Raw genomic sequence first — 57,671 nt, 5'->3', positions numbered from 1 at the left:
GGTCAATTCGGCATAGGCAATGGCAATAGGAAGTGCCACTGCCGCCACGGATAACCCCGCCCTGAGATCGGGTTTGAGCCAGTCACGTTCATAAGCCATTAATTGGGTCAAACCTGGCATCCATTGCCGAAGTGATTTTCTCTGCATATTGACTCCATCAACCCTTAACCCAATATTTATTACTTATCATGCTGGGTAAATGCATCACTAGCAATATGCGGACAATAACTGTTACTTGTTTATCGTAAGTTTCTGCAAATTCCGCTGGCAGAGCGCGCATTCCGGCAGATAATTAAGGATAATAGCGTTTTACCCCTAGTACCCTCACCTCACTGAATCCGGTATAGTCGGGCGGTGTACAAATGATGGATTGATTCATGAAGCAACTTTTAGATTTTCTCCCATTGGTCGTATTTTTCGTTTTCTACAAGATGTATGACATTTTTGTCGCCTCAGGGGCATTGATTGTCGCAACACTATTGGCACTGGCCTTTACCTGGCTAAAATTCCGCAAGGTAGAGAAGATGACGCTAATCACTGCCGCAATGGTGTTGGTATTTGGCACCTTGACGCTGGCATTCCACAGCGACCTATTCATTAAATGGAAAGTGACGGTGCTGTATGCGCTGTTTGCCGTCGCCTTGTTGGTAAGCCAATGGTTTATGAACAAACCATTGATTCAGCGGATGCTCGGTAAAGAGCTGACACTGCCTGATGCGGTCTGGTCAACACTCAATATGGCATGGGCACTCTTCTTCCTGGCCTGTGGCCTGCTGAACATCTATGTGGCGTTCTGGTTACCACAAGATATCTGGGTGAACTTTAAAGTGTTTGGCTTAACCGCGCTGACTCTGGTATTCACCCTTATCAGTGGCGTTTATATCTATCGGCATATGCCGGAAGAGCAGAAAAAGTCATAATTTCAAATAACAAATAGCTAAAGTCATTGGCGTTGCCGGGGGTAAATAGTCTCGCAGCGCCAATGACTCAGGTTAACAAGCAGGCAGAGATGACTCAGGAACAACTATCACCTCGCGGTGAGCAATCATTACCTAACGGTGAATTAGTACTTCGCACCCTTGCTATGCCCGCAGATACCAATGCCAATGGCGATATCTTCGGTGGCTGGTTAATGTCGCAAATGGACATTGGTGGTGCCATTCAGGCCAAAGAGATAGCACATGGCCGCGTTGTCACAGTAAGAGTTGATGGCATGACTTTCCTCAAACCGGTCGCGGTGGGTGATGTGGTCTGTTGCTATGCGCGCTGTATTAAAACCGGCCTTAGCTCCATTACTATCAATATTGAAGTCTGGGTGAAAAAGGTCTCTTCCGAGCCAATTGGTCAGCGCTATCGCGCCACAGAAGCGGTGTTTACCTATGTGGCCGTGGATGATGCAGGTAAAGCCCGTGGGCTGCCTGATGGCCGAGGGAATTTTGAGGTTGGCGCCACCCAATAGCGGCAAAGCAAAGAGTAGTGATGTCAGAAGGGTCGCCCTAACAGCGACCCTTCTGCTTTTATAACCGAGTATACCTGGTGACCGAGTATCTTGTGGTCGGTTAATCCATCTCCATATTGCCACCAATCTTAAAGACGATGGTGGTGACATAATCTTTGGCAGCAACCGCTTCAAAGCGCCATTTGCGCATCACTTGCTTCACTTCGCGCTCAAAGGTATTACGCGGAGTGGCTTCCAGAATACGCACATTGGTGACACGACCATCGGCGTCGATATCATATTGGACTTTCACCTGCCCTTCGACCCCTAACGCCAGCGCTCTTGCTGGATAGGTGGGCTTCGCCTTGCTCAATGCTTTTGGCCCGGCGGTGGTAGAGGCCCCCGGTGCTACGGCTTTCGGGGCCGATTTTACCGGTGCATTATTAGCCACCAAAGCTGGCTCATCCGACTTAAATGGCTGGTCGTCCGGCGGTGCTTCTGTTCTCTTCACTTCCGGCTTTTTAACCTCTTTTTTCACCGGTTTTGGCTTAGGTTTCGGTTTTGGTTTTACCGGTTCAGGAATGGGCACCGGAACAGGTTCTGGCAGCACTTCAGGTTCAGGCTCGGCCTGTGGCTCTGCCGCCGCAGGTTGGGGTGCAGCAAAGGCAGCAATATTGACCATAGTCACCGCAATGGGTGCATCCTCTATTTCCGGCTGTACACTCATTTGCTCTACCGAAACATAGAGTAATGCCGCGACCACACTGCCATGTAACCCGACTGAAAATGCGATGGGCCACGTAAGCCGTCGACCCAGGAAAAATTTATTTAGCTGCATAATAATTGAGTATCCTCTAATGCAGCTAAGTTTAAATGCAAATAGCAATCATATTCAATACGCAACAGCAAACAATCTTACCCTTAAACCTTAAATGGTGCTTTAAACGACGATAGCAACGAAATAACACTTTCTGTTTACCGTCAGTTATCATTTTATTTCATCATTAACCCTCGCGGTACTCACCCACCCATCGGCAATATCACCCATTTAGCACTTGATTGAATTTATCGATTGAACATGCTGTTATGGAGCGCTAAATAGCTGGCTGGGATGCCCCTATCGCCAACCCCATTGAAAGCTGGCGTATAACGAGTATATAAATTTGAAAGGTGAAACATGCTGTATGTAATCTTTGCCACTGATCTCCCTGATTCACTTGAGAAGCGTTTATCCGTGCGCCCTGCTCATTTAGCGCGTTTACAGGCATTACAGGATCAAGGGCGTCTACTGACTGCCGGCCCTAATCCGGCCATCGACAGCGCCGACCCCGGTGCTGCTGGATTCACCGGTTCTACCGTGATAGCCGAGTTTGCCTCACAACACGAGGCCGAAGTCTGGGCCGAGCAAGATCCTTATGTCGCCGCAGGGGTTTACCAATCGGTGATAGTCAAACCCTATAAGCGCGTATTCTGAGTCATCCTCGTCTCTAAGGGCCGCTAACTCCCCTGCGGCCCTATCCCGCCAGGCGATTACATCTCTTTAATCATCTTTACTTATCATTACTGAGAATCAGTGTCTAATCTGATATCACTTTTTGTAGCGTGACCTTGAGTCATTTTGTTAAATACGGAGATGAAGACTATGCAGTGTCCAGTATGCAAAGATACCCAACTGGTGATGTCTGAACGTAAAAGTATTGAGATTGATTATTGCCCAAACTGTCGGGGTGTCTGGCTAGATCGTGGGGAACTCGATAAAATCATCGAAAAATCAGTTGAGAGCACACCAGCTCCGGCGGCTGCCGCCCCTTACGCCGATAACAGAGAGCGCGATCGTGACCGCGATCATCACGGCTATTCAAAATCCAAGCCCTACAAGAAGAGAAGTTTTCTGTCAGATCTGTTTGACTAACCTCTCACCGACATCATAGATGCTGCATTAATCAGTACGCCTGAACCCAGGCGTACTTTTATCATTGCGCCTTATTGATACCTGCGCCTGCCCCTATCAAAGCGCTAAACTTTGTAGTGCTTCAACCAGTGCTCTTCGCAGGCATCAACGGCTTTATCCAGCATGTGCGCCGGTGATTTTAATATCATATGATCTTTTCTTACCCAGACAGGATAAGTGTGCTTGCCAGCAGCAATGACTTGTTCAGCATAAATAGCGGCGTGGTAGATCAGCTCAGACTCTTCACAATAAATTTCGTACTTATAAAGCGCGGTGCTGACTTTCAAATCCCCGAAGAATACGGTTTTAGCTAATTTATATTGAGACATGAACGATAAGCCTTTGCTGTAATAGGGATGATATCATCCGCCGAACCGCGTTATATAACTGTGATATTCGCAGCAAAAGCCCCCTAAGCTCATGTCCTATGAGCAAAAATTAAGATTTACTCTAGTGGTAACCGATGAACATCACTCAGCGGCAATGAATTAAATAAGTAACCTTGCATTGCATCAACGCCGATATCGGCTAATTGGATAAACTGCTGGCGAGTCTCTACCCCCTCGACTATCACGCACTGGCAATGATCACGCAGTCGCGTGACAAGATTTTCGAACGTGACACTCCCCGCCCATTGCCAATAAAATTGCTTATCCACTTTAACGCACTCAAAGAAGCCACTGGAGACCGCCGCCAGGTGAGAATTACCACTGCCAAAATCGTCTAACCATAATGCGTATCGTTCAGCCAACTTACTTAATAGTGTATTCTTCGGCCCCTCACTGAGATTGGGAAAACTCTCCATTATCTCTAGCCGGATAAAGGGCATCGATCCTAACAACGAGATGATCTGCTTGTCGTCCAGCACAGCCTGTGCCATATCAAAATCTATATTTATCGAGAGTATTATTTGGTGATCAATAAACCATCGCTGGTGAATGGTGACCGCGAATAATTGGTCACATAACAATTTAGTCTTCATCTGAGCATTAAGTTGATGCAGAAAACGCTCAGTATAAATGGGCGATTTAAAAGAGGTTGTCGTAAACCGACTCAATAACTCAACAGCAAATAACTTACCATTTTGCCTGTAAACAGGCTCACAGATAAAAGAGCAATCGACTGCAATGTCTAGCCTGCTATCCACAGTAAAATCCTTTTATTTAATCAGGATAGCAGTATTGATCAATTGATAAAATTGATCAATTTTTTATTATTGATCACTAAAATCGATGAAAAGTGCTAACCAAAAAAACAGAAATTAAAATCAACCCATTGATAGATAGGAAATATTACTTAAACATGACGATTAACAAACTTATAATTGCATAATTATATATTTTACTGAGGGGAATGGCCGCTTCGAACAACCAAACAGTAACACCCCTGAAACTGAACGATCAGAACGAAGCGGCCTAATATAGAGAGTAGCGCGATGTCATTCTTATGTGAAATAAACTGATAATCTACTATGTTGCACCATTTATTATTAATAGCGACATAGGAATTGTCGTATTTTTCTAATTTAGGATAGGTGTGTTTTTTCTGCGAAAAAGTTCGCCATTTAAAGTGGAAAATATCATCACTGAATCCAAAGCTGGCAACGTTCTATTTACAAGAACAGCTAAAGTGACCTGACAATGAAAAAGACTATAGGGTCAACCGGGGGGCGAAAAGCGATTAAGCCTCTGGTGTTTATCCTGAATAAAACAAAAACAGCCTCATAAAGAGACTGTTTTTATTACCACCTCAGCGCATCACCACTCATAAGCAACCGTGAACAATAGCGACCTGCGATGCTGGTGTTCATTGCGCTGTCTAATGCTGTAGATATGACGATAACGCCGTGATTGCCCTTCAAGCCAGCGACTTCTTCGACGCTGATTTTGCCGCAGCATACGCCAGCGACCCACCTCATTTTTACTCCGTCTCATGAAACAACTCTTCCATAGCTGAGAACTGGGCTATTATAAACCTTTCATCTCCTCAGCCAAGTCGCTGTTGGGTGAAATCCTCTATTTAGCGTAAATGGCCTATTTCTCTTCGCCTGGATAGACCCAGAAGTGGTCTAAAAATAGCCAAATGTACCGCTCAATTATTTAATTACCCATTGCAAGTCCTTTAGGTTAAAAGATTTTATCCAGCAATATCTCTGCTTAAAGGTTTCGCCTTTGCCATACTGTGCGTACACTCTTTATTGACCGTTTGTGAACAGGACTTCCGCCCTCATGACAACATTTTATACCGTGATCAGCTGGCTCTCAGTTTTTGGCTATTGGTTGCTCATTGCCGGGGTAACCTTGCGTATTCTCATGAAGCGCAGAACCGTTCCTTCGGCCATGGCATGGCTGCTTGTTATCTATATTCTGCCGTTGGTCGGAATAATCGCATACCTCTCATTTGGGGAGCTTCATCTTGGTAAACGCCGTGCCGAACGAGCGAAAGCAATGTGGCCCTCTACCGCGCGTTGGCTGAGTGAACTGAAGGATTGCCAACACATTTTTGCCACTTCCAATAGCGAAGTCGCCACGCCACTATTTCAACTCTGCGAGCGCCGCCAGGGCATCAGTGGCGTTAAAGGCAATCAACTACAGCTATTGACCACCACTGACGACACCTTAAAAGCGCTGGTACGTGACATTGAATTAGCCCGCCACAACATAGAGATGGTGTTTTATATCTGGCAACCCGGCGGCCTAGTTGATCAGGTTGCCGAATCCTTAATGTCCGCAGCCCGCCGTGGGGTCCATTGCCGATTGATGCTCGACTCTGCCGGTAGCCAGCAATTCTTCCGCACCCCATATCCCGCCATGATGCGCAATGCCGGGATTGAGGTGGTCGAAGCGCTCAAAGTGAATGTATTTCGTGTCTTTCTGCGCCGCATGGATTTACGCCAGCATCGCAAAATCGTCCTGATTGATAACTATGTGGCCTATACCGGCAGCATGAATATGGTTGATCCACGCTTCTTCAAGCAAGATGCCGGGGTGGGCCAGTGGATTGACATGATGGCGCGGATGGAAGGCCCGGTGGCAACCACCATGGGCATCGTGTATGCCTGTGACTGGGAGATTGAGACCGGTAAACGTATTTTGCCGCCCCCACCGGATAACCCGATTATGCCGTTTGAAGAGGAGAGCGGCCATACCATTCAGGTTATCGCCTCCGGCCCCGGCTTCCCTGAAGAGATGATTCATCAGGCACTGTTAACGGCCGTATATGCGGCTCGCGAACAGTTAATCATGACCACCCCCTATTTTGTGCCGAGCGATGACTTGCTGCATGCTATCTGTACCGCCGCACAGCGTGGTGTCGATGTCAGTATTATCGTGCCGCGAGAAAATGACTCGATGATGGTCCGCTGGGCAAGCAGAGCTTTCTTTTCGGAATTACTGGATGCTGGGGTCAAAATTTACCAGTTTGAAGGCGGGCTGTTGCACAGCAAGAGTGTGCTGGTCGATGGTCAACTGAGCCTGGTGGGAACCGTCAATTTGGATATGCGCAGCTTATGGCTGAACTTTGAAGTCACACTGGTCATTGACGATGACGGCTTTGGTGCTGATTTAGCGCAAGTGCAAGACGATTATATTGCCCGCTCGGTGTTATTAGATGGCGAGCTGTGGAATAAGCGCCCTCTCTGGCACCGTGTCACTGAGCGACTATTCTACTTCTTCAGCCCACTATTATAAAACGTCAAGCCGTTCATGGCGGCTTAATGAAGATGCTCTGAGTTATCGGCGTCAAACCGCATAATAATTGTAAAAGCGGCCTTGGGAGTGTTTTAATGAGCGCAATCTGCCAATGATAAATGGGAAGCTGCACATGGACCAGAATGCACCAGAGCCAAGCTCAATGGATCTTAATAACCGCCTGACTGAAGATGAAACACTGGAACAGGCCTACGATATTTTTCTCGAGCTGGCGGGTGATAATCTCGACCCAGCTGATATTTTATTGTTTAACCTTCAGTTTGAAGAGCGCGGCGGCGCCGAGCTGTTTGACCCCGCAGAAGATTGGCAGGAACATGTCGATTTTGATTTGAACCCTGACTTTTTCGCCGAAGTGGTTATTGGGCTGGCGGACAGTGATGGCGAAGAGATTAACGATATCTTTGCCCGTGTTCTCTTATGCCGCGAAAAAGACCATAAGCTGTGCCATATTTTGTGGAAAGAGTAATCACACCAGCACAATGGTTGCTCTATTGAGTCATAGGTTTTTATAGCGTCAGCATGTTATAAAACCATAAGTTTATAAAGTCATAAAGAGTAAAAAACTCCCCGTCATCTATTTGGCGGGGAGTTTTTTTTTATTGGGTAATGACAGCCGGCATCACCCCTTTATAGCGGATCAACTTTCAGACAAGAGACTGCATGACGGAAACTACCTTCCAGCAATGGGCGGGTTTTCGCACATTCTGGCCCGGCAATGGGGCAGCGAGTCCGAAACACACAACCCGATGGCGGGTTAATCGGCGAAGGTAACTCCCCCTCCAGCAACTGAATAACTTTCGCCCTCTCCTTATCTGGGTCAGGAATGGGCACTGCCGACATCAGCGCCTTGGTATAAGGGTGCTGCGGATTATGATACACCTCATCATAAGTGCCCAACTCAACAGCATGACCGAGATACATCACCAAAACGCGATCAGAGATATGTTTTACCACCGCCAAATCATGGGCAATAAAAATCAGTGATAATCCCATTTCGCGCTGCAATTGCTGCAACAAGTTCACCACTTGCGCCTGAATTGACACATCCAGCGCAGAGACCGGCTCATCACAAATCACCAACTTCGGCTCAAGAATCAACGCGCGGGCAATACCAATACGTTGACACTGACCCCCAGAAAACTCATGGGGATAGCGGTTGATTAAGTTTGGCAACAAGCCAACCTTCAGCATCATCGTTTTGACTTTATCTTTGACCTCTTGGCGCGGCATTTTGGGATGGTAAGTCCGCAGTGGCTCGGCAATGATTTCGCCAATCGTCATGCGCGGATTCAGTGATGCCAATGGGTCTTGGAATATCATCTGAATATCACTGCGGATGTCGCGCCACTCGGTCGCATTCATGTTAAGTAAATCTTTACCTAACCATGCCACACTGCCGCCAGTTGCTTTCACCAAGCCAATAATGGCGCGCGCAAAAGTCGATTTACCACAACCTGACTCACCCACCACACCGAGAGTTTCACCTTCATACAGACGCAGTGTCACGCCATCAACGGCTTTCAATGTTTTTGCGGGTTGCCAGAACCACTGTTTACCGTCCTGAATATCAAAATGAACTTTCAGGTCGGCCACCTCCAACAAAACTCTCTTCTCTGTCATGGCACTCATACCAACTCCCCTACTGGCTTGTAGCAGGCGCGTAAACGGCCTTCACCAAAATGCTCCAATGCGGGTGCCGTAGCGCAGCGATCCATGGCATATTGGCAACGGGGCTGGAACGGACACCCTTTCGGCAAGCGCAGTAAATTCGGCGGATTACCCGGTATCGTCATCAAAGCATCGCCTTCGGCATCCAGACGAGGAACCGCATTCAGCAGACCAATAGAATAAGGGTGGCTTGGGTGATAAAACAGATCGCGGGCCTGACCATACTCCATCGTTCGCCCTGCATACATCACCAAAACTTTATTACAGATACCGGCAACCACCCCCAAATCATGGGTGATCATGATGATCGCGGTATTGAACTCACGCTTTAGTTCATTCAGCAAAGTCATGATTTGAGCCTGAACTGTAACGTCCAGTGCGGTGGTAGGTTCATCAGCAATCAATAACTTAGGCCGACACAGCAGCGCCATCGCAATCATCACCCGCTGGCGCATACCACCAGAGAATTCATGTGGATACATGCGCATACGTTTACGTGCTTCCGGCATTTTTACCGCATCCAACATGCGGATTGACTCCTCGAACGCTTCACTTTTACTCATCTTTTTATGCAGTTGCAGCACTTCCATTAGCTGCTCCCCCACCCGCATATAAGGATTCAGTGAGGTCATTGGGTCCTGGAAAATCATCGAGATCTCTTCGGCCCGCAAACGGTTCAACTGTTTCTCTGGCAGATTTAAGATCTCCCGGCCATTAAACTTCGCCGAGCCGCCTATCCGGCCATTACTGGCGAGCAGCCCCATCAAGGCAAAAGCTGTTTGCGATTTGCCAGAACCGGATTCGCCCACGATGCCTAATGTTTCCCCGGCACGTAGATCAAAATTGAGTGCATTGACGGCAGTCACATCACCATCCGGGGTACCAAAGGTCACGGTGAGATCTTTTACATCCAACAGAACTTTTTGTTCCAACAACATAGATTGCTGAACAGCAGAGTGATTATCAATAGTCGTCATGGTGCTACTCCTCAGCGATCTTTCGGGTCGAGGGCATCACGCAGGCCATCGCCGATAAAGTTAAAACAGAACAGAGTCACGACCAGAAATCCGGCAGGAAACATCAGTAACCATGGGGAGACCTCCATTGAGTTGGCACCATCACTCAACAATGCCCCCCAACTACTGAGTGGCTCTTGTGTGCCTAAACCGAGGAAACTCAGGAAAGATTCAAACAAAATCATGCTGGGAACCAGCAAAGAAGCATACACCACCACCACGCCCAAAACGTTCGGGACGATATGACGCAAGACGATATTACGCGTGGAAACACCCCCCACCAGTGCCGCTTCGATAAACTCCTTCCGCTTCAGGCTTAATGTCTGCCCACGAACAATACGCGCCATATCTAGCCAGGAGACCATACCGATCGCCACGAATATCAGCAGAATATTCTGACCGAAGAAGGTCACCAGCAGAATAACGAAAAACATAAACGGAAATGAGTTCAGGATCTCCAGCAAGCGCATCATCAGGGAGTCAACTTTCCCCCCCAAATAGCCCGATAACGATCCATATAGTGTGCCGACAACCACAGCAACCAGTGCCGCAGCCACCCCCACCATCAATGAGATTCGACCACCAATAGCGACACGAACCAGCAGATCACGGCCAGAGGAGTCGGTGCCGAAATAGTGCCCGGACTCAAGATCAGGAGCCGCCGACATCATGCCCCAGTCAGTATCCGAATAGCTAAACTGCGCTAACAGCGGGGCAAAAATCACAAACAGAGTAATCAACATCAGGATCACCAAACTGGTGATCGCCGCGCGGTTATGAATAAAGCGGCGGCGGGCATCCTGCCAAAGGCTGCGCCCTTCCACTTCCAGCTTTTCACTGAAAACTTCCAGAGCTTCGCTATTTTTCTTGCTCAACATAATTGGCGTGCTCCAGTGCTAGTAACGGATTTTCGGATCGATAACGGCATAGAGCACATCCACGATCGCATTGAATAAAATGGTTAAAGCGCCGACCAAAATGGTCAAACTCAAGACCAGAGAGTAATCGCGGTTTAACGCTCCGTTAACAAACAGCTGGCCTATCCCCGGCAAACCGAAAATAGTTTCAATCACCATTGAACCGGTAATAATGCCAACAAACGCAGGCCCCATATAGGATAAAACGGGCAGCAGTGCCGGTTTTAGCGCATGGCGTAAAACGATAGTGCGCAGCGGTAAACCTTTCGCGCGCGCGGTGCGAATAAAGTTGGAGTGAAGCACCTCAATCATTGAACCACGGGTAATACGCGCGATACTGGCAATATAGGCCAATGACAACGCCACCATCGGTAAAATAATATACTGCGGCGCTCCGCCGTTCCAACCACCGCCCGGTAGCCATTTCAATATAATGGCAAAAACCAGAACTAATAGCGGTGCCACCACAAAACTCGGGATCACCACTCCCGTCATGGCAAACCCCATGACGGTATAGTCCCACTTGGTATTTTGGTTTAACGCCGCAATCACGCCAGCACTAACACCCAATACCACGGCGAGCAAGAATGCAGCAAATCCGAGTTTAGCTGAAACAGGAAACGAGGCGGAAACCAACTCGTTCACCGTGTAGTCTTTATATTTAAATGAAGGCCCGAGATCACCTTGTGCCAGTTGACCCAAATAATTGAAATATTGCTTATAAACAGGGTCGTTGAGGTGATATTTCGCCTCAATATTAGCCATCACTTCGGGTGGAAGATTACGCTCACCGGTAAATGGACTACCAGGGGCGAGACGCATCATAAAGAATGAGATGGTTATCAAAATGAATAGTGTCGGAATCGCTTCCAGACAGCGGCGTAGAATAAATTTTAACATTGCCTGTACCTTTAGCCTCTTACTGCAAATACCATCAAGCAATCAGGGCAGCACGCCAGTTAAGCGGCTGCCCCAAAGATATTAATGCTTGATAATATAAAGATCTTTAACGTGCATATTATCCAGCGGATCTTTACCGGTATAACCACCGACATAAGGTTTCACTAAACGGGCATTCACGTAATAGAACAGTGGCACAATAGCAGAATCTTTATCCAGCAATACCTCTGCTTGTTGGTACAAGCCAGCACGCTCTTTTTCAGATTTAACTTTCAGCGTATCTTGTATCAGCTTATCAAACGCCGGGCTTTTATAATGCACAGTATTATTACTGCTGTCAGAGAGCATCATGTTCAGGAATGAAGAGGGTTCATTATAGTCAGCACACCAGCCGGCACGGGCAACATCGAAAGTCCCTTGATGGCGAGTATCGAGGAAGGTTTTCCACTCCTGATTTTCCAATTTAACCTCAACACCCAGATTTTTCTTCCAGATCGATGCCGCAGCAATCGCCAGCTTCTTATGCAGGTCAGAGGTGTTATATAACAGGTTGAATGTCAATGGCTTATCTTTGGTGTAACCCGCTTCTGCCAGCAACTTCTTCGCCACTTCATTACGTTTTTCTTGTGTCCAGCTAAACCACTCTGGTGGCGTCAGTTCAGCACCACTGGTGTACGGCGGGGTGAAGCCATAAGCCGGTAAATCACCCTGATTTTTCACTTTGTTCACGATGATATCGCGATCCATACCCAGCTTCAGCGCTTCACGAACGCGAGCATCGGTGAATGGTGCTTTTTGGTTATTGATTTCGTAGTAATAGGTGCACAGGTAGGGGTCAACATGAACTTCTTGTGGGATCTCTTTTTTCAGTTTCTGGAATAACTCGATCGGCATATTATTATAAGTCATGTCGATTTCACCGCTGCGATAGCGGTTAACGTCAGTCACTTCAGAAGAGATCGGCAGGTAAGTCACTTGATTAATTACTGTTTTCGCGTTGTCCCAATAAGTGGGGCTGCGCTCTAACGCGATACGTTCGTTAACGACCCAGTCTTTCAGCTTATAGGCACCATTACCAACAAAGTTCTGTGGCTGAGTCCACTTCTCACCAAACTTCTCAACCACCGTTTTATTAACCGGAGACATAGATGGGTGAGCTAACAGTTTATCCAAATAAGGCACTGGCTCGGTCAGCGTGACTTCCAGAGTGTGGTCATCCAACGCTTTTACACCCAAAGTATCAGGTGATTTTTTGCCGGTAATAATATCGTCGATATTCGCGATATGCGCATATTGAACATAGCTTGCATAAGGAGAAACTGTTTTAGGGTCCGCCAGGCGTTGCCAGCTATAAACAAAATCCTGTGCCGTTACAGGGTCACCATTTGACCATTTTGCATCTTTACGAAGATGGAAAGTCCAGACTTTAAAGTCTTTATTATCCCAGCTCTCTGCCGCACCCGGCAGGATCTTGCCGTTAGGATCATTAATCACCAATCCTTCCAACAAATCGCGTGAGATATTTGATTCTGGTACACCTTCAATTTTATGTGGGTCCAGTGACTGAGGTTCAGAACCATTATTACGGACTAAAACTTGTTTCTCTGCCAGTTGTACGCCAGCTGGCACATTAGCTGCAAAGGTATTGCCTACAGCCATCATACCCAAGGCAGCAACAATGCCTGCGGCCAGGAGACTTTTCTTCGTGATGTTGGTCATGCTTATATCCACTCCAGTTTTTATTATTGCATCGCCCAGTGACCGGGCAAGCTTCACCTTTAAAAGGTATTTTTAATTTACATCGTCCGGGGAACGAATCCGGCAATGTAACACCCCATATGTATTAGCATCAGGTTGAAAAGCATACTGTGCTATACATCCCTATTACTTGGCCTATCGGCCTATAGCCTTCTACTTTTATAGCCGTCATTATCCCAGTGAGTGGCAACAGCCGGAATAATATGGCCATTGGCATCATTACTCACCAGCCCCTCTAATAGATTCAGAGTAATATTAGTTTCAGGGTTACCTTCAACCTTATGCGGATCTAAAGAAGCCACTTCATTACCATTATTAATGGTAATGCTCTGATCTATCGCTAATGTCTCACTGCCAGGAACGACTGCCGCGATTGATAGCGCTGAAAATGACAAACCCAGAATAGTGCTCATTATAGCCAGTGGTCGCTGCTTAAGCTTTATTTGCATTTCTAACCGCCCTTTTATGAGATTTGTGATGTTTTTCTCAAGGTTTGCATTAATCTGCCGCCCACAACGACTAGCAATAACTATTCCAGAAATCAAAATTACGGTTCAGTTTCGTTGAAAAAATAAGAAATGTCTCATCAGTGAGTTGACCGAAAACTAACAGATGCCGAAATCTGACGCCAATAATTTTTACAGAAATGTTAAGCAATTCTCTTTTCTACTGAATGACTAACGATAGTAGCTATCTGTATTTGTATGCTTATAAAACACCAATGCACTGTTTTTATTAACTTTAATTGATTTCCACTTTAGCTTTATGGCGAAAAAGAAGTCATAAATCTGGCCAAAGACACATAAAGTTAACATTTTCACTGTAGCCAGAATAAACCCCTACTCATGAGGGTGTAATCACTAATAACATCTAGCTAAATTCAGCACAAGCCCTACAGAATGATGTGAGCATTTTAACAACAAATAGCGTGGTAATTTTAATCGGCAGGATGGTTTGGCATTGATTAAAGATGAATAAATAGGTCTTAAGCTAAATTATTTATGCAGAACAGCTATTACTGCAACATTAGGGTGCAATAGAGTAAGCTTCATACACTATTTGCACCAAAATAATGCTTAACCATTTGAATATCATGATGACATAACAACAAAAGACCACCGGTAATATAACCAGGTGGCCTCTCGACTATCAGAAATTGGGATGGGATGAATAGCGATGGAGAATTAAAGTAGCCCGGGGAAAAGCGCCTTGATTCCGGTGACAATAAATTCGATACCTAATGCCATCAGCAGTAACCCCATAATACGGGTTATAACGTTGATGCCGGTCTGCCCTAACAATCGCACCAATAGTGGTGCGGCACGGAATAAGAGCCAGCAACAAAACGCAAATAGAGCAACAGCAACGGTTAATCCCAGTAAGTTCTGCCAACTGTGGTAGCGAGAACTCCAGACAATCGTTGAGCTGATCGCCCCCGGCCCGGCCATCAATGGCAATGCCAGTGGCACGACACCAATACTTTCGCGAACCGCCGTCTCTGTTTTTTCCTGCTTGTTCTGCTTATCCTCACCGAGTTTGCCGCTGATCATCGACATCGCAATGCTGACAACCAGAATGCCACCGGCAATACGGAATGAGTCAATAGAAATACCAAATATCTTCAGGATGGCATCACCCAAAAACAGGGAGATCCACAAGATAATGGCGACCGAAAGGTTAGCGGTCAGGTTGGTTTTATCCCGCCCGGCAGCCGCCTGATAACTGGTCATACTGATAAATACCGGCAAAATACCTACCGGGTTAACCAGGGCAAATAAGCCAACAAAAAACTTGATGTAACCTGAAAGGTCCAACAGTGATTGACTCACACATCACTCCGCGAAATTGCTGATAAATACATCACAGATTACAGGTCATTATAACTAATGCCCCAAGACAACACCGCTTACGGCTTAAGGATAGAAAATTTGCAACGTAAAAAATATCACCATTTACAGACGCCAGCCGGCATAACTCCACGACTTGATCGTAGTTCTTTCCACTAGAAATAACCCTTAGGACAACACCACAGCAGATATCCGCGCTAATGTAATAGAATTAGCCACAGGAATCCATGGAATAAACCAGCATTTATATATGAAGAGTTCCCGCTATTTAAAATGATGATTATTGTTAATTTTCTGTAGTGTTAGTGATGTTTTAACGTCATTAAGTGTCAATTTATAAGCACAAGTGATAATTACTCTCAACAAATAATAGCTGAATGGTGTCAGCTTGACGATTTTGTGATTTAAATCACGAAAAACATACCTAAGAATAGTTAAGCTCTGGTCAGTGGTAGAGAAGAACATCACTAAGAAATAGGGTAAAAGGTTGAAAGTAGCATTTTATCCCTAGCTTTATTCCTAGTGAAGAAAAAGCTCTTTCAGTAAATTAGCGGTAAGAATGAGAAAGTAGGGTATAAAAACTATCTCTATTTGTTCATACAGCATGCTAGAGCCTGTCTATACTAGTTGCTTCAACAGCTCATTTACTAAAAGAGTTTAACATTATCAGGAGAGCATTATGGCTGTAACGAATGTCGCTGAACTTAACGAGCTAGTAGCACGCGTCAAGAAAGCCCAGCGCGAGTATGCCAACTTCACTCAAGAGCAGGTTGATAAAATCTTCCGCGCCGCAGCCCTGGCTGCAGCAGATGCCCGTATTCCCTTAGCCAAACTGGCGGTAGAAGAGTCAGGTATGGGTATTGTGGAAGATAAAGTGATCAAAAACCACTTTGCTTCTGAATACATTTACAATGCCTACAAAGATGAAAAGACCTGTGGCATTCTGGAAGAAGATAAAACCTTTGGTACTATCACTATCGCTGAGCCAATCGGCTTAATCTGCGGTATCGTACCAACGACTAACCCAACCTCTACCGCCATCTTCAAAGCATTGATTAGCCTGAAGACTCGTAACGGTATCGTGTTCTCTCCACATCCACGTGCTAAAGACGCAACCAATAAAGCCGCAGATATCGTGCTTCAAGCCGCAATCGCCGCAGGTGCGCCAGCAGATATTATTGGTTGGATTGATGCGCCGACGGTTGAGCTATCTAACCAACTGATGCACCACCCAGACATTAACTTGATTCTGGCAACCGGTGGCCCAGGCATGGTTAAAGCCGCTTACAGCTCTGGTAAGCCAGCTATCGGTGTAGGTGCCGGTAACACCCCGGTTGTTGTTGACGAAACAGCTGATATCAAACGTGTTGTTGCATCAATTCTGATGTCTAAAACCTTTGATAACGGTGTGATTTGTGCGTCAGAACAGTCGATCATTGTTGTTGATTCAGTTTATGACGCGGTTCGCGAACGTTTCGCCTCCCACGGCGGCTACCTGTTACAAGGTAAAGAGCTGAAAGCGGTTCAGGATATCATCCTGAAAAATGGCGGCCTGAACGCAGCCATCGTTGGTCAGCCAGCGACTAAAATTGCTGAAATGGCTGGCATTAAAGTGCCAAGCAACACCAAAATTCTTATCGGTGAAGTTAAAGTTGTTGATGAATCAGAGCCATTCGCTCACGAAAAACTGTCGCCTACTTTGGCAATGTATCGTGCGAAGAGCTTCGAAGACGCTGTTGAAAAAGCAGAAAAACTGGTGGAAATGGGCGGTATCGGCCATACATCATGCCTGTACACCGACCAGGATAACCAGCCTGCACGCGTTAAGTATTTTGGCGATAAAATGAAGACCGCCCGAATTCTGATCAACACCCCTGCCTCACATGGTGGTATCGGTGACCTGTATAACTTCAAAGTAGCGCCATCACTGACGCTGGGTTGCGGTTCTTGGGGTGGTAACTCCATCTCTGAAAACGTCGGTCCGAAACACTTGATCAACAAGAAAACTGTGGCTAAGCGAGCAGAAAACATGTTGTGGCATAAACTCCCGAAATCTATTTACTTCCGCCGTGGCTCCCTGCCTATCGCGTTGGAAGAAGTGGCAACTGACGGTGCAAAACGTGCCTTCATCGTGACTGACCGCTACCTGTTCAACAACGGTTACGCCGATCAAATCACCAGCGTACTGAAATCTCACGGAATCGAAACTGAAGTCTTCTTCGAAGTGGAAGCGGACCCTACCCTGAGTATCGTGCGTAAAGGTGCAGAGCAGATGAACTCCTTCAAACCAGACGTGATTATCGCGCTGGGTGGTGGTTCACCGATGGATGCCGCAAAAATCATGTGGGTGATGTACGAACACCCTGAAACCCACTTCGAAGAGCTGGCATTACGCTTTATGGACATCCGTAAACGTATTTACAAGTTCCCGAAAATGGGCGTGAAAGCGAAAATGATCGCGGTCACAACCACATCAGGTACCGGTTCAGAAGTGACACCATTTGCGGTAGTTACCGACGATGCAACTGGCCAGAAATATCCATTGGCTGACTATGCATTGACTCCAGATATGGCAATCGTTGATGCCAACCTGGTTATGAATATGCCTAAGTCTCTGTGTGCCTTCGGTGGTCTGGATGCTGTTACCCATGCGCTGGAAGCTTATGTCTCTGTATTGGCTAACGAATATTCTGACGGTCAGGCCCTGCAAGCGCTGAAACTGCTGAAAGAGTTCCTGCCAGCCAGCTACCATGAAGGGGCAAAAAATCCGGTTGCTCGTGAACGTGTTCACAACGCCGCGACCATTGCCGGTATCGCTTTTGCCAACGCCTTCTTGGGTGTCTGCCACTCAATGGCCCATAAACTGGGTTCTGAGTTCCACATCCCACACGGTTTGGCAAACGCCATGTTGATCTCTAACGTTATCCGCTACAACGCGAATGACAACCCAACTAAGCAGACTGCTTTCAGCCAGTATGACCGCCCACAAGCGCGTCGTCGCTATGCTGAAATTGCAGATCATCTGGGTCTGAGTGCACCGGGCGACCGTACTGCACAGAAAATTCATAAACTGCTGGCCTGGTTAGATGAGATCAAAGCTGATTTAGGTATCCCTGCTTCAATCCGTGAAGCTGGTGTCCAAGAGGCTGATTTCTTAGCGAAAGTAGACAAACTGTCTGAAGATGCATTTGATGACCAGTGTACCGGTGCTAACCCACGTTACCCACTGATCTCTGAGCTGAAACAGATTCTGATGGATACTTACTACGGTCGCGAATTTAGCGAAGAGCTTGATGGTGAAGAGGTTGCTGTTGCAGCAGCTCCAGCACCTAAAGCAGAGAAAAAAGCTAAGAAGTAATACTCTTAATGTGCAAACCCCATTTTCGGATGGGGTCAATCACTAAAGAAATAACCCCCACTAGCAATCGTCTATTGGGGGTTTCTTTTTATCATCACACTTCGCCCTATTCTCTATCCCCAATGGGCCACCACGGCGACTTGCCCCTCCCCTTTAGTCTCAGCCATAAATGAATAATAAATCCCGCTACACTCTCTAGCCCCACGCCCATTAGGCATGACAATGTTACCCACATTCGCCAATAGAGGGTGCTCAAGAAGAACTGACGTGACCCAATAATTGGCGTACCTCTAGGTTGCAATATCAGGATGGCAACATTGGGTAAAATAGAGAGATAAACATCACTGTAAATGTTCTAACTAAGGATAGGGTGTAAAGCCGATGCTTTTAACCCAACACAACGTATTTAACAGCGCTGTATTGGGCGGTGTGGCATGAACGCATTAGAAGGCAAGTTACCCCACGACATACAACAAAAATCCCGTGAGACACCCTTTAGCGCATAATTAGCGCTTAAGGATAATGTTAAAGGCAAGCAGCTTTAATCGCTTCTTTATAGTGACGTCGGCAGACCGAGACATAGCTCTCATTGCCGCCAATAACAACCTGTTCGCCATCATGTACCGCTCTTCCCTGCTCATCCAGGCGCAATACCATGTTTGCTTTGCGGCCACAGTGACAAATCGTTTTTAACTCAACTAATTTGTCAGCCCACGACAACAAATATTTGCTACCGGGAAATAGCTCGCCGAGAAAATCGGTGCGCAAGCCGTAACAGAGAACAGGGATATGCAATTCATCTACCACCTGACACAACTCTTGAACTTGCTCTTTAGTCAAAAATTGGCACTCATCCAGTAAAATGCAGTGAACCGAATTTTCCTGATGCGCTGTAGTGATAATGGATAATAGCGATGTGTCGTTATTATAGAGCAGAGCCTGCGAAGATAGACCAATACGAGAACTGACGGTCCCAACACCAAAGCGGCTATCTATCTCCGCCGTAAACACTAAGGTACGCATACCCCGCTCTTGGTAGTTATAAGAAGACTGCAACAGCGCGGTGGATTTCCCTGCATTCATCGCAGAGTAATAGAAATAAAGTTGAGCCATGGGCCCGTAACTCCAGTAGTATAATAAATAGTCATAGTGACGGCGTACAGATAGTCTATCATAAATTCACTCTTTACGTGGCGCAGACCATCGCTCTATATTACTGTTTTCTCTATTAAGTAATGATTGGATTAATGAAATTGATAGCACCTTCATTTGAAACTTCTCGCTATTATTAGGTACATTACATGACCAACTTCACAATATTGATACAGCGAGAACATACTGTTTGAACATTAACCAGATTAGAGAGAGAAAAGCCGCCAGGTTGGATATCCACTCCGCACGATTGGTTCATTAATGATACAAGTAATGTGCTGTCATGATTAATTCGTAAAATAGCGATAACAAATATTCTCAGAATCTGACAAATCCAAGACGGCACCCTTTTTTTCCTTACTGAATCTTTCGTAGCGCCTATATCAATATCCTGATTCTCTGTGTGCTCCGTTATTGTGCATACCAACATGGATAGAAGGCTATTTTTGCTTTATTGATATAAAGCAAACTTATAACTTAGTGAGAAAATCATGTTCTCGTGTAGGGTCATTAGCGAGCAAAATGAACTTTTACGTTAAAAAAACACGGCGAATAACAAGACTCCATCGCTTATTAGTAGCAAGCAGCAACTTTTCGCTAATAAAATACGTAAATTCGAGGATGCTAATCAAATTGGCTATTGCAGAAATTAAAATAGCACTCTATTATTATCCAGACGCCCCCCCACCAATTATAATTTGAGACCAGGACAATGAGCGAAGCGTTAAAGATTCTTAACAACATCCGTACTCTACGTGCACAAGCACGCGAATGCACTCTTGAAACTTTAGAAGAAATGCTGGAGAAACTTGAAGTGGTCGTTAACGAACGCCGCGAAGAAGATTCTCAAGTACAAGCTGAAATTGAAGAACGCGAACGTAAATTGAGCCAATACCGTGAAATGCTTATTGCTGACGGTATTGACCCAAATGAACTGCTGCAAACTATGAGTGCAACTAAAGCTACTACTAAAGCAAAGCGTGCTGCACGCCCAGCTAAATATAAGTATGTAGACGAAAATGGCGAAACGAAAACCTGGACAGGCCAAGGCCGTACTCCAGCAGTGATTAAGAAAGCCATTGAAGAAGAAGGCAAATCATTGGATGATTTCCTGCTGTAATAGTATTCGTTAATTTACTATTGCGATAAAAATACCCTCCTATAATACGGGGGGTATTTTTTTATCCGTCTCAAGTGTCTCACCAATCATAGTTGAAGCCCCTACCGCAGTTTCGATGAATTAACGTACAACCGGCAAGTCACAGTTGAGCTAAACATATCCACTTCGATAAATAACCTTCTGTTATCACTCTGTTTGTAACACCATAAGAATACTCTGTTAATTTATTGCATCGCAATAATTCATATAGCTAGAGTAACTGAGCCTTTTCATAATTTTACAATATGGAAGAGTATTTAACTCAAACTGCGAACTGAGTTCACCCGGATGAGGGTTGAGTACAAAAAGGAAACACATTTGATTTTGTACCCAACACATAATCATTTTTTACGCTTATTTCACGCGATTAATCGACAAACCACGACCGATGCCATAATAAGTAAACCCTCGGCTATTTAAGCGATCTGGATCGTACAAATTACGCCCATCGAAAATAACTGGTTGTTTTAATCGAGACTTGACCACGTCAAAATCAGGCGCTCTAAAATTCTGCCACTCCGTGCAAATAATCAAAGCATCAGCTCCCTGTAGTGCCGACTCTTTTGTACCCATTAATTTTAGGTCATCTCTTGCACCATAAATGCGCTGAGCTTCATCCATTGCTTCTGGGTCATAAGCTTGAATAATCGCCCCGGCCTGCCATAGTGCCTCCATTAAAACCCGACTTGGAGCCTCACGCATATCATCTGTATTGGGTTTGAATGCCAATCCCCAAAGAGCAAAGGTTTTACCGGCAAGTTGTGAATCAAAATGATGCTGAATAAAATCTGTCAGTTTATACTTTTGTTCGTTATTGATTTGCTCCACAGCCCGCAATAACTGGGGCTGATAATCGCAACTTTCTGCTGTCCGAATTAATGCCTGGATATCTTTTGGGAAGCAGGAACCACCATAGCCACAACCCGAATAAATGAAATGGTAGCCAATGCGTGAATCAGACCCAATACCTTGCCGTACTTTTTCGACATCAGCACCAACTCGCTCCGCTATATTAGCGATCTCATTCATAAAACTGATTTTTGTTGCCAGCATACCATTTGCTGCATATTTGGTCAGTTCCGCGCTGCGCACATCCATAATTAGCAATCGGTCATGATTGCGGTTGAATGGCTCGTATAACTCGCTAATTAAATCAATCACACCATTATCATTCGTATCAATACCAATAACGATACGCTCAGGTCGTTTGCAGTCTGCAACAGCAGCCCCTTCTTTTAAAAACTCAGGGTTTGAAACCACATTGAAGGCTATTTCCAGGCCCCGCTGCTGTAGAACAGCTTTTATCCTTTGTTGCACCTTATCCGCAGTACCCACAGGGACTGTAGATTTATCAATGATGACTTTAGGGCTATCCATATATTTAGCAATGGTGCTAGCAACTTCCAGTACATATTTAAGGTCAGCGGCCCCATCCTCATCAGGGGGAGTACCCACGGCAATAAATTGAATACAGCTATGTGCAACACCGGCTTCTGCATCTGTTGAGAATCGAAGTCTGCCCTCCTCATAATTTTCTTTTACCAAAGGTGCCAGACCGGGTTCAAAAATAGAGATACGGCCTTTTTGTAGGTCAGCAACCTTTTTTGCATCGACATCGATGCAGAGAACATCATGGCCAACTTCAGCAAGTACTGCGGCCTGGACGAGTCCTACATAGCCAATACCAAAAACCGTTACTTTCATTCGTTCAATCCTTCAGTTTCAACAAAATAAGGAACCTACAGCCAACCATTATCAGGAACTAACCTTAAGTTAGCCTGAGGCGGCACGACCTTATTGCAGCGAATAATAAAATCTGATTAAAAATTCTCAGACATAAGTAAGGAGAAAAGTATATCAATCGATATTTCGCGCATCTCGCACATACTCATTGATTGATACAAATTAGGCCTATTTCAAAAGTCCGTTATAGAACCATTTATATTCGCTGGGAAAATGAGGTAAATAAAAGAGAGGGATACATTAATTATATGAACTAATTATTGTGCTACTTATACAAGAGATGAATTACTCATCGGCTGAAAGCATCAACCTTAAACGACTCCCGCCGCCCCAAACTTGACATTGCCACGCGTCACAACGCTGACTAATTTGATTTAAGTGAGCCGTTTTTAACGTACCTAATGGCACCCCATTACTGAGTTGAACCTGGTTTTTCCCTGCGCTAACATTGGCATGTAAACCCGCCGAGACCAAAATTAAATTCTGATACTCCACATGATAATAGCCAACGAGCAAGGGAAATTGCCCATCCAGATGGGTACGCCTTAATAGTTGATTAACCTGTTTGAGTAGAGATGACATTTGCGGCAAACGCTGTTGTTGATGTGCCAAATGCTCTTGTAAGATCCCGTTAAATAGTACGCGCAGTAGTAGTGCCGCTAAAACACCGTTATCTCCCGCACGGGTAACATCCAGACAATAAAAAGCCAAATCTTTATCTGATAATGCGGCGATATCAAGTACAAGTCCCGGTTGTTCAACCATGGTTAATTGCCGATAATTTATTCGACAATGCGCAATAGTCTGCTGTGCTGGTGGTTGTAATTGTTTTAATAACTGAGCAGCATCATGAGGATTTTTGCGTAGTGCTTCCCAGTCTTGAATAAGTTCTGTCTCTTCAATGGCATGTGAGGTAAATAGCGCAGGATAAAGACAGGCTAACACCACCTCACGCAAGCGATTCAGATCAACTATCGGCTTCAATAAGACGTCTTTTACCCCGAGGCGTAAGACTTTTGCGATATCCGTCATTTTATCGGTAGCTGATATAACGAGAACCGGGATTTTAACCCCTTGAATGAGTAAGCGTTCAACAAACTCAATCCCCCCCATTTGGGGCATAGCGAGATCACAAAGTATCAAGTCTGGAGACTCGATTTTAAGCTGTTCTAACGCCTCCAGTCCGTTTGCCGCCTGATGAACCACAGCGCCAAGTGAGCTAAGGAATTCTGCGATGACAGTACGAAAGACTGTTTCATCCTCGACAACTAAAATATTTTTACCTACTAGTGGTTTTTCCATGCACTGCTTCTCTTGCTAACCTTATACGTAATAGTGGCTCAAAATGATTGATTGTGCTTGTCAGAAACTGTCATGCGCTACCAGACTTTACTGACGCTAGTTTGCCGTTTCGTTGCTACCTAATTAAATGACGCAGTTGCTCAAATCTCTTCTCAGTGGCCAGTTTGCCAGCAGTAATAGCTTCATCTGCACGATGGAAATCCAGCATAGATATCTGTGGGCAATAAGGCTGGATCAACACATCAGGAGGATCGCCTGCCATGCGATTACGCTTCAACCTATTCTCCAGTACCTGTATTGATGTAGACATTATTTCCAGGGCGCTGGGAACTCTATTAGTCACACTGAGTGAAATATTGGCTATTCGTGCCTTCAGGCGTCGATGCCAATTTTCAGACATATCAGACGGTCTGTTTTCAAGGGAGGTTTGCGAAGAGAACAGATCTTGCTGAACAAGATGTGCATCATGTTGCAAATCAACGGCAATAACGACATCAGCCCCCATTGCTCTGGCCAGGGAAACAGGAACAGGATTAACGACAGCACCATCGACCAACCAATAACCATCGAACCAAACAGGGGAAAATAACCCAGGCATACTGCATGACGCCCTGATAGCCTGCTTAATATCCCCTTCTGTAAACCATAATTCGCGGCCTGTGGTTAAATTGGTGACCACCGAACCAAAAGGCAACTGACACTCGGCTATCTCCTGCACTTCTATTATGCTATTTACCGCGTTAAAAACCCGCTCTCCGCGCAACAATCCGCCACGGCGCCAGGACAAATCCATTAAGCGGATCACATCCCAGTAGTTAAATGAACGAACCCAGCGCTCCATCTCATTCAAGTGATCGCTGGCATAAGCTGCGCCAACCAGCGAGCCAACCGAACAACCCGCGACAACATCAACTTTTACGCCCATCTCTTTCAGCACGTTTATAACACCAATATGTGCCCACCCTTTTGCAGCGCCAGCTCCCAGTGCCAGTCCAACCTTGATTTCTCTCATTTTATTTCGTCCATTTAATCGGTTTGGCACTGTATTCATCATCTGAACAAACCAGGTAAAGGGGATATCACCGACACAATCACTTAGCTCTTAAATTAGTGGGCAACAGTTTACCTGTCACTCAGAAGGAAAACGTATATTCCTCAATCTGAGTGATAGCCTGACTTAAAAAACTATAGTGAATATTTATCGTTCTGGTAAATTGCTACAAATAGTTTACATTTCATGACTAAAATATAGCGTAAAGAGCGAAGGATATACGGTGAATGTTGAAATATGCCAAACCGATCTGTTTAATCCTGAGCTTATTGCACTCATTTCTCAATTAGATGCGTACCAAAAGGCACTCTACCCAGCTGACAGTAATCATACTGAACCGATTGAGAGTATGCGTCTGATAAAACAGTTGCTTATTATGGTGAAGTTTTTGGCGGTGAGTCACTAGCTGATAGGATTATGAACGACTATTCAGTCAAGATTAACTGATTTTGTGGGGGGCATGATTGTGCTAATTAGCGATACAGAATAGCAATTATAATGGCGACAATTCAGGATAGATGCCTGAGATTAATCTCAATAAAAAGCTATGCGTAGCTGTAATAATATGAAATTCGATAAATAGAGAGTCTCATATTTATCGAATTTCACTGTTAGTCCTTGATGACTATAGCCTCTTTAACGCTATATCGAACCACCCAGGACATTAGAACGCGTTACAGAATATTAATAAAACTATTATCCGTTGATAGTACCAAATGAAACACTCATTTTTTCAAACATTGCGATAACTTTATTGATCAATTTCATGGGTTGCTCCTGTAAATATCATTATTTTTATGTGATATACATCACAGTTATTAAGTTACGCCATAATGAAACGCCGGTCAACTATTTTTGTGACTTGAATCACAAAACTTCATCTCACCAAACACCCCCACTAAATGATCAACTTTGAACCTCAACTCGTGATTAGGTAAGATGAGCTGATATCTACTCAGCTTTTGCCACCCCCTATCTGTCGCTGACTGATGTTCAGCAGATATCGTGGCATGATGAATTGTTTCGGAGAAATTTTGTCAGAACAGTGTCCGTGCGGTAGTACCATTGAATATCAAAAATGCTGTGAACCTTATATCTTGGGTACTCAGATTGTGGCTAAGCCTGCAATATTGATGCGCTCCCGTTATAGTGCCTATGTCAAAAAGGATGTGGATTACCTGATTAAAACCTGGCATCCAGATTGCGGCGCACAGGATTGGCGGGCGGGGATAATTCAAAGCTTTACCCAAACTTCATGGTGCGGGTTAACCGTCATCGCCGAAATGGCGGGTAGCCATGATGATGAAGCTTTTGTCGAGTTTATTGCCCATTTTACTGATGAAAATAGGGTACAGGTAAGCGCGATGCATGAACGTTCTCGCTTCCTTCGAATAAAAGAACACTGGTACTATATCGACGGAGTACGACCTTCCGTGGGTAGAAATGATCAATGCCCTTGCGGTTCAGGGAAAAAATATAAGAAGTGCTGCGGACTTTCACAATAATATTGCTTATAAGCTTCGCAACATCAAAAACTAAACTTACATCACATCAAGTATTGCTAAGACAGGATTTACCACCTTATGCCACACCAGAATGTACAGAAGAAAGTGTTACGCACAATTTGCCCTGACGCCAAAGGCTTAATCGCAAAAATCACCAATATTTGTTATAAACATCAGTTGAATATTGTACAGAATAACGAATTCGTTGATCATTTGACGGGGCGTTTCTTCATGCGTACAGAGCTAGAGGGTATTTTTAACGATACCACTCTGCTGGCAGATTTGGACGATGCCTTACCTGAAGGCACTAACCGTGAATTGCACGCCGCCGGGCGACGTCGGATTGTTATTATGGTAACCAAAGAGGCACATTGCCTCGGCGACTTATTAATGAAGAGCACCTATGGTGGTCTGGATGTCGAAATTGCGGCGGTGATCGGCAACCATGATGCACTACAGGTTCTGGTAGAACGCTTTGATATTCCTTTCCATCTGATAAGCCATGAAGGTTTGACTCGAGATCAACATGATCAACGCTTAATTGAGCAAATTGAGCAGTACCAACCAGACTATGTTGTCTTAGCTAAATATATGCGTGTTCTGACGCCTGCCTTTGTTCAACGCTTCCCTTACCAGATTATTAATATTCACCACTCATTCTTGCCCGCATTTATCGGCGCTCGCCCATACCATCAAGCATATGAGCGCGGTGTGAAAATCATTGGTGCTACTGCCCACTATGTCAACGATAGCTTGGATGAAGGCCCAATCATCATGCAGGATGTCATTCATGTTGACCACTCATATACCGCTGAAGATATGATGCGTGCTGGGCGCGATGTTGAAAAGAATGTTCTTAGCCGCGCCCTATATCGTGTTCTAGCACAACGTGTTTTTGTTTACGGTAACCGCACCGTTATTCTGTAAGCACGCAAGAAATCGATCTTTTTTGCCCATATAATCATCGGCGAGGACAAAAAAGCATCGAACAAATTATTTTTTTCATTTCAAGTCTTTACAGGGGCGCTTCATTTGATATGATGCGCCCCGCTTACCAAGAGAGCTTTGTTAAGTTGTTAGGCCAGTGGTGGGGTTCCCGAGCGGCCAAAGGGAGCAGACTGTAAATCTGCCGTCATCGACTTCGAAGGTTCGAATCCTTCCCCCACCACCATTTTGACCTTAAGTATTCAGATGATTTAGAAACTGAAATCACACTGTACATTAAGGGGAAGGTAAGAACCTTCGACAAGGTTCGCGCCGAACGCAGTGAGACAACGACGCAAAGCGGCGACCTAACAGGTGAGGAACGAAGTGACGAATAATCCTTCCCCCACCACCATTATTTTTCGATTAATGCGTAAGTAATAGATTCAATCACGGCCAAGTATCTTAGCTATATAACCACGAAATCAGTGGTGGGGTTCCCGAGCGGCCAAAGGGAGCAGACTGTAAATCTGCCGTCATCGACTTCGAAGGTTCGAATCCTTCCCCCACCACCATCTCTCCAGATATCCCTGACCTCCAGCAAAAAAACAGATCAAAAAATAGCACCCATCGGGGAAGGTAAGAACCTTCGACAAGGTTAGCGCCGAGCGCAGCGAGACAACAACGCATCGCGTTGGCCCGAAGGGCGAGGAACGAAGTGACGAGTAATCCTTCCCCCACCACCATCTCTCCAGATATCCCTGACCTCCAGCAAAAAAACAGATCAAAAATAGCACCCATCGGGTAAGGTAAGAACCTTCGACAAGGTTAGCGCCGAGCGCAGCGAGACAACAACGCATCGCGTTGGCCCGAAGGGCGAGGAACGAAGTGACGAGTAATCCTTCCCCCACCACCATCTCTCCTGATATCTCTGACCTCCAGCAAAAAAACAGATCAAAAATAGCACCCATCAGGGAAGGTAAGAACCTTCGACAAGGTTCGCGCCGAGCGCAGCTATACAGCGCCCACCACTATTTCTCATATAAATCCTTAGTTTTCAGACAGGCAATCAAGTAAAAAAGTGTACTGCCAGGAAAGATAAGAACCTTTAAAAAGGTTGTGCCGCAGACAACGAGATAACTATTATGAAAAGACATATCTAGACTAGGGTATGGATGTAATCTATTAGTCTATTTAATACACTTGAATGTGAGCGTGACTTATAGAAATATAATTTACTCTCATGATTAAAACTCGATAAACTTATAAAATCCAGTTTCGAGTTGCCATCAAAGTCATCCATAACTGAATCTGTAATGCATATATACTTACCTGAATAGATAAAGTTCAGGCAGCAGAGCAAATTATCCACTTGCCTAACACCCACCTTACCATGTTGTTTTTTAACACTTTCCTCAAGGTTTTTGACGAAATTGCTTCTGTATAATACTGGGTTACATAACCAAATATTATGATGAAGGACACTTAAAACATCCTGGCTTTCATTAATGACATCTTTGCGGCCATAAATACCAAAACCACTATTTGGTACTTCATTTAGCAGCATAAATTTATCGCTAGGAATGATTTCTGATGACAGGATAAGTGAGTTTCCATCATAATCTCCAATATCATCAATATTTTCATAATAGAATTTAATTACATTGGCTTGAATGTTATTTTTTTCAGCTACTTTGCATAACTTTGTTAGACTCTCATTTTTACCCCAGTCGTAGTAAATATTGATGACATTGGAGACATGTCCGGTCAGGTGCTTTTTAGTAATCTCTTTTTCTTGCTGATACAAATCTTTTAGATCGTTATATAAAACCTCACCATCTCTAGTTAGACTCATACCAAATTTTTCTCGTTTAAATAATTTTTTCCCTATTATATATTCAAAATCCTTTATTGATTTGGCCACCGGCGGTGTCGTTCTGTTCATCACCCTAGCAGCCTTACTTAGTGAGCCATTTTCAACTACTGCCATAAAGGCCTCTAGCTTTCTAGATAGAAACATAATTTACTAATCCTTTGAGTCAAAATTTACATAAAAAGCAGCAGGCATATTTTGATGCTTGCTATTATCTGTAGATATTATTAAGAATTTGATAACTTAAGAATATGAATTATATTTTAAATAATTGACATATAAATCATCATAGCATAGGAACCAATAACTTTAAGTCACCTTTAATCATTACCACTAAGGATATCCTGGCGCATTAACACCTTGACATTACCAATAGTTCTAACAGACGAGACATCGTAGATCCATGATTTCTAATAACTATCTTTTATTCCTCACGTTACAAAATCAATTAACGCCCATACACTGGATAATAAAAAAATCATAGGAACTGCTTAATCCTTATTGACAACGTCAAATATCAGTTGCGAGGGTAACCAACCAAATTAATTAGTTTTTGACTACCTCCGCCAAGAGAATACATTTAATCTATAAGTCGATACTCTCATGATAAATAAATCAATAAACAAGTTGCATGAGTTATTTACTAGGAACAATATTTATAATAACTCACTCAGTGTTGAATGTTTTTTGATATGACGTGATTATTCGAAAGTAGGAGAAAATAGAACAACAGTTTAGTTTTAAATCACCAAACAATAGCCACCCCATAAATTAGCTGATGGTTTCAACCTATTTTTTAAAACTTGGATTTCGTAATAGTGTTTCCATATCTAAAAATGACAATATAACATTATCCACTTTCTTCTATTCTCTATTCATGGATTACATTTTTATCCTGTATCTGCTAATATTCGAGGCCATTTCTTAGCAAATCAACGGTGCTGACCATGAAGTTTGTCTCTTTTAACATCAATGGGCTACGTGCTAGACCACATCAACTCGCCGCAATAATTGAGCAGCATCAGCCGGATGTTATCGGCCTGCAGGAAACAAAAGTTCACGATGATATGTTTCCTCTTGAAGATGTCAGCCAGCACGGTTATCACGTTTTTTATCATGGGCAAAAAGGTCATTATGGTGTCGCACTATTAACCAAGGAAAAACCCTTGGCTGTGCGTCGTGGCTTCCCTACAGATGAAGAAGATGCTCAGCGCCGTATTATTATGGCTGACATTGCTACACCACAAGGCCCTTTAACCGTCATTAATGGTTATTTCCCTCAAGGGGAAAGTCGCGATCATCCAATAAAGTTTCCAGCAAAAGAGCGTTTCTACGCGGATTTACAGCAATATCTGGAACAACAGCATTCAGCCGACTCTCAGCTGCTGATTATGGGTGATATCAATATTAGCCCGACGGATCTGGATATTGGTATTGGTGAAGAGAATCGTAAGCGCTGGCTACGTACCGGTAAATGTTCATTCCTGCCGGAAGAGCGTGCGTGGTTGGCGCAGTTACAAAATTGGGGGTTGGTTGATACATTCCGTGCCGCTAACCCAGAATGTAATGATCAGTTTTCGTGGTTTGATTACCGCTCGCGGGGCTTTGATGAAAATAGAGGTCTGCGTATTGATCTGTTACTGGCAAGTCATCCATTAGCTGCCCGCTGTATCGCCACAGGAATTGATTACGAGATCCGTGGAATGGAGAAGCCATCAGATCACGCCCCTGTCTGGTCTGAATTTGCACTCTAATATTGTGGTTCGCTTAATGACAGGGTTATTTGTTTATCCCTGAGTGCTACGAATGTGGGTAAATAAAAATGATCGATGTCGTCGCCGCAATTATTGAACGCAATGGTAAAGTTTTGCTAGCTCAGCGAAACTCATCCAGTGATCAAGCGGGCTTATGGGAGTTTCCCGGTGGAAAAGTTGAGGCTGGTGAAAACCAGCCTCAGGCTTTAATACGAGAGCTTGCCGAAGAGTTAAATATTGCGGCGACAGTGACAAGATATATCGCCACCAATCAGTGGGATTCAGGTAAAAATATTATCCGCTTACACGCCTGGCATATTGAAAACTTCAGTGGTGAACCCATACTGCATTGCCATTCAGCCCTTGTTTGGCTGTTGCCGCAACAGGCTTATCACTATCCTCTGGCACCCGCTGATATTCCGTTATTAGACGCTTTTATTGCTCAAAAACGCTAAATAACTACTCGGTTAACCCTATTATCGGGTTAATCTTTTCCATATCAGTGGATTGGTGCCAACCACACTGGCGTCACGTACACATTGCAAAACCTCACCTTCGATGCGCAATACCGCACCTTCTGAATAATTTTGGTTTTGGTAAACACAGCAGCGGGTGCAAGGATTATTGTTTGTATTGCGATTTGATGAGTTATTCCAAACCTCCGGTGGTAATGGAACAACAACATCAACATTGTTTCGATTAGCCATTGCCACACTGGAGATCAGCGAGGCAAAACCAATACAACCCAGCACTACCCATGTTCTCATGACTTATTCTCCTTGGCCTTGGTCGATGTTTTCTTACGTTTTTTTATCGCACCAGCGGGTGCGGCTGGCAACCCACGGAACACCTGAGATGATCGACTTTGATTCTGTTTTGCCTGACTGATTAAATCTTGCAATGTCGCCACCAGTGGTTGCATAAAATCCTGATAACGGCAGTTTTTTTCACTAATTTGTGTCAACGTTGATTCCCAATGCGCCGTCATATCTGGACGCGCGGCAATATCCGGCAGTGCGTGGATCAGCGCCCTTCCCGCTGGGCTGGCATGGATATAGCGGCCTTTCTTAAACAAAAAAGTCCGTTTGAAAAGTAGCTCAATAATCCCGGCGCGTGTCGCCTCCGTCCCCAAACCGTCAGTTGCCCGTAGCACTTTTTTCAGCTCTTTATCCTGCACAAAACGGGCGATACCCGTCATGGCAGAGAGTAAGCTAGCATCGGTAAATGGCCGCGGTGGCTGGGTTTGCCGCTCAACAACTTCACCACGCTCACACAGTAATTCTGCGCCTTTCGCCACTACAGGTAACGGTGCGCCTTCGTTTTCCTCATCACGCTCTTTACTGCCGAGCAGAGTACGCCAGCCAGCCTCGGCCAAAAAACGGGCTTTAGCGACAAATTTCCCACCGGCAATATCCAGCTCAATGACACACTTTCTAAACTGTGCATCAGGGCAGAACTGCATCAGATATTGTTGTGCCACCAGTCGATAGACTCTGCCCTCGTCGCTGGTCAGGTTCACTTTACTCGCCCGCGCAGTCGGGATAATGGCGTGGTGCGCATCAACTTTTTTATCATCCCAGCAACGATTACGACGGTCACTCTCCATCACCTCCAACGGCAATAGATCTGCCTGATGAATGCTAATGGCATTAAGCACCGAATGACGCCCAGCGAAATGCTCCTCAGGTAGGTATCGGCAATCTGAGCGGGGATACGTAATCAATTTGTGCGTTTCATACAGTCGCTGACAAATATCCAGCACTTGTTGCGCGCTCAAGCCAAAGCGCTTGGCGGCTTCAATCTGCAAGGTCGAGAGTGAAAATGGCAACGGGGCGGTTTCTGATTCCCGTTTATCATTATAGGAGGTGACCAATGCGGGCTGGCCGGTGATGCGATTCACAACGTGCTCTGCCAGTGGGCGATGTAACAACCGCCCCTCATCATCCTGATAGGATTCGCAGGAGTCACTCGGCTGCCACTGTGCAATAAAGCGCTCATCAGCAGGGGTGACGATATGGGCTTTGACCTCAAAAAAGTCTTTGGGGATGAAATCTTCAATCTCTTCATCACGACGCACCACCAGCCCCAATACCGGTGTTTGCACGCGGCCGACGGACAAAACACCGTCATAACCCGCATTGCGCCCAAGAATAGTATAAGCTCGAGTCATATTGATGCCGTAGAGCCAGTCAGCTCTAGCCCGTGCCAGGGCGGAGACACACAGCGGAATAAATTCCCGGTTATAACGTAGGCGCTCCACCGCACGTTCAACCGCCTGCGGGTTTAAATCGTTAATCAGGCAACGGCGCACATTTTGCCGCTTCTCGGCAACCAAATCGAGGTAATCGAGGACTTCATCAACTAAAAGCTGCCCTTCGCGATCAGGGTCACCCGCGTGCACGACCTCATCAGCCTGCCGCAATAGCTCTTTGATAACATTCAACTGTTTACTGACTGACGGCCGTGGCTGTAGTCGCCATTTTTCAGGAATGATCGGTAAATCAGCCAGTGACCAACGGGCATAGCGGCTATCGTAAGCATCCGGTTGGGCCTGTTCCAGCAAGTGACCCACACACCAGGTCACCATTTGATCATTACCACAGGCAATGAATCCATCACCCCGACGATGCGGCTTTGGCAAGATATCGGCAATCGCCCGCGCCAGGCTCGGTTTTTCGGCAATAAAAAGTCGCATCATTCACCGCGTAAATATGTTAAAGAGAAGGTCACGGTGTAATCTCAATCAGTGCCCGGCTACCATCCAGCGCGCTTAACTCGCCAATAGGGCTGAGTATCAAACCATGTTGGGCGGCAATGGCCTGTACCTCGGCTTCAGCTTCAGGCAACACCGCTAACAGCAAGCCGCCAGAGGTTTGCGGATCGCATAATAATTTTTTCTGTAAATCAGACATTTTGCCAATCAGATGACCATAGCTGTCGAAGTTACGTTCTGTCCCCCCCGGCACACACCCCTCGGCAATATACTCTTCCACGGCAGGTAGACGTGGAATGGCGGAGAAATGTAGCGTGGCCTGAACCCCGGAACCTTGACAAATCTCACTCAAATGCCCCAGCAGACCGAAACCTGTCACATCTGTCATTGCCGTCACCCCGGGAATATGGGCGAAATCAGCGCCAGATTTATTCAACTGACACATGGTTGCAGTTGCCAGCCCCTGATGTTCTGGCCGCAATTGACTTCTCTTTTCTGCCGTGGTCAGAATGCCGATACCTAACGGTTTGGTCAGAAATAGCTTACAACCCGCCCTGGCGGCACTGTTTTTCTTCACCTGTTCAGTGCTGACAATACCGGTGACCGCTAAACCGAAAATTGGCTCAGGTGCATCAATGGAGTGGCCACCGGCCAGGGAAATGCCCGCCTGCTGACAAACAGAACGCCCACCTTCGATCACCTGTTGTGCAACTTCTGGGGCTAATTTATCAATCGGCCAGCCTAGAATCGCAATGGCCATAATAGGTTTGCCGCCCATCGCATAGATATCACTGATGGCATTGGTGGCGGCTATTCGGCCAAAATCAAAGGGATCGTCAACGATCGGCATAAAAAAATCGGTAGTGCTGATAATACCCACGCCACTGCCAATATCATAAACCGCTGCATCGTCACGTGTTTCATTTCCCACCAGCAGACGGGGATCGAGAAATTTCTGTTGATCAGAATGCAAAATTTTATCCAACACTTTGGGCGAAATTTTGCAACCGCAACCCGCTCCGTGGCTGTATTGAGTAAGACGTATCGCTGGCGATGTCATAACACTCTCCCGTCTGGTGGTCAGTAATAAGCAGTTTAATCAATTAGTAAACTATTTAGTCCGGAATACTTCATATGGGGCAACTATCCAGGGTGCCTATGGTAGCGCCTATGGCGTGGCTTGGTAAGTAGAGAGCCGCTGTTGGGCAGATAGGTTGGTCACAAAGCAGGCGAAAACGCAGCTTGTCGTCGATAAAAACCACAAGCTGCAAAAGATAACTGGAGAAAAACGTATAACAATCAGAAATGGCGAACAAAAGTGCTGTAATCAGGTGGTGTCACTTTCATCGCAGATTTTAATAGTGGTGTACCGAGATAGAGGAAACCAACAATTTCATCTTGTTCACGGCAGGCAAAACCCTGACGCACGACCGGATGGTGGGTCCAGGAGCCGGTACGCCAAATGCCATTGTAGCCTTGCGCTAAAGCCGCCATCTGCATAGCTTGTACCGCACAACCGGCAGAAACCACCTGCTCCCAGTTGGGCACTTTCGGGTTTTCAGTTACATGAGCAATCACCGTGATAATTAAAGGTGCGCGGAAAGGTGCCTGCTTCGCCTTTGCCAATACCGCCTCATCACCACCATCGTGTTCAACGGCTTTTTGTAACAATTGGCTAAAACGTTCCAAACCGTCATTTTCGATTAACACAAAGCGCCACGGTTGTAATGTTCCGTGATCCGGCGCACGCATAGCCGCATGGATAATATGGTCCAATGCCTCTCCTGCTGGGGCCGGGGTGGTTAAGCGAGACGCCGAGCGGCGGTTAAGTAAGAGTTCCAACGCATCCATCATTTTCTCCTGATAACGATTTTCATTTTCAGCACGGTAGCATAAGTTGTCGTTTTGTTACCAGTGTTGACCTATAGGCTAGGTTTCTCTGCGATTTAAAGCTGACTTTTGTACGTCAGGTCATTAGGATAGCCGTACTTGCACCGTTTTGTTGGAGATAACATGCACACTTTGTGGCGAATTTTTTCTGGCTTTTTCAAGTGGACCTGGCGCCTATTGAATTTTGTCAGAGAATTTATTCTTAATCTTTTTCTTATACTGTTAATTTTAATCGGTGTCGGTGTTTACCTACAGTTCCAAACTAAGCCGGTAGAGCCGGTAAAAGGTGCATTACTCGTTAATTTAAGTGGCGTGGTGGTTGATCAGCCGGCGGTGAATAATAAGTTGCGCCAGTGGGGCCGCGAGTTATTAGGGGCATCCAGTAATCGATTACAAGAAAACTCGCTGTTTGATGTGGTAGAAACCATTCGTCTCGCCAAAACCGACAATAATATTAATGGCATAGTGCTATCACTGAGCGACTTTACTGGCGCTGATCAGCCCTCGTTGCAATATATCGGTAAAGCGCTGCGAGAATTCCGTGACAGTGGCAAACCTATTTACGCAATTGGCGACAGCTATAATCAGAACCAATACTATTTAGCCAGCTTCGCCAATAAAATCTACCTGTCGCCACAAGGTGCCGTCGACCTGCATGGTTTTGCCAGCAATAATCTCTACTACAAATCGTTGCTAGAAAAACTCAAAGTCACCACTAATATCTTCCGGGTGGGTACCTTTAAATCTGCGGTTGAGCCGATGATTCGCGATGATATGTCACCGGCAGCCCGTGAAGCGGACAGCCGCTGGATTGGTGGATTATGGCAAAATTATCTCACCGCCGTTGCTGCGAATCGGCAATTAACCGCTGAGCAGCTCTTCCCCGGTGCTGCGGCTGTTATCAGTGGATTACAAGCTGCTGGTGGTTCAGCCGCTAAGTATGCACTGGACAACAAACTGGTTGATCAATTGGCTTCACGACCCGAGGTAGAAAGTGAGCTAATCAAAACCTTCGGTTGGGATAAAAAAAGCAACGACTTCAATTACATCAGTATTTATGACTATCAACCGGCACCGGCCCCACAGCAAGGCGAGCAGATAGCCGTTATCTTTGCTAACGGTGCCATCATGGATGGCCCACAGACGCCAGGAAATGTCGGTGGCGATGCATTGGCGGCACAAATTCGTCAGGCGCGTCTTGATCCGAAAATCAAAGCCGTTATCTTGCGTGTCAACAGCCCTGGAGGCAGCGTAAGCGCCTCTGAGCTGATTCGCTCTGAGTTATCAGCCTTACGTGCGGCTAATAAGCCATTGGTGGTGTCAATGGGTGGCATGGCCGCTTCCGGTGGCTACTGGATCTCAACCCCAGCTAACTATATCGTCGCCAGCCCAAGCACCCTCACGGGTTCGATTGGTATTTTCGGGGTGATTAATACCTTCCAGAATTCACTCGAAAGTATTGGTGTCCATACCGACGGTGTGGCGACTTCACCACTGGCTGATATCTCCATTACCAAAAACTTGCCGCCTGAGTTCTCGCAGATGATGCAAATCAATATCGAAAATGGCTATAAAACCTTTATTGATCTGGTCGCCACCTCTCGTCACAAAACAGTCGAGCAAGTGGATCAAATCGCCCAAGGCCATGTGTGGATTGGCTTTGATGCTAAAAGTAATGGCCTGGTGGATCAGTTAGGTGACTTTGATGATGCCGTGAAGAAAGTGGCCGAACTGGCGAAACTGAAAACGTGGCAGTTGAATTGGTTTATTGATGAACCTAGCCTAAGTGACTTAATTTTCGGCCAAATGAGTGCGTCAGTTCAGGCGATGCTGCCTACCGCTATTCAGGCATGGTTACCCGCGCCGCTATCTACCCTGGCACAAGCGGTGAAAGAGCAGCCGAGCTTGCTTAATACGCTAAATGACCCACAGAGCCGCTATGCGTTATGTCTCAGTTGCGGTGATGTTCGCTAGTAAAAGCATAAAATAACTTAGCCCGGCATCCGTCGGGCTTTTTTTCCTCGCCAGTCTCCCTATAATCCCTCCATCTCATTTAGTCTCTTTTCAGGTCCCATTGCTCATGCAGAAGAAATCTATTTATGTTGCCTATACGGGCGGTACTATTGGTATGCAACGCTCGGAAAACGGATACATTCCGGTGTCGGGTCATCTGCAACGCCAACTCGCCCTGATGCCTGAGTTCCATCGGCCTGAAATGCCCGATTTTACTATCCATGAATATGCGCCATTGATTGACTCCTCAGATATGACCCCTGAGGACTGGCAGCACATCGCCAATGATATTCAACAGAACTACGACTTATATGATGGTTTTGTTATTTTGCATGGCACCGATACCATGGCTTTTACCGCCTCGGCGCTCTCCTTCATGCTAGAAAATTTGTCCAAGCCGGTGATTGTCACCGGCTCCCAGATCCCCCTGGCGGAGCTGCGCTCTGATGGGCAAACCAACTTGCTCAATGCCCTCTATCTGGCGGCCAACCACCCGGTGAATGAGGTCAGTTTATTCTTTAATAACAAACTGTTTCGCGGCAATCGCACCACGAAAGCCCATGCTGATGGCTTTGATGCTTTCGCCTCGCCGAATCTCTCCGTTCTGCTCGAGGCAGGTATCCACATTCGGCGAATCGCATCAGTTGAATCACCACTCAATACCGGCCCATTAATCGTCCATAACATTACACCGCAACCCATTGGCGTGGTCACTATCTACCCCGGTATCTCTGGGGCTGTGGTGCGTAACTTCCTGTTGCAGCCAGTAAAAGCACTGATTTTGCGATCCTATGGCGTGGGAAATGCACCGCAAAAAGCGGAGTTACTGGATGAGTTAAAAAATGCCAGCGAGCGCGGCATTGTGGTGATCAATTTGACGCAATGCATCTCTGGTAGCGTCAATATGGAAGGTTATGCCACCGGCAATGCGTTGGCTCATGCCGGAGTGATCAGTGGCTTTGACATGACGGTTGAAGCGGCACTGACCAAGCTGCACTATTTGTTGAGCCAATCTCTATCCCCTGAAGACATTCGCCGGTTAATGCAACAAAACCTGCGTGGGGAATTAACCGACACTCAGTGATCCTGCGGAGCACCAATGAACACAGCCTTACTCTTAATTGATCTGCAAAATGACTTCTGCCCCGGCGGGGCACTGGCGGTGACCGAGGGCGATCGCGTGATTGCCGTTGCAAATCAGGCCATTAATGCTTGCCTGCAACAACAGATAGCCGTCATCGCCAGCCAGGATTGGCACCCTGCGGACCACCGTAGCTTTGCCATCAATTCGAATGCGGTGCCGGGTACTATCGGGGATCTGAATGGGCTGCCACAAGTCTGGTGGCCAGTACATTGTGTGCAGCATACGCCGGGAGCTGATTGGCATCCGCAATTGCAACAAGAGGCCATCACCGCCACCTTCCGCAAGGGGCAAGATCCTGACGTCGATAGCTATAGCGCTTTCTTTGACAATGGTCGGCGGAGTAAAACAGCGCTGGATGATTGGTTGCAGCAGCAAGGTATAGATCGCTTGTATATTATGGGGCTAGCAACAGATTACTGCGTAAAATACAGCGTGCTAGATGCATTATCTTTAGGTTATCAAACCACAGTCATCAGTGACGGTTGCCGCGGCGTAAATTTACAACCGCAGGATAGCCAGCAAGCGTTTGATGTGATGAGCAAGGCGGGGGCTGACTTACAAACGCTGGCACAATTTGTGGCTGAAATTAATCCCACTCGTGGATAACCGCTTGGCGGTATAAACATCAACGGAGCCAGATAGGCTCCATTGATTCGCACAGATATTACATTTGCCAATCAGCTTCAGGCAGTGCCCTACTCTGGTTTCAGTTTAACCAATGTCGGCTGGCTAAATTGCTGCTTCAGCTCTTGCTTAGTTTTCATCACTATCTGGCCATCAGTGCCAATACTCATATGCTGCGCATCCTCGTTATGACGTGCTTGCCATAACATGACCATTTGCAGGCTGTTCTCTTTCTGCTTCGGTGTCAGCGCCACACCATCCGGCCATTTACCCAGCTCAACGGCCTGGGCTAAACGCTGGTAAATTTCCGGTGTCATCACTGAAATCAGGTCTTCAAGCTCCATCAGAGCATCCTTAGCTAAATGAATAATAAGCTGAATCGATTTTTCATACACCAAAATGCGGCATTAGCGGCTATTTAGCCCGCGATTTGCTCGCCATTTTGATCGTCAACAAAATTAAGTGACGCCGAATTCACGCAATAGCGCTCACCGGTAGGCTGTGGCCCATCAGGGAAAACATGCCCTAAATGCGCGTCACAATTGCCACAACGAATCTCCACACGATGCATATTATGTGAATAATCATCAACATAGCGGATAGAGTCTGCATCAAGCGGCTGATAGAAACTCGGCCAGCCGCAACCAGAATCGAACTTTGATTCTGAGATAAAAAGTGGCTGGTGACAACAGAGACACTGGTAGACGCCATCGCGTTTGTTATGCAGCAATTTGCCGCTAAAAGGCGCTTCCGTCCCCCGTTGCTGGGTGACATGCCGCTGAATATCGGAGAGTTTCTCAATATTTTCTGTGGGGTTCAGTTCTTTAGCCATTTGTGCGATTCTCTGGCAGGGAATAAAGTCAACGAAAACAACGTCTAATAATAACAAAAAATTAACAACAAAGCATTTAAAATTGTCCTAAACTGTATGCCATCGAGGTGTTAACGGTGTAAATGTGATAAAAATCTCAAATATTATGGATTCTCACTTTAAACTGAATAATTCGCCCCAATATAAAAATGAGGCTAATCGTATCTGGAAACGCGCGATTAATGTTCAATCTACCTACCTTGGTTTGATTTGTAGCAATAATTGACACGATTCCGCTTGACGCTCGGTAAGGTTTTTGTAATTTTACAACCAACCTTTTATTCACTAACAAATAGCTGGTGGAATATATGACTATCAAAGTAGGTATCAACGGTTTTGGCCGTATCGGTCGCATTGTTTTCCGTGCTGCTCAAGAACGTTCTGACATCGAAATCGTTGCAATCAACGATCTGTTGGACGCTGACTACATGGCGTACATGCTGAAATACGACTCTACCCACGGTCGTTTCGACGGTACTGTAGAAGTAAAAGACGGCCATCTGGTTGTTAACGGTAAAACCATCCGTGTTACCGCAGAGAGAGATCCGGCTAACCTGAAGTGGAACGAAGTTAAGGTTGACGTTGTTGCTGAAGCAACTGGCCTGTTCCTGACCGACGAAACTGCACGTAAGCACATCGCTGCTGGCGCGAAGAAAGTTGTTCTGACCGGTCCTTCTAAAGATGACACCCCTATGTTTGTTATGGGCGTTAACCACAAGGCATACGCTGGCCAAGAGATCGTTTCTAACGCATCTTGCACCACAAACTGCCTGGCTCCACTGGCTAAAGTTATCAACGACAAGTTCGGTATCGTTGAAGCGCTGATGACCACGGTTCATGCAACTACCGCAACTCAGAAAACTGTTGATGGCCCGTCTCACAAAGACTGGCGCGGCGGCCGCGGCGCATCCCAGAACATCATCCCTTCATCTACCGGTGCTGCTAAAGCTGTGGGTAAAGTTATCCCAGAACTGAACGGCAAACTGACTGGTATGGCGTTCCGCGTTCCTACTCCTAACGTTTCTGTTGTTGACCTGACTGCACGTCTGGAAAAACCAGCTTCTTACAAAGAGATCTGTGCTGCAATCAAAGCAGCTTCAGAAGGCGAGCTGAAAGGCGTTCTGGGCTACACCGAAGACGACGTTGTTTCTACCGATTTCAACGGCGAAAAACTGACTTCAGTATTCGATGCTAAAGCAGGTATCGCGCTGAATGACAACTTTGTGAAACTGGTTTCTTGGTACGATAACGAAACTGGCTACTCAAACAAAGTTCTGGATCTGATCTCTCACATCTCCAAATAATTGGATTGATGTCGAGCTCTGCCAAAAGCCACCTTCGGGTGGCTTTTTTATTTTAGTTGCGCAATATCAATAATTTACCACAACGACGCCCTGCATTTGCTGCAAGATTTAAAGCCTGTGATATTATCGAGAGACTGAAGTTCAATGGATCTCAAGCTCCCTTTCCCATAAGGCCAAACGAATGAACGAGAAAGTATTCACCCTACCTGTTGTTGAACAAATTTCACCTTACATCAGCCAACGCCAGTTGGATGAATTGCCAATCGTGGTTGTTTCCCACCCGAAGGTGCGTGCGGCAGTGAGCTTGCAGGGCGCGCACTTATTGGCCTATCAACCTAGTGGTGAACAACCTGTTATTTGGTTGAGTAATAACACACCATTTAAGGATGGTATCGCTATTCGCGGTGGTGTGCCGATATGCTGGCCTTGGTTTGGCCCATCAGCACAACCGTCACACGGCTTTGCACGTCTTCTGCCATGGACCCTCAGTGCCCATGATGAAAATGAGAATGGGGTAATTTTGACCTTCACCCTGGAAGACAGTGATGCTTCACGTCAATTCTGGCCCCATCCATTCACTTTGATTGCCCGCTTTAAGCTGGGTGAAGAGTGCGAAATGGAGTTGGAATCACACGGCGATTACCAGGCGGTTGCGGCGTTACATACTTACTTCCAGATTGGCGATATAAGCCAGATTAAGATCAGTGGCTTGGGTGATAGCTATCTCGATAAAGTGCTGAAAATTGCCGATGCGAAACAGCAAGGCGACTTAGTGTTTGATGGTCAAACTGACCGTATCTACACCCAGCCAGAGGCCTACAGCCTGATCAAAGATGCCGCGTTGAAACGCACCATTGAAGTACACCATCATCACCAAAGTGATGTGGTTGCCTGGAATCCAGGGGCTGAGTTGTCTAGCAGCATGGTGGATATGCCAAATGATGGCTATAAAACAATGGTTTGTGTGGAAACAGCGCGCGTGAATCAGCCTTTGGTCGCGACTACTGATGCCCCCGCACGTCTCGCCATGACCATTCGCAGCCGTAAAAATGGCTGATAGCACTATCCGCTATTAGAAACAGAAATGGGGCGCTATGCTGGCCCCATTTGAGGTTATTGACAAAGTACCGATTGCGGAGAGAACAGCTAGATCGTAAAGACGCCGTAAATCCCTCCCTGGAGGCTCGAGCCGCGCCATCCCTGGCGCGGACGCTTTACTCTTCTACCTGTCCTCTCCGTTCCTGATCGCACCATCGGGTTTGTCAGCAGTCTGATTTTTTATGACTCAAATATCATCTACGCTAAATTAGCGGAAGCTGTAGGTCACACCCGTCCACAACACGCCGCTGTATGAAGCATCAACCATTGGGCTATTTTTCACTTCATTAGCTAAACGCATATAACGGCCAGTAAAGAAAGCATTCCAATTTGGATTGATATTGTAGTTAGCTGATAGCTCCAGATACGGTGCCCAGCTGTCGCTTGGGTTGTATTGCGCTAAACCACTGCGGGCAGACTCCCTGCTGCTGACACCGTAATAGTAGCTATTTTGATCGCCACTGCTCCAGCTCACACCCACGCCTGGCGTCAGTGTCCAGCTATCGACGCTATAACGGTAAAGATAGGCCAAATCACCGATAAAGCCACCACTGTTATCCAGTACATCACCCGAGAAGGCGGCACGCAAAGTACCCCAATCCTCAATATGGGAATATGACATACCGGCCATCATGGTGCTGCGACGTCTGTCCAACTGCTGCATCTGGTAATCATCACTGTCACCCGGTTTAAAGTGCAGCGGCAGGAAATAAGCATCGATTGACAGGCGGTTACTATTATCATTCCACAGGTAATAGCCGGCAGCCAAGGTGCGGAAGTAAAAGTTATCACTCTCATAAGAGATGATCGGGACCGGATAGACGCGGTCATTCTTACCACGATAAGGGTCTGGACTCACTAAGGCAGAAGCCCCCAGAGACCAGGTTCCCGCCATTGCCGTCGGCATACAAACAGCCGTAGCCGCTGCCAATACAGCCAATGTTTTTATTTGCTTCGCTTTTAGATAACTCTGTTTCACAGATTAAATCCCTTTGGTAAAAAATAATTAGTTAACTTAGTGTAAATCAATTGGTTGCCAGTGGCGAAATCTTTACACATCTGACTTAGACACTCATCTTATCTGTATAAGTTATCATCAATTATTGGACGGGTGATAACCAAAAATTTACGTCGCCTTAATCACAATAAAATAACGAGATATTCAAATAGATAAGTTCAATTAATCATATATAAAACACTGACAATGAAATAAAAAATAGCTTTAATTACCGAATAATGGTTATTTATTGTTCTATGGGTGGCAAATCGTCGGTTAAGGCTAACTTGACCTTTAGTGAAGACGCGACCATAACAATAAGGTAGTAGTTTCAAAATTTTAACCCAATAAAGCACTACTACTATTTTATGTTCCCAACCATTCAAACAGGACGGGCATCGCTATGAACATATTTGATCACTATCGCCAACGCTATGAGGCGGCCAAGGACGAAGAGTTCACACTGCAGGAGTTCCTCACCATCTGCCAGCAAGATCGCAGTGCTTATGCCAATGCGGCTGAGCGGCTGCTGATGGCTATTGGTGAGCCAGTCATGGTCGATACCGCACTAGAGTCCCGCATGTCTCGGCTATTTTCTAACCGGGTTATTGCCCGTTACCCTGCTTTTGAAGAGTTTTATGGCATGGAAGAGGCCATAGAACAGATAGTCTCCTATCTCAAACACGCCGCTCAAGGGCTGGAAGAGAAGAAACAGATCCTCTATTTACTCGGCCCTGTGGGTGGGGGTAAGTCATCACTGGCTGAACGCCTAAAAGCACTGATGCAGCGGGTGCCTATCTATATTTTAAGTGCCAATGGCGAGCGCAGCCCGGTCAATGACCACCCTTTGTGTTTGTTCAACCCGCAAGAAGATGCCGCGATTCTGGCCAAAGAGTACAGCATCCCGACCCGTTATCTCGGTACGATTATGTCGCCGTGGGCAGCCAAACGCCTGCACGATTTTGGCGGGGACATCACTAAATTTAAAGTGATCAAAGTCTGGCCTTCGATTCTTGAACAGATTGCGATAGCGAAGACTGAACCTGGCGATGAAAACAACCAGGATATCTCTGCGCTGGTGGGTAAAGTTGATATCCGTAAGTTGGAAAACCATGCGCAAAACGACCCCGATGCTTATGGTTATTCCGGTGCTTTATGCCGGGCTAACCAAGGGATTATGGAGTTCGTCGAGATGTTCAAAGCGCCAATTAAGGTGCTGCATCCCCTGCTGACAGCCACTCAGGAAGGGAACTATAACGGTACAGAGGGCATATCCGCCCTGCCATTCAGCGGCATTATTCTTGCCCACTCGAATGAGTCAGAGTGGGTCACCTTCCGCAATAACAAAAATAATGAGGCATTCCTTGACCGTGTCTATATCGTCAAGGTTCCTTATTGCCTGCGGGTATCAGAAGAGATCAAGATCTACGACAAACTGTTGAATCACAGTGAGTTAACCCATGCACCTTGCGCCCCTGGCACCCTGGAAACACTAGCACGTTTCTCGATTCTCTCCAGAATGAAGGAGCCGGAAAACTCCAGCATTTACTCCAAGATGCGGGTGTATGACGGTGAGAGTCTGAAAGATACCGACCCGAAAGCCAAGTCTTATCAGGAGTATCGGGACTACGCCGGGGTGGACGAAGGGATGAACGGTCTCTCTACCCGCTTCGCCTTTAAAATCCTCTCCCGAGTGTTTAACTTTGATCATGCTGAAGTCGCAGCCAACCCGGTACACCTCTTCTATGTACTGGAGCAACAGATCGAGCGTGAGCAGTTCCAGCAGGATGTGGCGGAGAAATACCTTGAGCACCTGAAAGGCTATTTGATCCCGAAATACGCCGAATTTATCGGCAAAGAGATCCAGACTGCTTATCTGGAGTCCTACTCTGAGTATGGTCAGAACATTTTTGACCGCTATGTTATCTATGCCGACTTCTGGATTCAGGATCAGGAGTATCGAGATCCAGACACCGGGCAACTGTTTGACCGTGAGGCGCTGAATGCTGAACTGGAGAAGATTGAAAAACCTGCGGGTATCAGCAACCCGAAAGATTTCCGCAATGAAATCGTCAACTTTGTGCTGCGCGCCAGAGCCAATAACAGTGGTCGCAATCCAAACTGGACCAGTTACGAGAAGCTGCGCACGGTGATTGAGAAGAAGATGTTCTCTAACACTGAAGAGTTATTGCCGGTTATCTCGTTTAATGCCAAAACTTCAACGGATGAACAGAAAAAACATGATGACTTTGTCGATCGGATGATGGAGAAAGGTTATACCCGCAAGCAGGTTCGCTTGCTGTGTGAATGGTATCTGCGGGTTAGAAAATCGTCATAACCCGGTAGCAAGGCGGCAACTGAATGAGGCCCCAGGAGCTTAGCCAACTAAGTGACTGGGGTGAGTGCAGGCAGCCAACACAGCAACAGTGTGGAAAATGCAGGCGGAGTCGTTTGGGGGGTATATGGGCTACTTTATTGACAGACGACTTAACGGCAAAAACAAAAGCATGGTTAATCGCCAGCGCTTTTTGCGCCGCTATAAGTCGCAAATTAAACAGTCGATTTCCGATGCCATCAACAAAAGGTCGGTTACTGATATTGATAGTGGCGAGTCAGTCTCGATACCTATTGATGATATCAATGAGCCAATGTTCCATCAGGGGCGTGGCGGGTTGCGCCACCGGGTACATCCCGGCAATGACCATTTTGTCACTAATGATCGTATTGAGCGCCCGCAAGGTGGCGGCGGTGGCAGCGGAAGTGGTCAAGGGAGTGCGGGTCAGGACGGTGAAGGCGAGGATGAATTTGTCTTTCAGATCTCCAAAGATGAGTACCTTGACTTGCTGTTTGAAGATCTCGCCCTGCCTAACCTGAAGAAAAATCAGTATAAGCAGCTGACAGAATTTAAAACCCATCGCGCTGGCTACACCTCTAATGGTGTACCGGCCAATATCAGTGTGGTTCGCTCACTGCAAAACTCACTGGCCCGGCGCACCGCTATGACGGCCAGTAAGCGCCGCGAGCTACGGGAGTTGGAAGAGACACTCCATCTGTTGGAGAACTCTGAACCGGCGCAATTGCTGGAAGAGGAGCGCGTACGTAAAGCCATTGCTGAGTTAAAGCAGAAGATCGCTCGTGTGCCTTTTATTGATACTTTCGATTTACGCTATAAAAACTATGAAAAACGGCCTGAGCCGTCCAGTCAGGCGGTGATGTTCTGCCTGATGGATGTCTCCGGTTCGATGGATCAGGCGACCAAGGATATGGCAAAGCGGTTTTACATCCTGCTTTATCTGTTCCTGAGCCGAACCTATAAAAACGTCGATGTGGTCTATATCCGCCACCATACGCAAGCCAAAGAGGTGGATGAGCAGGAGTTTTTCTATTCGCAAGAGACCGGTGGGACTATCGTCTCCAGCGCACTGAAGCTGATGGATGAGGTGGTTCAGGAGCGTTACGATCCCGCACAGTGGAATATCTATGCCGCCCAAGCCTCTGATGGCGATAACTGGGCTGATGACTCACCGCTGTGTCATCAATTGCTGGCAAAACAGCTGCTGCCGATGGTGCGTTACTACAGCTACATTGAGATAACCCGCCGCGCTCACCAAACCCTGTGGCGTGAATATGAAGATTTACAGGCAAATTTTGAGAATTTCGCCATGCAGCATATCCGGGAGCCTGAAGATATCTACCCGGTATTCCGTGAGTTGTTCCATAAACAGACAGTTGATAACTAAGCTAACATGGCCGGAGACTCTTTTCTGATTCAGAATTTCTGATGCAGAAATGGTTTTCCGGCTTTTTGTTGCGCTAAAATTATCACTCCTCGTGATTCTTAGAGTTAACCCCATGAAATGGCATGATGGAGTACGGCAGCCGGGTGTTCTGGCAGCATTAACCGCTGCGGTGCTATTTGGTGCCGGCACCCCACTGGCAAAACAACTGCTCAATACCGTCAGCCCGTGGCTGCTGGCGGGCTTACTCTATCTTGGCTCGGGAGCAGGTTTAGCGCTCTATCGGCTGCTCACGCGCGCAGCTGCCGTCAACCTGCCGCGTAACGAATTGCTGTGGTTTATCGGCGCGATTACGGCGGGGGGTATTGTGGCGCCGGTGCTACTGATGATTGGCCTCACCGCCATGCCAGCGTCGGGCGCATCCTTGCTGCTCAATGCCGAAGGAGTGTTCACCGCCCTGCTAGCCTGGTTCGCCTTCAAAGAGAATTTTGACCGCCGTATTGCGCTGGGCATGATGGTGATTGTGGCTGGCGCGGCCATTTTAAGCTGGCCGGGCGAGGCGCGTTTTACCGGCCTGTGGCCCACGCTGGCGATTCTGGGCGCCTGCTTTGCCTGGGGCATCGATAATAATCTGACCCGCAAAGTTTCACTGACGGATGCCACCTGGATTGCCGCCATCAAAGGTCTGGTGGCTGGTGCGGTGAATCTCAGCTTAGCTTTTGCGCTCGGCGCAACTTTACCACCACTGGCAAATCTGGCGGCTGCCCTGTTGGTCGGGTTCTTCGCCTATGGGGTGAGTCTGGCGCTGTTTGTGATTGGCTTGCGCCATCTCGGCACCGCACGCACGGGTGCCTATTTTTCTATTGCCCCCTTTTTAGGCGCAGTATTAGCCATCATCATGGGTGACACTGTCACGCTACCATTGATCCTCGCGGGTCTACTGATGGCGATAGGTATTTGGCTGCATCTGACAGAACAGCATGAGCATCAACATATTCATGATGAGTTGGAACACGATCACGTGCATATCCATGACGAGCATCATCACCACTCACATGATTTCCCCATTGTCACTGGCGTGCCCCATAAACACCGCCATCAACACCGCCCAATCACCCACAGCCATCCCCATTTTCCCGATGCACACCACCGCCATAAACATTGATCGGCCCTAAAAATGGAGCCGTTATCAGCAGCATGTGGCGGCCGGCGGCACACCTTTATAGATCATCCAGTTGGCTAAAACGTAGCGCCAGATAGTCCAGCACACTGCGCACCGAGGGCAGCAGCCCGCGCCGTGATGGAAATACCGCATGAATAATCTCATGGCGTAGCGACCAGTCCGGTAATAGCCGAACTAGCGACCCCGCGGCCAGTTGCTCGGCCACCATCATCACCGGCAGTTGTACCACCCCAACACCACGTTGTGCCGCACTGCGCAGAGTGGTCATATCAGCAGTGACCAGCCGTGGTTGGTGATAAATAGCAGCATGTGCCCCCTCTGGCCCATCTAAGCGCCAGATAAACTCCTGCTGGGGTTGCCCTAATCCAAGACTCGGCCAGCCACTCAGATCCGCAGGAGCCGTGACGGCGCCCTGTCGGGTGATCAATTCAGGGCTGGCCACCAGGCACTGACAGCGATTGCCCAACACCTTCAGTACCAGGTCACTATTTTGCAACGGCGGTGGCCGCACACGAATAGCAATATCGATAGCTTCCGCCACCAGATCCACCTGTCGGTTAGTCGCTTCAAGATGGAGAGTCACCAAGGGGCAACTGGCCATAAAATCCGCCAACATGCTACTGACCGTGGTCTGCAACAGCGCCACAGGGCAGGTGATGCGCACCACCCCTCGCGGCTCGGCACGGGTTAAATCAATTGACTCCTGAGCCGCCCGCGCCTCTTCCAACATCGCCTTGCAGTGTTCGTAATAGGTGCGCCCGACCTCTGTCACGGCAAAGCGCCGCGTTGAGCGCTGGATGAGCCGCACCCCCAATCTATCCTCCAGCAGGGCTAATCGCCGACTGAGCTTTGATTTTGGTAAGCCCAGCACCCGCGCTGCGGCACTGAAACCACCGTGCTCGACGACCTCGGCGTAATAGTAGAGATCATTGAGATCTTGCATGCCTGCCTCGTGGTTATCTTGCTGTCGTCACTATTATTGTTCCAATAATAGAACAGTGATGACTAATTTTGCTAGCTAGTGCATAGATTATCCCAAATATATACTTTCTCCAACTTGCAGCTGGTGCGTTGTACCGCAAGGCTGCTATACCCTATTCATGCTGTTGTAAGGAGATTAAGATGAAAAAAGTCCAAGGCATATATCGTGCTCCACGCCAACATTGGGTGGGTGATGGTTTCCCGGTGCGCTCACTGTTTTCCTATCAGAGCCATGGCAAACAGCTCAGCCCTTTCCTGCTGCTAGACTACGCCGGGCCGGCGGATTTCACGCCGACCACCCATCGCCGGGGTGTTGGTCAACATCCGCATCGCGGTTTTGAAACCGTCACTATTGTCTATCACGGGGAAGTTGAACATCGTGATTCAACCGGTAAAGGCGGCGTTATTGGCCCCGGTGATGTGCAATGGATGACGGCGGGTAGCGGAATTCTGCATGAAGAGTTTCATGCCAACACTTTCGCTCAACGTGGCGGGGCTTTCGAAATGGTGCAACTGTGGGTCAACTTGCCAGCCAAAGACAAAATGGCCGCGCCGGGCTATCAGGCTATTCGCAGTGAGAGCATTCCTCAGGTCGCGTTACCTGATGATGCCGGTAGTCTGCGCGTTATCGCCGGTAATTACGCCGGTGAACATGGCCCTGCACACATCTTCTCACCACTGAATGTTTGGGATATCCGGCTAAATCAGGGGAAAAGTGCTGAGTTCTCCCTGCCTGTAGGCTGGAACAGCGCCTTGATCGTGCTACGGGGCAGTGTGCTGGTTAATGGTGATGCCATTGGCCGTGATGCCGAAATGGTGCTGCTGGACGCGGCGGGCAGCGCCGTGACAATTGAGGCCAATAATGACGCCCTACTCCTGTTACTCAGTGGCGAACCTATTGATGAGCCTATTGTCGGTTACGGGCCATTTGTGATGAATACCCAGCAACAGATAAACCAAGCCATTGCTGACTTTAACAGTGGTCGCTTCGGTTCGATGGATAGCCCGTCATAATCTCGGCCTTTATTGCCATTACCTGATAACCATTTTGTCGGGTAATGGCACCTCCCTGCCAGTTAAAATAGAACTTACTCCATCCATTGGCTTAGTAATAAATAACTCACTTGCTGTCAGCTGCCAGTTGTAAATACTCCATTCACCGCTCCAATTGTCGACTAAACTTAATAACTAATCTTGCCCACCATCTGTTCTTTGCGTGCGGGAGCGAATAAATAAGAGTGCTGTATCTTTAATATTTTCATCACTATTTTTCGCTGAAAATTTGTCATTTATCCTATGTTCTTTATTAAAGAATAGTGGTATTCCATGACTACCAAGGTGATTTTATTGAAGTAATAGACTGCCAAGCGCTTATTTTGCATAGGAATTCCCCATGATGGCTAAGAAAAAAGCAGCATTGCAAGAGGCCACGCAGTCTGAATACAATGAAAATAGTGCGTTATTAACCGCACTGGATAGCTCATTAGCCATTATTGAATTTGACCTTTCCGACCGTATTATCGCGGTCAATCAAAACTATCTTGATTATTTTGGCTATCAACGTGAGGAGGTCATTGGTCAACATCATTTGATGTTTTGCCACTCAGACTACGCCACCAGCGAAGAGTATCAGAAGATTAAAAAGTGCTTACTGGCGGGGGAATCACTGGAAGGCAGCTTTAAGCGCTTGCACAAAGATGGTTCAACTATCTGGTTAGCGGCTATTTATCAGCCGGTCCCTGGCCCTGACGGCCCGGTGACTCACATGGTGAAAATCGCCAAAGACATCACTTTTTTAATTGAGCAGCAAGAGGCCACACAGGAGTGGGTGCAACTGTTAACCCAGTTAACGGATCGCAGTGACAGCGCCATGTTTATCACGGCAAATAGTGATCATGGGCAAGAGGCCATCTATATTAATCAAGGGTTTACCAAGCTTTTTGGTTACACGCCAGAGCAGGCGATGGGGCAAAATATGGTTGATTTGCTGCAGAGCGAACATCATGTGCAGCTGGCACTGATGGATGCCACCTCAGCCAATGCCCGCCAACAACTGCTGCCGCAAGAGCTTTTCTATGGCAAAGATCGTCAACCCCACTGGTGTTCCGCCGTCATCAACTCACTGGTGGATGAACAGGGGAAACCGAGCTTTAGCATCGGTGTACTCACTGATATCACCCTGACCAAAATGTATGAAGTGCTGCAATATCGGGTGCTGGAAGCCCTGGTCCGGGAGCGCCCCCTCGAAGAGGTGATGTCCTTACTGTGCCATGAAGTTGAGCGCATTGCCCCCGAAGTGACCGTCAGCATTTTACAAGCTAGCGGACAAAATTACCTTAGCCACCTCGCCGCCCCTAGCCTGCCCCTGATTTACACCGCCGCGCTCGCCTGCGTGCCCATTGGCCCGATAGCGGGTTCATGCGGGACGGCGGCATTTCGTAAGCAGGCGGTGGAAGTACAAGATATTGCAACTGATCCGCTATGGGAGAACTATCGCCATCTCATCCTGCCCCATGGGTTGCGGGCCTGTTGGTCAACCCCGATCCTATCCAGTCAGGGCGAGATTCTGGGCACCTTTGCTTTTTACTACAAAGAGGTACGCGGCCCCAGTGAGTTCCACTGTCAGTTGGTGAAGCTGATTGCCAACTTGTGCTCTCTGGCCATGGAGCGCGAGCAATCACGCAAGCAAATTCAGCATTTAGCCTTTTATGACTCACTGACCGGGTTGCCAAATCGCAGCCAGTTTCAGGTGTATGCTAAACAAGCCATCGCCATGGCCACTGAAATAGGTCACACACTGGCGGTATTAGTGATCAATCTGGATCGTTTCAAACAAGTGAATGACTCACTCGGTCAAGGGGCTGGCGATGAACTGCTCGCCTTAATCGCCCAGCGGCTGCGCAACGACCTGACCAAAAGTGACATTATTGGCCGCCTGTCCGGTGATGAATATATTATTATTTTGGCCCCCTGCACCATGCAGCAAGCCACCCTAAAAGTTGAGAAAATTCTCAGCCAGCTGTCTCAACCTTGCCAAATAGCCAGCGTCAATATTATTCCCTCCGCCAGTATCGGGATCAGCCTATATCCCGAAAATGGTCTGGATATGGATACGCTGATGAACCATGCCAACATCGCCATGCATAAAGCCAAAAATATGGGGCGCGGGTATTTTAATTTCTTTAGCGCCGAGATGAATGATCTCAATCAGCAACGGCAAGATATGGAAGATGCCCTGCGCCATGCCTTTCATATCGGCTCCCTTGAGCTATTTTATCAGCCACAAGTGATGTTGAAAGATGGGCATCTGTATGGGGTGGAGGCCCTTAGCCGCTGGAACCACCCGATACTGGGCAGTATCCCCCCGCAGCGCTTTATTCCTATCGCCGAAGAGAGTGGTCTGATTAACGAACTGGCCCTATGGGCGATTGAGACCGCCTGCCAGCAGTTAGCCGACTGGCGCTTGCGAGGGATTGATATCCCCTCAGTTTCGGTGAATTTATCCCCCACCAACTTCCATAATCCGGGCCTACCGGAGATGATCCTCCACATCTTGCAGCATTATCACTTGCCGCCACAGGATCTGACCCTAGAGATCACCGAAGATATCTTGATCGAGAATAATCCGGCCATTTTCGCCACCATAGAGAAAATTCATCGCCTGGGCGTGCGGCTATCAATGGATGATTTCGGCACCGGCTACTCCAGCCTAAGTTACCTGCGCCGTTTGGATCTGGATGAAATAAAGCTGGATAAGAGTTTTGTCCATGATCTTGAATATGACGAGACCAGCCGCACCCTCAGTGAGGCGGTGATACGTATTGGCGAGAGCCTACAGCTGTCAGTGATTGTCGAAGGGGTGGAGAATGAGGCCCAGCGCACCTTATTGAGCCGGCAAGGTTATCAGATTGGTCAGGGCTTCCTCTTCTCTGAGGCGCTGCCCGCCATCAAGTTGGAACACTGGTTAGAGCACCGCACTATCATTTAATCACTGCATCATTTAATCACTGCATCATTTAATCACAGCGTCATTTAGCTGATGAATAATAAGAGATAAACTATTAGTTGTAGTACTCTATTCGCGGCACTAAACGCCCCAATAAGTGACATTGTCACTGATATAACTGGGGTATCCCAACCTTTTCATTTGCCAGCAAGTTATTTATCCTTGCGGCCTTTGTTCTCTGGATGTTGTTCTGTTGTTATGCAAAAATTTCTTTTCCTGCTGTTAAGCCTGATTTTACTTGGCCCCTTGGGCATCGACCTCTACTTACCGACCATCCCGGCGATTGCCAAGGGGTTGCAGAGTAGCGAGTCACTGATCCAATCCACCATTGCCCTGTTCATATTGGTGCTGGGTATCGGTCAGCTTATCGCCGGGCCATTGGTTGATAAATATGGCCGCAAACCGATCGCCATTATCGGCATCATCCTCTACATGCTGGGTGCGGCTATGGCCGCGCTGGCGGTCAGCCCGCTGATGTTCGTCAGCTCCCGTCTGTTACAAGGTGTGGCGGTTTGCTGTACGGCGGTGGTGGCATTCAGTGGCGTGCGTGACCGCCTCAACGGCAATGAAGCCGCCCGCGCTTATGGTTTCCTTAATGGGACATTAAATATCGTCCCTGCGTTGGCACCACTACTGGGGGGATTACTGGCGGAAGCTTTTGGCTGGCGCGCCCCCTTCTGGTTCCTGGCGCTGTACGGCTTACTGGTCTTAATCCTCATCATCTGTTTTTTGCCAGAAACTCGCCCGGTGGATACCCAGCCCGCAAACGGCTTGCCAATCAAAAACTATCTGCGCATTTTGCGCGATGAGCGTTTTCTGAAATTCTCACTGGTGAATGCAGGGGCGATGGGCATGGCGTTAACCTATGTCTCGCTGGCCCCCAATGTATTGATGGTGGGCGCGGGGCTTAGCCCGCTGCAATTCTCGTTGGTTTTCGGCGCCAATGGTTTTTGGATCATGGCTGTCAGCTTTTTTGCCAATCGGATTATCCAAAAAGTGGGCCGCCCGACCTGCTTAATGGTCGGTAGCTGGCTAATGGCATTAGGCTCTCTGGGGCTACTATTTGGCCTAACACAGCTAGCGGCGGAAACACAAAACCACTGGCTGGTCTATATGTTACCTGTCGCCAGCGCCTGTGCCGGTTTAGCCTTTATGATGGGGCCGGCCACCAGCTATGCACTGGAACCTTACGCCAATGAAGCGGGTGTCGCCTCCGCATTGGTGGGCTTTGTTCAGATGGCCGGTGGTGCCGGGCTGGGCCTGTTGGCAATGGCCCTGCCGATTGAGCCTAAGTTGTCACTCGCCATTGTGATGCTGGCGGGCTGCTTACTGGCATGGCAGGCGCGCCGCGCCAGTAAACATGTTCGCGGCACCTTGCAAAAAATAAACTAGCCGCCGCCCTAAGGTGATGGTCGTCATCCTCAATATCCTGAGGATGACGAGGCCCCCCTGTTGAATACCCGCTACTGTGCGCGTTCAGCCGCTCAGGGCCGAACACTCACCGGCACTCTGGCCGCCAGTGCACACATCAACTCATAGCCTACCGTGCCTGCCGCTGCGGCCACATTATCGATCGGCAGGTTTGCACCCCAAATCTCAACTTGACTGCCCACCTGCGCCTGTGGGCATGGGGTTAAATCTACCGTGAGCATATCCATCGAAATCGCCCCCACCGTCTGGGTTAAAATCCCATCCACCCTGATTGGTGTGCCACTGGGGGCTAAGCGCGGATAGCCATCGGCATAGCCACAGGCCACCACGCCAATCCGCTGCGCGCCAGTTGCCCGGTAGCGGCTGCCATAACCCACCTGATGGCCAGCGGATAGCGCCTGAACCGCGATAATCTCACTGTGCAAATGCATCACCGGGCGCAAGCCAATCTCCGCAATATCGGCAATATTCCCACTGGGAGAGGCGCCGTAGAGAATAATGCCAGGGCGCACCCAATCGTAGTGCGTCTCGGGGGCATGTAGAATAGCCGCCGAGTTGGCAAAGCAGCGGGTCGCCGAAATATGCCCGCTAGCCTGTTGGATGCGCGAAAATTGCTCATGGGTGCCGATATGATTATCTGCATTGGCGAAGTGACTCATTAGCGTCACCTCAGCAACATTGCTCAGACTGTTTGCCCATTGCCAAACTGCATCTGCCTGCCCAACCGGGAAACCTAAACGATTCATGCCGCTATTGAGTTTCAAATAGATATTCAGCGGTGCGGATAAACGCGCGGCGTTGATGGCCTCAAGCTGCCAGTCACTGTGCACTATGGTGGTCAGTCGATAGTGATCCAACAGCGCCAGATCTTGCGGCTGAAAGAAGCCCTCAAGCAGCAAAATTGGCCCTTGCCAGCCCTGTTCGCGCAATAAGATCGCTTCATTCAAGTCCAGTAGCGCAAAACCATCGGTGGCAGCCAGCCCCTGCCAGATGCGCGCCAAACCATGGCCATAGGCATTGGCTTTCACCACCGACCAGATCTTCGCACTGCCTACATGGCGGCGAATAAGACTCAAATTGTGGTGCAAAGCGGACAGATGAAGCGTAGCGGCTATCGGGCGAGGCATGCTTATTCCTTCCAGAACAGTATTCAATGACTCACCGCTCAGCAGCATCTCTCTGCATGGCGGTGATGATTAATAGATAAAAATTGACTAACGAACCGGATGCACATCATGCAACGGCGTGAAATTTAGCGGCCGAAAGCCCGCACTATAACGCGCGACCGCCAAATCATCAGCCAATATAGCGGGACGGCGGCCATCGATAATATCAGCCAATAGTTGGCCCGAGCCGCACGCCATGGTCCAGCCCAAGGTGCCATGGCCGGTGTTCAGATAGAGATTCTTCAGCGAAGTACGACCAATAATCGGCGTGCCATCGGGCGTCATCGGGCGCAAACCGGTCCAGAAGCTGGCCTGACTGATATTGCCGCCATCGGGATAGAGATCCCTGACCACCATCTCCAGGGTTTCACGCCGCGCTGGTGCCAGTTGAGTATTAAAGCCAACAATTTCCGCCATCCCCCCCACCCGAATGCGATCATCAAAGCGGGTAATCGCAATTTTGTAGCTCTCATCCAACACGGTAGAAACCGGGGCCGAGGCGGGATCGGTAATGGGAATAGTCAGTGAGTAGCCTTTTAGCGGATAGACCGGAATGGAGACCAGCCCCGCCAGTAGCGCCGTTGAGTAGGCACCAAACGCCACCACATAGGCATCGGCCTTTATAATATCGTCGCCGCACAACACGCCAGCAATTTGATCACCCTCCACCAGCAGTTTATCTACCGGGCAATTAAAGCGGAATTTGACCCCCGCCTGCTCAGCCATCTTAGCTAAACGCTCGGTAAACAGTTTACAGTCGCCAGTTTCATCATTTGGCAAACGTAGCCCGCCGCTGAGTTTATGCGCCACTTTCGCCAATGCGGGTTCTACTGTGGCCAGTTGCTCGGCGGTTAACAACGAATATGGCACGCCGGCATCATCCAACACCGCAATATCCTTGGCGGCGTTATCAAACTGCTGCTCGGTTCGGAACAGTTGCAAGGTTCCCCCCTGCCGCCCCTCATACTGAATGCCGGTCGCTTCCCGCAGATCTTTTAAGCAATCACGGCTATATTCTGCCAGCCGCACCATGCGGCTTTTATTGATCATGTAGTGGGAGGTGTCGCAGTTTCTCAGCATTTGCCACATCCAGCGCAGCTGGAAACTACTGCCATCAAGGTGAATCGCCAGCGGTGCATGGCGTTGGAACATCCATTTTATCGCCTTAAGCGGCACCCCTGGCGCGGCCCAAGGGGCGGCATATCCCGGTGATATCTGCCCCGCATTGCCGGCACTGGTCTCCTGCGCTGGCCCCTCCTGACGATCAATGACAGTGACGTCATGACCCTCTTTCGCGAGATACCAGGCACTGGTTACACCCACAACGCCACTTCCTAAAATGACAATGCGCATATTCCTCTCCCAAACCACACCAAAAGCACAATATTCCGTTGACAGAAAATTAACCTAGCAGAAAAAACTAGCCAACATATTAATTATAGACTGTGACTTAATTCACAATTAATTTACGCCGTAATCACTTTTGA

The 57,671-nt window shown here is 47.3% G+C and carries 50 protein-coding genes, 2 tRNA genes, 3 other RNA genes and 1 pseudogene (1 of these 56 only partly in view); 29 read left to right on the top strand and 27 right to left on the bottom strand.

Translation table 11 applies throughout. The features are described 5' to 3' along the window. Positions 1-147 carry the beginning of a SulP family inorganic anion transporter gene (locus HRK25_RS15435; protein WP_032898555.1) on the bottom strand. Its footprint begins 1,587 nt before the window's first position, so 147 of the gene's 1,734 nt are visible here — the first part of the coding sequence; it begins with the start codon at positions 145-147; its stop codon lies off the left edge, out of view. Between the two features lie 230 nt (positions 148-377). Here HRK25_RS15435 and HRK25_RS15430 point away from each other — a divergent pair, with 230 nt between their 5' ends. Together HRK25_RS15430 and yciA are read left to right on the top strand one after the other, a co-directional pair. Next, on the top strand, positions 378-920 hold the full coding sequence (locus HRK25_RS15430; protein ID WP_032898558.1) for a septation protein A: 543 nt from the start codon (positions 378-380) through the stop codon (positions 918-920). An 89-nt stretch (positions 921-1,009) separates the two neighbouring features. Continuing rightward, on the top strand, positions 1,010-1,459 hold the full coding sequence (gene yciA / locus HRK25_RS15425; protein ID WP_032898564.1) for an acyl-CoA thioester hydrolase YciA: 450 nt from the start codon (positions 1,010-1,012) through the stop codon (positions 1,457-1,459). Between the two features lie 100 nt (positions 1,460-1,559). Here yciA and tonB read toward each other — a convergent pair whose 3' ends face one another. After that, complete coding sequence (gene tonB, locus HRK25_RS15420; RefSeq protein WP_173361773.1) at positions 1,560-2,276, bottom strand: TonB system transport protein TonB; 717 nt, start codon at positions 2,274-2,276, stop codon at positions 1,560-1,562. 339 nt (positions 2,277-2,615) lie between these two features. On the opposite strand from tonB, the gene HRK25_RS15415 reads away from it, so the two are divergent. Both HRK25_RS15415 and HRK25_RS15410 read left to right on the top strand, forming a co-directional pair. Further along, positions 2,616-2,912, top strand: a complete 297-nt coding sequence (locus HRK25_RS15415; RefSeq protein ID WP_005277499.1) for a YciI family protein — start codon at positions 2,616-2,618, stop codon at positions 2,910-2,912. A 168-nt stretch (positions 2,913-3,080) separates the two neighbouring features. Beyond that, positions 3,081-3,350, top strand: a complete 270-nt coding sequence (locus HRK25_RS15410; RefSeq protein ID WP_005277503.1) for a TFIIB-type zinc ribbon-containing protein — start codon at positions 3,081-3,083, stop codon at positions 3,348-3,350. A gap of 104 nt (positions 3,351-3,454) precedes the next feature. Here the strand turns inward: HRK25_RS15410 and HRK25_RS15405 are convergent, their stop codons facing one another. The 3 genes from HRK25_RS15405 to HRK25_RS15395 form a co-directional block, all read right to left on the bottom strand. Then, the gene (locus HRK25_RS15405) at positions 3,455-3,718 is read right to left on the bottom strand and encodes a hypothetical protein (protein WP_004875183.1); all 264 of its coding nucleotides are present in this window, start codon (positions 3,716-3,718) and stop codon (positions 3,455-3,457) included. A gap of 116 nt (positions 3,719-3,834) precedes the next feature. Further along, positions 3,835-4,536, bottom strand: coding sequence for an EAL domain-containing protein (locus HRK25_RS15400; RefSeq protein ID WP_005277505.1), 702 nt, complete (start codon positions 4,534-4,536; stop codon positions 3,835-3,837). Positions 4,537-5,146: 610 nt separating this feature from the next. Further along, positions 5,147-5,323, bottom strand: a complete 177-nt coding sequence (locus HRK25_RS15395) for a YciY family protein (protein ID WP_071984843.1) — start codon at positions 5,321-5,323, stop codon at positions 5,147-5,149. Positions 5,324-5,617: 294 nt separating this feature from the next. On the opposite strand from HRK25_RS15395, the gene cls reads away from it, so the two are divergent. Together cls and HRK25_RS15385 are read left to right on the top strand one after the other, a co-directional pair. Continuing rightward, on the top strand, positions 5,618-7,078 hold the full coding sequence (gene cls / locus HRK25_RS15390) for a cardiolipin synthase (RefSeq protein ID WP_005277507.1): 1,461 nt from the start codon (positions 5,618-5,620) through the stop codon (positions 7,076-7,078). A gap of 163 nt (positions 7,079-7,241) precedes the next feature. Continuing rightward, positions 7,242-7,565, top strand: a complete 324-nt coding sequence (locus HRK25_RS15385; protein WP_032898566.1) for an HI1450 family dsDNA-mimic protein — start codon at positions 7,242-7,244, stop codon at positions 7,563-7,565. A 161-nt stretch (positions 7,566-7,726) separates the two neighbouring features. Here HRK25_RS15385 and oppF read toward each other — a convergent pair whose 3' ends face one another. The 7 genes and pseudogenes from oppF to HRK25_RS15350 form a co-directional block, all read right to left on the bottom strand. Further along, positions 7,727-8,728 carry a murein tripeptide/oligopeptide ABC transporter ATP binding protein OppF gene (gene oppF / locus HRK25_RS15380; RefSeq protein ID WP_032898559.1) on the bottom strand — a complete coding sequence of 334 codons (1,002 nt, stop codon included), beginning with the start codon at positions 8,726-8,728 and terminating at the stop codon, positions 7,727-7,729. Beyond that, positions 8,725-9,744: an ABC transporter ATP-binding protein gene (gene oppD, locus HRK25_RS15375; RefSeq protein ID WP_005277513.1), complete on the bottom strand. Its 1,020-nt coding sequence runs from the start codon at positions 9,742-9,744 to the stop codon at positions 8,725-8,727. Before oppD ends, oppF begins: the two co-directional genes overlap by 4 nt. Positions 9,745-9,755: 11 nt before the next feature. After that, positions 9,756-10,664: an oligopeptide ABC transporter permease OppC gene (gene oppC, locus HRK25_RS15370; protein ID WP_049600517.1), complete on the bottom strand. Its 909-nt coding sequence runs from the start codon at positions 10,662-10,664 to the stop codon at positions 9,756-9,758. Positions 10,665-10,679: 15 nt separating this feature from the next. Beyond that, entirely contained in the window at positions 10,680-11,600 is a 921-nt protein-coding gene (gene oppB / locus HRK25_RS15365) for an oligopeptide ABC transporter permease OppB (protein ID WP_005277516.1), read from the bottom strand. A gap of 81 nt (positions 11,601-11,681) precedes the next feature. Beyond that, positions 11,682-13,319, bottom strand: a complete 1,638-nt coding sequence (oppA, locus tag HRK25_RS15360; protein ID WP_005277518.1) for an oligopeptide ABC transporter substrate-binding protein OppA — start codon at positions 13,317-13,319, stop codon at positions 11,682-11,684. 197 nt (positions 13,320-13,516) lie between these two features. Beyond that, positions 13,517-13,807: pseudogene (locus HRK25_RS15355) on the bottom strand (oligopeptide ABC transporter substrate-binding protein OppA); the annotation flags it as partial. 735 nt (positions 13,808-14,542) lie between these two features. Next, entirely contained in the window at positions 14,543-15,187 is a 645-nt protein-coding gene (locus tag HRK25_RS15350) for a YchE family NAAT transporter (RefSeq protein ID WP_005277523.1), read from the bottom strand. Between the two features lie 697 nt (positions 15,188-15,884). Between HRK25_RS15350 and adhE the strand changes: the two genes are divergently transcribed. After that, complete coding sequence (gene adhE, locus HRK25_RS15345; protein WP_005277528.1) at positions 15,885-18,563, top strand: bifunctional acetaldehyde-CoA/alcohol dehydrogenase; 2,679 nt, start codon at positions 15,885-15,887, stop codon at positions 18,561-18,563. Positions 18,564-19,088: 525 nt separating this feature from the next. Here the strand turns inward: adhE and HRK25_RS15340 are convergent. Next, a complete protein-coding gene (locus HRK25_RS15340) occupies positions 19,089-19,676 on the bottom strand; it encodes a thymidine kinase (RefSeq protein WP_005277531.1) in 588 nt (195 codons plus the stop codon). Positions 19,677-20,427: 751 nt separating this feature from the next. Here HRK25_RS15340 and hns point away from each other — a divergent pair. Continuing rightward, positions 20,428-20,835, top strand: coding sequence for a histone-like nucleoid-structuring protein H-NS (gene hns / locus HRK25_RS15335; RefSeq protein ID WP_019210129.1), 408 nt, complete (start codon positions 20,428-20,430; stop codon positions 20,833-20,835). A gap of 393 nt (positions 20,836-21,228) precedes the next feature. On the opposite strand, the gene HRK25_RS15330 is transcribed toward hns, so the two are convergent. The 3 genes from HRK25_RS15330 to rssA form a co-directional block, all read right to left on the bottom strand. Continuing rightward, complete coding sequence (locus HRK25_RS15330) at positions 21,229-22,578, bottom strand: UDP-glucose dehydrogenase family protein (RefSeq protein ID WP_005277533.1); 1,350 nt, start codon at positions 22,576-22,578, stop codon at positions 21,229-21,231. A gap of 324 nt (positions 22,579-22,902) precedes the next feature. After that, on the bottom strand, positions 22,903-23,919 hold the full coding sequence (gene rssB / locus HRK25_RS15325; protein ID WP_005277535.1) for a two-component system response regulator RssB: 1,017 nt from the start codon (positions 23,917-23,919) through the stop codon (positions 22,903-22,905). Between the two features lie 115 nt (positions 23,920-24,034). Beyond that, complete coding sequence (rssA, locus tag HRK25_RS15320) at positions 24,035-24,931, bottom strand: patatin-like phospholipase RssA (RefSeq protein ID WP_032898562.1); 897 nt, start codon at positions 24,929-24,931, stop codon at positions 24,035-24,037. A 262-nt stretch (positions 24,932-25,193) separates the two neighbouring features. On the opposite strand from rssA, the gene HRK25_RS15315 reads away from it, so the two are divergent. From HRK25_RS15315 to HRK25_RS15280, 8 genes are all read left to right on the top strand, one after another. Beyond that, positions 25,194-25,376, top strand: coding sequence for a hypothetical protein (locus HRK25_RS15315; protein WP_005277541.1), 183 nt, complete (start codon positions 25,194-25,196; stop codon positions 25,374-25,376). Between the two features lie 628 nt (positions 25,377-26,004). Continuing rightward, positions 26,005-26,475, top strand: a complete 471-nt coding sequence (locus HRK25_RS15310; protein ID WP_032898569.1) for a YchJ family protein — start codon at positions 26,005-26,007, stop codon at positions 26,473-26,475. Between the two features lie 78 nt (positions 26,476-26,553). Further along, a complete protein-coding gene (purU, locus tag HRK25_RS15305; RefSeq protein WP_005277544.1) occupies positions 26,554-27,402 on the top strand; it encodes a formyltetrahydrofolate deformylase in 849 nt (282 codons plus the stop codon). 159 nt (positions 27,403-27,561) lie between these two features. Beyond that, positions 27,562-27,646: transfer RNA gene (locus HRK25_RS15300), tRNA-Tyr, on the top strand. Between the two features lie 41 nt (positions 27,647-27,687). Next, positions 27,688-27,814, top strand: a non-coding RNA gene (locus tag HRK25_RS15295) — RtT sRNA. Between the two features lie 75 nt (positions 27,815-27,889). Continuing rightward, positions 27,890-27,974 (top strand) — tRNA-Tyr (locus HRK25_RS15290). Between the two features lie 44 nt (positions 27,975-28,018). Then, positions 28,019-28,145: non-coding RNA, RtT sRNA (locus HRK25_RS15285), on the top strand. 42 nt (positions 28,146-28,187) lie between these two features. After that, a non-coding RNA gene (locus HRK25_RS15280) (RtT sRNA) lies at positions 28,188-28,315 on the top strand. A 243-nt stretch (positions 28,316-28,558) separates the two neighbouring features. Here the strand turns inward: HRK25_RS15280 and HRK25_RS15275 are convergent. Then, positions 28,559-29,419, bottom strand: coding sequence for a LysR family transcriptional regulator (locus HRK25_RS15275; protein ID WP_032899004.1), 861 nt, complete (start codon positions 29,417-29,419; stop codon positions 28,559-28,561). Between the two features lie 800 nt (positions 29,420-30,219). On the opposite strand from HRK25_RS15275, the gene xthA reads away from it, so the two are divergent. Further along, positions 30,220-31,026, top strand: coding sequence for an exodeoxyribonuclease III (gene xthA / locus HRK25_RS15270; protein ID WP_032899005.1), 807 nt, complete (start codon positions 30,220-30,222; stop codon positions 31,024-31,026). A gap of 68 nt (positions 31,027-31,094) precedes the next feature. Then, entirely contained in the window at positions 31,095-31,481 is a 387-nt protein-coding gene (locus tag HRK25_RS15265; RefSeq protein WP_005279292.1) for a pyrimidine (deoxy)nucleoside triphosphate diphosphatase, read from the top strand. 21 nt (positions 31,482-31,502) lie between these two features. Here HRK25_RS15265 and HRK25_RS15260 read toward each other — a convergent pair whose 3' ends face one another. From HRK25_RS15260 to HRK25_RS15245, 4 genes are all read right to left on the bottom strand, one after another. Further along, positions 31,503-31,793 (bottom strand): DUF1496 domain-containing protein, encoded by a 291-nt coding sequence (locus HRK25_RS15260; RefSeq protein WP_032899008.1) that lies wholly within the window; start codon positions 31,791-31,793, stop codon positions 31,503-31,505. Continuing rightward, positions 31,790-33,721, bottom strand: coding sequence for a DNA topoisomerase III (locus HRK25_RS15255; RefSeq protein ID WP_032899009.1), 1,932 nt, complete (start codon positions 33,719-33,721; stop codon positions 31,790-31,792). The genes HRK25_RS15260 and HRK25_RS15255 overlap by 4 nt, the downstream gene beginning before the upstream one ends. A gap of 31 nt (positions 33,722-33,752) precedes the next feature. Further along, a complete protein-coding gene (selD, locus tag HRK25_RS15250) occupies positions 33,753-34,799 on the bottom strand; it encodes a selenide, water dikinase SelD (RefSeq protein WP_032899011.1) in 1,047 nt (348 codons plus the stop codon). Positions 34,800-35,038: 239 nt separating this feature from the next. Then, positions 35,039-35,590 carry an NAD(P)H nitroreductase gene (locus tag HRK25_RS15245; RefSeq protein ID WP_032899013.1) on the bottom strand — a complete coding sequence of 184 codons (552 nt, stop codon included), beginning with the start codon at positions 35,588-35,590 and terminating at the stop codon, positions 35,039-35,041. Positions 35,591-35,752: 162 nt separating this feature from the next. Between HRK25_RS15245 and sppA the strand changes: the two genes are divergently transcribed. The 3 genes from sppA (at position 35,753) to pncA (ending at position 39,392) form a co-directional block, all read left to right on the top strand. Next, the gene (gene sppA, locus HRK25_RS15240) at positions 35,753-37,603 is read left to right on the top strand and encodes a signal peptide peptidase SppA (RefSeq protein ID WP_054872612.1); all 1,851 of its coding nucleotides are present in this window, start codon (positions 35,753-35,755) and stop codon (positions 37,601-37,603) included. A gap of 106 nt (positions 37,604-37,709) precedes the next feature. Further along, positions 37,710-38,726 carry an asparaginase gene (ansA, locus tag HRK25_RS15235; RefSeq protein ID WP_005279305.1) on the top strand — a complete coding sequence of 339 codons (1,017 nt, stop codon included), beginning with the start codon at positions 37,710-37,712 and terminating at the stop codon, positions 38,724-38,726. A gap of 15 nt (positions 38,727-38,741) precedes the next feature. Then, on the top strand, positions 38,742-39,392 hold the full coding sequence (gene pncA / locus HRK25_RS15230) for a bifunctional nicotinamidase/pyrazinamidase (protein WP_005279307.1): 651 nt from the start codon (positions 38,742-38,744) through the stop codon (positions 39,390-39,392). Between the two features lie 89 nt (positions 39,393-39,481). Here the strand turns inward: pncA and HRK25_RS15225 are convergent, their stop codons facing one another. Continuing rightward, the gene (locus HRK25_RS15225) at positions 39,482-39,754 is read right to left on the bottom strand and encodes a YeaC family protein (protein WP_032899014.1); all 273 of its coding nucleotides are present in this window, start codon (positions 39,752-39,754) and stop codon (positions 39,482-39,484) included. 74 nt (positions 39,755-39,828) lie between these two features. Next, on the bottom strand, positions 39,829-40,242 hold the full coding sequence (msrB, locus tag HRK25_RS15220; protein ID WP_005279312.1) for a peptide-methionine (R)-S-oxide reductase MsrB: 414 nt from the start codon (positions 40,240-40,242) through the stop codon (positions 39,829-39,831). 347 nt (positions 40,243-40,589) lie between these two features. Here msrB and gapA point away from each other — a divergent pair, with 347 nt between their 5' ends. Next, positions 40,590-41,585, top strand: coding sequence for a glyceraldehyde-3-phosphate dehydrogenase (gapA, locus tag HRK25_RS15215; RefSeq protein ID WP_032899016.1), 996 nt, complete (start codon positions 40,590-40,592; stop codon positions 41,583-41,585). Positions 41,586-41,766: 181 nt separating this feature from the next. Continuing rightward, entirely contained in the window at positions 41,767-42,642 is an 876-nt protein-coding gene (locus HRK25_RS15210) for a D-hexose-6-phosphate mutarotase (protein WP_005279318.1), read from the top strand. Between the two features lie 249 nt (positions 42,643-42,891). Here the strand turns inward: HRK25_RS15210 and HRK25_RS15205 are convergent, their stop codons facing one another. Continuing rightward, positions 42,892-43,590, bottom strand: a complete 699-nt coding sequence (locus HRK25_RS15205; protein WP_244262476.1) for a MipA/OmpV family protein — start codon at positions 43,588-43,590, stop codon at positions 42,892-42,894. Positions 43,591-44,083: 493 nt separating this feature from the next. Between HRK25_RS15205 and yeaG the strand changes: the two genes are divergently transcribed. From yeaG to HRK25_RS15190, 3 genes are all read left to right on the top strand, one after another. Continuing rightward, positions 44,084-46,018 (top strand): protein kinase YeaG, encoded by a 1,935-nt coding sequence (gene yeaG / locus HRK25_RS15200; RefSeq protein ID WP_005278618.1) that lies wholly within the window; start codon positions 44,084-44,086, stop codon positions 46,016-46,018. Between the two features lie 124 nt (positions 46,019-46,142). After that, the gene (locus HRK25_RS15195) at positions 46,143-47,420 is read left to right on the top strand and encodes a YeaH/YhbH family protein (RefSeq protein WP_005278619.1); all 1,278 of its coding nucleotides are present in this window, start codon (positions 46,143-46,145) and stop codon (positions 47,418-47,420) included. Between the two features lie 112 nt (positions 47,421-47,532). Then, entirely contained in the window at positions 47,533-48,582 is a 1,050-nt protein-coding gene (locus tag HRK25_RS15190; protein ID WP_005278621.1) for a DMT family transporter, read from the top strand. Positions 48,583-48,637: 55 nt separating this feature from the next. Here the strand turns inward: HRK25_RS15190 and HRK25_RS15185 are convergent, their stop codons facing one another. After that, positions 48,638-49,543 carry a LysR family transcriptional regulator gene (locus HRK25_RS15185; RefSeq protein WP_005278623.1) on the bottom strand — a complete coding sequence of 302 codons (906 nt, stop codon included), beginning with the start codon at positions 49,541-49,543 and terminating at the stop codon, positions 48,638-48,640. A 179-nt stretch (positions 49,544-49,722) separates the two neighbouring features. Between HRK25_RS15185 and HRK25_RS15180 the strand changes: the two genes are divergently transcribed. The 3 genes from HRK25_RS15180 (at position 49,723) to HRK25_RS15170 (ending at position 54,979) form a co-directional block, all read left to right on the top strand. After that, positions 49,723-50,595: a pirin family protein gene (locus HRK25_RS15180; RefSeq protein ID WP_005278626.1), complete on the top strand. Its 873-nt coding sequence runs from the start codon at positions 49,723-49,725 to the stop codon at positions 50,593-50,595. Between the two features lie 379 nt (positions 50,596-50,974). Beyond that, positions 50,975-53,569, top strand: coding sequence for a sensor domain-containing protein (locus HRK25_RS15175; protein WP_005278629.1), 2,595 nt, complete (start codon positions 50,975-50,977; stop codon positions 53,567-53,569). A gap of 216 nt (positions 53,570-53,785) precedes the next feature. Further along, on the top strand, positions 53,786-54,979 hold the full coding sequence (locus HRK25_RS15170) for a multidrug effflux MFS transporter (RefSeq protein ID WP_049601694.1): 1,194 nt from the start codon (positions 53,786-53,788) through the stop codon (positions 54,977-54,979). 92 nt (positions 54,980-55,071) lie between these two features. Here the strand turns inward: HRK25_RS15170 and dadX are convergent, their stop codons facing one another. Both dadX and HRK25_RS15160 read right to left on the bottom strand, forming a co-directional pair. Further along, positions 55,072-56,145, bottom strand: a complete 1,074-nt coding sequence (gene dadX / locus HRK25_RS15165) for a catabolic alanine racemase DadX (protein WP_032898769.1) — start codon at positions 56,143-56,145, stop codon at positions 55,072-55,074. Between the two features lie 87 nt (positions 56,146-56,232). Next, positions 56,233-57,537 carry a D-amino acid dehydrogenase gene (locus HRK25_RS15160; RefSeq protein ID WP_005278637.1) on the bottom strand — a complete coding sequence of 435 codons (1,305 nt, stop codon included), beginning with the start codon at positions 57,535-57,537 and terminating at the stop codon, positions 56,233-56,235. Between the last annotated feature and the right edge of the window lie 134 nt (positions 57,538-57,671).

The sequence above is a fragment of the Yersinia bercovieri ATCC 43970 genome (assembly GCF_013282745.1).
Classification (GTDB): Bacteria; Pseudomonadota; Gammaproteobacteria; order Enterobacterales; family Enterobacteriaceae; genus Yersinia; species Yersinia bercovieri.
This window is presented reverse-complemented; position numbering and strand designations above follow the sequence as displayed.

Coding starts and splice junctions, on each gene's coding strand:
- HRK25_RS15430 (WP_032898558.1), top strand. CDS start 378: ATGAAGCAACTTTTAGATTTTCTCCCATTGGTCGTATTTTTCGTTTTC.
- yciA (WP_032898564.1), top strand. CDS start 1,010: ATGACTCAGGAACAACTATCACCTCGCGGTGAGCAATCATTACCTAAC.
- tonB (WP_173361773.1), bottom strand. CDS start 2,276: ATGCAGCTAAATAAATTTTTCCTGGGTCGACGGCTTACGTGGCCCATC.
- HRK25_RS15415 (WP_005277499.1), top strand. CDS start 2,616: ATGCTGTATGTAATCTTTGCCACTGATCTCCCTGATTCACTTGAGAAG.
- HRK25_RS15410 (WP_005277503.1), top strand. CDS start 3,081: ATGCAGTGTCCAGTATGCAAAGATACCCAACTGGTGATGTCTGAACGT.
- HRK25_RS15405 (WP_004875183.1), bottom strand. CDS start 3,718: ATGTCTCAATATAAATTAGCTAAAACCGTATTCTTCGGGGATTTGAAA.
- HRK25_RS15395 (WP_071984843.1), bottom strand. CDS start 5,323: ATGAGACGGAGTAAAAATGAGGTGGGTCGCTGGCGTATGCTGCGGCAA.
- cls (WP_005277507.1), top strand. CDS start 5,618: ATGACAACATTTTATACCGTGATCAGCTGGCTCTCAGTTTTTGGCTAT.
- HRK25_RS15385 (WP_032898566.1), top strand. CDS start 7,242: ATGGATCTTAATAACCGCCTGACTGAAGATGAAACACTGGAACAGGCC.
- oppF (WP_032898559.1), bottom strand. CDS start 8,728: ATGAGTGCCATGACAGAGAAGAGAGTTTTGTTGGAGGTGGCCGACCTG.
- oppD (WP_005277513.1), bottom strand. CDS start 9,744: ATGACGACTATTGATAATCACTCTGCTGTTCAGCAATCTATGTTGTTG.
- oppB (WP_005277516.1), bottom strand. CDS start 11,600: ATGTTAAAATTTATTCTACGCCGCTGTCTGGAAGCGATTCCGACACTA.
- oppA (WP_005277518.1), bottom strand. CDS start 13,319: ATGACCAACATCACGAAGAAAAGTCTCCTGGCCGCAGGCATTGTTGCT.
- adhE (WP_005277528.1), top strand. CDS start 15,885: ATGGCTGTAACGAATGTCGCTGAACTTAACGAGCTAGTAGCACGCGTC.
- HRK25_RS15340 (WP_005277531.1), bottom strand. CDS start 19,676: ATGGCTCAACTTTATTTCTATTACTCTGCGATGAATGCAGGGAAATCC.
- hns (WP_019210129.1), top strand. CDS start 20,428: ATGAGCGAAGCGTTAAAGATTCTTAACAACATCCGTACTCTACGTGCA.
- HRK25_RS15330 (WP_005277533.1), bottom strand. CDS start 22,578: ATGAAAGTAACGGTTTTTGGTATTGGCTATGTAGGACTCGTCCAGGCC.
- rssB (WP_005277535.1), bottom strand. CDS start 23,919: ATGGAAAAACCACTAGTAGGTAAAAATATTTTAGTTGTCGAGGATGAA.
- rssA (WP_032898562.1), bottom strand. CDS start 24,931: ATGAGAGAAATCAAGGTTGGACTGGCACTGGGAGCTGGCGCTGCAAAA.
- purU (WP_005277544.1), top strand. CDS start 26,554: ATGCCACACCAGAATGTACAGAAGAAAGTGTTACGCACAATTTGCCCT.
- HRK25_RS15275 (WP_032899004.1), bottom strand. CDS start 29,419: ATGTTTCTATCTAGAAAGCTAGAGGCCTTTATGGCAGTAGTTGAAAAT.
- xthA (WP_032899005.1), top strand. CDS start 30,220: ATGAAGTTTGTCTCTTTTAACATCAATGGGCTACGTGCTAGACCACAT.
- HRK25_RS15265 (WP_005279292.1), top strand. CDS start 31,095: ATGATCGATGTCGTCGCCGCAATTATTGAACGCAATGGTAAAGTTTTG.
- HRK25_RS15260 (WP_032899008.1), bottom strand. CDS start 31,793: ATGAGAACATGGGTAGTGCTGGGTTGTATTGGTTTTGCCTCGCTGATC.
- HRK25_RS15255 (WP_032899009.1), bottom strand. CDS start 33,721: ATGCGACTTTTTATTGCCGAAAAACCGAGCCTGGCGCGGGCGATTGCC.
- selD (WP_032899011.1), bottom strand. CDS start 34,799: ATGACATCGCCAGCGATACGTCTTACTCAATACAGCCACGGAGCGGGT.
- HRK25_RS15245 (WP_032899013.1), bottom strand. CDS start 35,590: ATGGATGCGTTGGAACTCTTACTTAACCGCCGCTCGGCGTCTCGCTTA.
- sppA (WP_054872612.1), top strand. CDS start 35,753: ATGCACACTTTGTGGCGAATTTTTTCTGGCTTTTTCAAGTGGACCTGG.
- ansA (WP_005279305.1), top strand. CDS start 37,710: ATGCAGAAGAAATCTATTTATGTTGCCTATACGGGCGGTACTATTGGT.
- pncA (WP_005279307.1), top strand. CDS start 38,742: ATGAACACAGCCTTACTCTTAATTGATCTGCAAAATGACTTCTGCCCC.
- HRK25_RS15225 (WP_032899014.1), bottom strand. CDS start 39,754: ATGGAGCTTGAAGACCTGATTTCAGTGATGACACCGGAAATTTACCAG.
- msrB (WP_005279312.1), bottom strand. CDS start 40,242: ATGGCTAAAGAACTGAACCCCACAGAAAATATTGAGAAACTCTCCGAT.
- gapA (WP_032899016.1), top strand. CDS start 40,590: ATGACTATCAAAGTAGGTATCAACGGTTTTGGCCGTATCGGTCGCATT.
- HRK25_RS15210 (WP_005279318.1), top strand. CDS start 41,767: ATGAACGAGAAAGTATTCACCCTACCTGTTGTTGAACAAATTTCACCT.
- HRK25_RS15205 (WP_244262476.1), bottom strand. CDS start 43,590: ATGCCGACGGCAATGGCGGGAACCTGGTCTCTGGGGGCTTCTGCCTTA.
- yeaG (WP_005278618.1), top strand. CDS start 44,084: ATGAACATATTTGATCACTATCGCCAACGCTATGAGGCGGCCAAGGAC.
- HRK25_RS15195 (WP_005278619.1), top strand. CDS start 46,143: ATGGGCTACTTTATTGACAGACGACTTAACGGCAAAAACAAAAGCATG.
- HRK25_RS15190 (WP_005278621.1), top strand. CDS start 47,533: ATGAAATGGCATGATGGAGTACGGCAGCCGGGTGTTCTGGCAGCATTA.
- HRK25_RS15185 (WP_005278623.1), bottom strand. CDS start 49,543: ATGCAAGATCTCAATGATCTCTACTATTACGCCGAGGTCGTCGAGCAC.
- HRK25_RS15180 (WP_005278626.1), top strand. CDS start 49,723: ATGAAAAAAGTCCAAGGCATATATCGTGCTCCACGCCAACATTGGGTG.
- HRK25_RS15175 (WP_005278629.1), top strand. CDS start 50,975: ATGATGGCTAAGAAAAAAGCAGCATTGCAAGAGGCCACGCAGTCTGAA.
- HRK25_RS15170 (WP_049601694.1), top strand. CDS start 53,786: ATGCAAAAATTTCTTTTCCTGCTGTTAAGCCTGATTTTACTTGGCCCC.
- dadX (WP_032898769.1), bottom strand. CDS start 56,145: ATGCCTCGCCCGATAGCCGCTACGCTTCATCTGTCCGCTTTGCACCAC.
- HRK25_RS15160 (WP_005278637.1), bottom strand. CDS start 57,537: ATGCGCATTGTCATTTTAGGAAGTGGCGTTGTGGGTGTAACCAGTGCC.